General features: G+C 68.2%; 39 protein-coding genes and 1 tRNA gene (1 of these 40 cut by a window edge). 24 read left to right on the forward strand and 16 right to left on the reverse strand.

The annotated features are described in order from the left end of the window. The 6 genes from K5880_RS18725 to K5880_RS18750 form a co-directional block, all read left to right on the forward strand. On the forward strand, positions 1 to 562 hold the end of the coding sequence (locus K5880_RS18725; RefSeq protein WP_297655875.1) for a formate dehydrogenase subunit gamma. It extends 668 nt beyond the left edge of the window; the window shows 562 of its 1230 coding nt (coding positions 669-1230); the start codon falls outside the window, past its left edge; it ends in the stop codon at positions 560 to 562. A 43-nt stretch (positions 563 to 605) separates the two neighbouring features. Next, complete coding sequence (locus K5880_RS18730; protein ID WP_297655877.1) at positions 606 to 992, forward strand: hypothetical protein; 387 nt, start codon at positions 606 to 608, stop codon at positions 990 to 992. Between the two features lie 92 nt (positions 993 to 1084). After that, positions 1085 to 1936 carry a formate dehydrogenase accessory sulfurtransferase FdhD gene (locus K5880_RS18735; protein ID WP_297655879.1) on the forward strand — a complete coding sequence of 284 codons (852 nt, stop codon included), beginning with the start codon at positions 1085 to 1087 and terminating at the stop codon, positions 1934 to 1936. An 86-nt stretch (positions 1937 to 2022) separates the two neighbouring features. Continuing rightward, on the forward strand, positions 2023 to 2655 hold the full coding sequence (gene upp, locus K5880_RS18740) for a uracil phosphoribosyltransferase (RefSeq protein WP_297655881.1): 633 nt from the start codon (positions 2023 to 2025) through the stop codon (positions 2653 to 2655). Between the two features lie 59 nt (positions 2656 to 2714). After that, a complete protein-coding gene (locus K5880_RS18745; RefSeq protein WP_297655883.1) occupies positions 2715 to 5264 on the forward strand; it encodes an FtsX-like permease family protein in 2550 nt (849 codons plus the stop codon). Continuing rightward, entirely contained in the window at positions 5261 to 5680 is a 420-nt protein-coding gene (locus K5880_RS18750) for a group II truncated hemoglobin (RefSeq protein WP_297655885.1), read from the forward strand. The genes K5880_RS18745 and K5880_RS18750 overlap by 4 nt, the downstream gene beginning before the upstream one ends. A gap of 25 nt (positions 5681 to 5705) precedes the next feature. On the opposite strand, the gene K5880_RS18755 is transcribed toward K5880_RS18750, so the two are convergent. Both K5880_RS18755 and radC read right to left on the reverse strand, forming a co-directional pair. Further along, positions 5706 to 6347 carry a Smr/MutS family protein gene (locus K5880_RS18755; RefSeq protein ID WP_297655888.1) on the reverse strand — a complete coding sequence of 214 codons (642 nt, stop codon included), beginning with the start codon at positions 6345 to 6347 and terminating at the stop codon, positions 5706 to 5708. Positions 6348 to 6397: 50 nt separating this feature from the next. Beyond that, complete coding sequence (gene radC / locus K5880_RS18760; RefSeq protein WP_297655891.1) at positions 6398 to 7090, reverse strand: DNA repair protein RadC; 693 nt, start codon at positions 7088 to 7090, stop codon at positions 6398 to 6400. 90 nt (positions 7091 to 7180) lie between these two features. On the opposite strand from radC, the gene K5880_RS18765 reads away from it, so the two are divergent. Genes K5880_RS18765 through K5880_RS18780 form a run of 4 tightly spaced genes read left to right on the forward strand, consistent with a single transcriptional unit; the run spans position 7181 to position 10782 of the window. Further along, positions 7181 to 7627, forward strand: coding sequence for an FKBP-type peptidyl-prolyl cis-trans isomerase (locus tag K5880_RS18765; RefSeq protein ID WP_297655894.1), 447 nt, complete (start codon positions 7181 to 7183; stop codon positions 7625 to 7627). After that, positions 7627 to 8598, forward strand: coding sequence for a 4-hydroxy-3-methylbut-2-enyl diphosphate reductase (gene ispH / locus K5880_RS18770; RefSeq protein ID WP_297655897.1), 972 nt, complete (start codon positions 7627 to 7629; stop codon positions 8596 to 8598). The genes K5880_RS18765 and ispH overlap by 1 nt, the downstream gene beginning before the upstream one ends. Positions 8599 to 8650: 52 nt before the next feature. Next, positions 8651 to 9970, forward strand: coding sequence for a serine--tRNA ligase (gene serS / locus K5880_RS18775; protein WP_297655900.1), 1320 nt, complete (start codon positions 8651 to 8653; stop codon positions 9968 to 9970). Beyond that, positions 9967 to 10782 (forward strand): FkbM family methyltransferase, encoded by an 816-nt coding sequence (locus K5880_RS18780; protein WP_297655903.1) that lies wholly within the window; start codon positions 9967 to 9969, stop codon positions 10780 to 10782. Before serS ends, K5880_RS18780 begins: the two co-directional genes overlap by 4 nt. A 32-nt stretch (positions 10783 to 10814) precedes the next feature. Here K5880_RS18780 and K5880_RS18785 read toward each other — a convergent pair. Then, positions 10815 to 10905: transfer RNA gene (locus K5880_RS18785), tRNA-Ser, on the reverse strand. A gap of 105 nt (positions 10906 to 11010) precedes the next feature. Between K5880_RS18785 and K5880_RS18790 the strand changes: the two genes are divergently transcribed. After that, positions 11011 to 12444 (forward strand): HAMP domain-containing sensor histidine kinase, encoded by a 1434-nt coding sequence (locus K5880_RS18790; protein WP_297655905.1) that lies wholly within the window; start codon positions 11011 to 11013, stop codon positions 12442 to 12444. Positions 12445 to 12475: 31 nt separating this feature from the next. Here K5880_RS18790 and K5880_RS18795 read toward each other — a convergent pair whose 3' ends face one another. The 7 genes from K5880_RS18795 to ppc form a co-directional block, all read right to left on the reverse strand. Continuing rightward, complete coding sequence (locus K5880_RS18795) at positions 12476 to 13069, reverse strand: response regulator transcription factor (protein WP_297655908.1); 594 nt, start codon at positions 13067 to 13069, stop codon at positions 12476 to 12478. A gap of 242 nt (positions 13070 to 13311) precedes the next feature. Next, positions 13312 to 14607, reverse strand: a complete 1296-nt coding sequence (locus tag K5880_RS18800; RefSeq protein ID WP_297655911.1) for a tryptophan--tRNA ligase — start codon at positions 14605 to 14607, stop codon at positions 13312 to 13314. A 10-nt stretch (positions 14608 to 14617) separates the two neighbouring features. Further along, on the reverse strand, positions 14618 to 15286 hold the full coding sequence (locus K5880_RS18805) for a site-2 protease family protein (protein WP_297655914.1): 669 nt from the start codon (positions 15284 to 15286) through the stop codon (positions 14618 to 14620). A 61-nt stretch (positions 15287 to 15347) separates the two neighbouring features. Continuing rightward, positions 15348 to 15983: an L-threonylcarbamoyladenylate synthase gene (locus K5880_RS18810; RefSeq protein WP_297655917.1), complete on the reverse strand. Its 636-nt coding sequence runs from the start codon at positions 15981 to 15983 to the stop codon at positions 15348 to 15350. Between the two features lie 9 nt (positions 15984 to 15992). Continuing rightward, positions 15993 to 16901: a DMT family transporter gene (locus tag K5880_RS18815; protein WP_297655920.1), complete on the reverse strand. Its 909-nt coding sequence runs from the start codon at positions 16899 to 16901 to the stop codon at positions 15993 to 15995. Continuing rightward, the gene (locus K5880_RS18820; RefSeq protein WP_297655922.1) at positions 16901 to 17758 is read right to left on the reverse strand and encodes a 3',5'-nucleoside bisphosphate phosphatase; all 858 of its coding nucleotides are present in this window, start codon (positions 17756 to 17758) and stop codon (positions 16901 to 16903) included. The genes K5880_RS18815 and K5880_RS18820 overlap by 1 nt, the downstream gene beginning before the upstream one ends. A gap of 43 nt (positions 17759 to 17801) precedes the next feature. Continuing rightward, entirely contained in the window at positions 17802 to 20651 is a 2850-nt protein-coding gene (gene ppc / locus K5880_RS18825; protein ID WP_297655925.1) for a phosphoenolpyruvate carboxylase, read from the reverse strand. 138 nt (positions 20652 to 20789) lie between these two features. Between ppc and hemC the strand changes: the two genes are divergently transcribed. From hemC to K5880_RS18845, 4 genes are read left to right on the forward strand one after another with little or no spacing between them, the layout of a single operon-like run. Then, entirely contained in the window at positions 20790 to 21752 is a 963-nt protein-coding gene (gene hemC / locus K5880_RS18830) for a hydroxymethylbilane synthase (RefSeq protein ID WP_297655929.1), read from the forward strand. Between the two features lie 3 nt (positions 21753 to 21755). Continuing rightward, positions 21756 to 22622 carry a uroporphyrinogen-III synthase gene (locus tag K5880_RS18835; RefSeq protein WP_297655932.1) on the forward strand — a complete coding sequence of 289 codons (867 nt, stop codon included), beginning with the start codon at positions 21756 to 21758 and terminating at the stop codon, positions 22620 to 22622. After that, complete coding sequence (locus tag K5880_RS18840; RefSeq protein WP_297655934.1) at positions 22619 to 23815, forward strand: uroporphyrinogen-III C-methyltransferase; 1197 nt, start codon at positions 22619 to 22621, stop codon at positions 23813 to 23815. Before K5880_RS18835 ends, K5880_RS18840 begins: the two co-directional genes overlap by 4 nt. Next, entirely contained in the window at positions 23815 to 25110 is a 1296-nt protein-coding gene (locus tag K5880_RS18845) for a heme biosynthesis HemY N-terminal domain-containing protein (protein WP_366883241.1), read from the forward strand. Before K5880_RS18840 ends, K5880_RS18845 begins: the two co-directional genes overlap by 1 nt. 77 nt (positions 25111 to 25187) lie before the next feature. On the opposite strand, the gene K5880_RS18850 is transcribed toward K5880_RS18845, so the two are convergent. Then, positions 25188 to 28208 (reverse strand): Rne/Rng family ribonuclease, encoded by a 3021-nt coding sequence (locus tag K5880_RS18850; protein WP_297655937.1) that lies wholly within the window; start codon positions 28206 to 28208, stop codon positions 25188 to 25190. A 579-nt stretch (positions 28209 to 28787) separates the two neighbouring features. Here K5880_RS18850 and K5880_RS18855 point away from each other — a divergent pair. Together K5880_RS18855 and K5880_RS18860 are read left to right on the forward strand one after the other, a co-directional pair. Continuing rightward, a complete protein-coding gene (locus tag K5880_RS18855; RefSeq protein ID WP_297655941.1) occupies positions 28788 to 29777 on the forward strand; it encodes an RluA family pseudouridine synthase in 990 nt (329 codons plus the stop codon). A 63-nt stretch (positions 29778 to 29840) separates the two neighbouring features. After that, entirely contained in the window at positions 29841 to 30146 is a 306-nt protein-coding gene (locus K5880_RS18860; protein ID WP_297655944.1) for an H-NS histone family protein, read from the forward strand. A 91-nt stretch (positions 30147 to 30237) separates the two neighbouring features. Here the strand turns inward: K5880_RS18860 and K5880_RS18865 are convergent, their stop codons facing one another. From K5880_RS18865 to K5880_RS18880, 4 genes are all read right to left on the reverse strand, one after another. Next, a complete protein-coding gene (locus tag K5880_RS18865; RefSeq protein ID WP_297655946.1) occupies positions 30238 to 31215 on the reverse strand; it encodes an NAD-dependent epimerase in 978 nt (325 codons plus the stop codon). 140 nt (positions 31216 to 31355) lie between these two features. Further along, positions 31356 to 33050 carry an AMP-binding protein gene (locus tag K5880_RS18870; RefSeq protein ID WP_297655949.1) on the reverse strand — a complete coding sequence of 565 codons (1695 nt, stop codon included), beginning with the start codon at positions 33048 to 33050 and terminating at the stop codon, positions 31356 to 31358. A gap of 99 nt (positions 33051 to 33149) precedes the next feature. Further along, on the reverse strand, positions 33150 to 33971 hold the full coding sequence (locus tag K5880_RS18875) for a hydratase (protein WP_297655951.1): 822 nt from the start codon (positions 33969 to 33971) through the stop codon (positions 33150 to 33152). A gap of 16 nt (positions 33972 to 33987) precedes the next feature. Next, complete coding sequence (locus K5880_RS18880) at positions 33988 to 34920, reverse strand: LysR family transcriptional regulator (protein ID WP_297655954.1); 933 nt, start codon at positions 34918 to 34920, stop codon at positions 33988 to 33990. A 110-nt stretch (positions 34921 to 35030) separates the two neighbouring features. Here K5880_RS18880 and K5880_RS18885 point away from each other — a divergent pair, with 110 nt between their 5' ends. From K5880_RS18885 to K5880_RS18910, 6 genes are read left to right on the forward strand one after another with little or no spacing between them, the layout of a single operon-like run. Next, entirely contained in the window at positions 35031 to 37178 is a 2148-nt protein-coding gene (locus tag K5880_RS18885) for an indolepyruvate ferredoxin oxidoreductase subunit alpha (protein ID WP_297655957.1), read from the forward strand. A 6-nt stretch (positions 37179 to 37184) separates the two neighbouring features. After that, positions 37185 to 38762 carry an indolepyruvate oxidoreductase subunit beta family protein gene (locus K5880_RS18890; protein WP_297655960.1) on the forward strand — a complete coding sequence of 526 codons (1578 nt, stop codon included), beginning with the start codon at positions 37185 to 37187 and terminating at the stop codon, positions 38760 to 38762. Between the two features lie 54 nt (positions 38763 to 38816). After that, complete coding sequence (locus K5880_RS18895) at positions 38817 to 39845, forward strand: TRAP transporter substrate-binding protein (protein ID WP_297655963.1); 1029 nt, start codon at positions 38817 to 38819, stop codon at positions 39843 to 39845. Further along, the gene (locus K5880_RS18900; protein WP_297655966.1) at positions 39845 to 40348 is read left to right on the forward strand and encodes a TRAP transporter small permease; all 504 of its coding nucleotides are present in this window, start codon (positions 39845 to 39847) and stop codon (positions 40346 to 40348) included. The genes K5880_RS18895 and K5880_RS18900 overlap by 1 nt, the downstream gene beginning before the upstream one ends. Further along, positions 40338 to 41639: a TRAP transporter large permease gene (locus K5880_RS18905; protein WP_297655969.1), complete on the forward strand. Its 1302-nt coding sequence runs from the start codon at positions 40338 to 40340 to the stop codon at positions 41637 to 41639. The genes K5880_RS18900 and K5880_RS18905 overlap by 11 nt, the downstream gene beginning before the upstream one ends. Positions 41640 to 41685: 46 nt before the next feature. Beyond that, positions 41686 to 42390, forward strand: coding sequence for an alpha/beta fold hydrolase (locus K5880_RS18910; RefSeq protein ID WP_297655972.1), 705 nt, complete (start codon positions 41686 to 41688; stop codon positions 42388 to 42390). Positions 42391 to 42395: 5 nt separating this feature from the next. Here K5880_RS18910 and K5880_RS18915 read toward each other — a convergent pair whose 3' ends face one another. After that, positions 42396 to 43799, reverse strand: a complete 1404-nt coding sequence (locus K5880_RS18915; protein WP_297655975.1) for a PLP-dependent aminotransferase family protein — start codon at positions 43797 to 43799, stop codon at positions 42396 to 42398. Positions 43800 to 43987: 188 nt separating this feature from the next. Between K5880_RS18915 and dctP the strand changes: the two genes are divergently transcribed. After that, a partial coding sequence (gene dctP / locus K5880_RS18920; protein WP_297655978.1) for a TRAP transporter substrate-binding protein DctP occupies positions 43988 to 44957 on the forward strand: 970 nt, incomplete at its 3' end.

A 44957-nucleotide genomic window follows, 5' to 3' on the forward strand; every position in this document is an offset into this window, starting at 1 on the left:
GCTGTTCGGCTGGTTGAGCTTCGCGCTGAAGAACCTGCACAACTTCGCAGGCCCGCTGTTTGCCGTCTCGCTGCTGGTGGTGATCCTCACCTTCGTCAAGGACAACCTGCCGGCCAAGGAAGACATCACGTGGCTGCTCAAGGGTGGAGGCCTGTTCAGCGGCAAGGAGGTGCCCTCGCACCGCTTCAACGCCGGTGAAAAGGTGGTGTTCTGGGCCGGTGTCTTCTTCTTCGGCCTGATCGTGGTGGGCTCCGGCCTGTTCCTCGACAAGCTGGTGCCGTCGGTGGACTACACCCGCGCCAACATGCAGGTGGCGCACATGATCCATGCCAGCGCCGCGGTGCTGATGATGGCCTTGTTCATGGGTCACATCTACCTTGGCACCATCGGCATGAAGGGCGCCTACAAGGCCATGAAGACCGGCTACGTTGACGAAACCTGGGCGAAGGAACACCACCAGCTCTGGCACGACGACATCAAGGCCGGCAAGATCCCCGCACAGCGCACAGCCACACCAGGTGGCGGGGCGGGCGAGACCACCGCGCGCACGGCCAAGGCCTGAGCCCCGTTCAAGAGTTCAGACAAACCCAACGAGACCGCACATCATGCTCAAGCGTTTCCTCCTGTGCATGGCCCTGCTGATGGCCGCCACCGCCCACGCCAAGCTGCCGGCGCCGCCCCCTCCGACGGAAGAGGCCAAGGCCAAGGCGGCCGAGGCGGCAGCCCGGACCGCCTGGTCCGGCAAGGTCGCGGCTTACAAGCTGTGCAAGGCGCAAGACAAGGCTGCCGCCAGCTACTTCAAGTCGGCTTCGATGACGGGCAAGTCGGTCAAGCCGGCGGATGCTGCGCCTGCCTGCACCGATCCGGGACCATTCGCTTATGTGACACCCAAGCCGGCCGAAGCCGCTGGTGCGCATTCGCCTGCCGCCACCGCGGTGAGCCCGCCCAGCAGCCAGGCGCCCGCAGGCGCCGCCACGCCGGCCAAGAAGTGACCGCACCGGGCAAGGGTGCTTGACCCTTGCCAGCGTGCTCTCATGGGCCGCACCCCCGGGTGGCGGCCCTTTTCATGCGGTAGTCTTCGTTCATGCCACTTCCCCAGCTGACCCAGGCGCGCGCGCCACTGACCCGCGAGATCGAGGTCGTGAACGAGTTCGGCGCACGCGAGACCATCGCCATCCCGGCCGAGCGCGACCTCACCGTGTACGTGGACAAGCGCGAGCTCGTCACGCTCATGACATTGGGCGCGCACCCCGAGTGGCTGGTGCTGGGTTATCTGCTCAACCAGCGGCTGATTGCCTCGGTGGACGAGATCGAATCGATCACGGTGGACTGGGACGTCAACGCTGCTTCGGTGAAGACCCGCCAGGGCATCGACCGCATCGAGGAGCGCACGTCGAAACGGGTGGTGACCACCGGCTGCGGCCAGGGCAGCGTGTTCGGCAACCTGATGGACGAGATCGACAGCATCCGCCTGCCAGAGAGCGCGGTGCTGCGGCAGTCGCAGCTGTACGCCATCGTCAATGCGATCCGGCTCAAGGAAAGCACCTACAAGTCGGCGGGCTCGGTGCATGCCTGCGCGCTGTTCCACGGCGAAGCGTTGCAGCTGTTCGTGGAAGACGTGGGCCGACACAACGCGGTGGACACGATCGCCGGCTGGATGTGTCTGCAGGAAGGTCTGCCGGATGGCGAGAAGATCTTCTACACCACCGGCCGCCTCACCAGCGAGATGGTGATCAAGTCCGCCCAGATGGGTGTGGCGGTGGTGATCTCGCGCAGCGGCATCACCCAGATGGGGCTGGACGTGGCGCAGCGTGTGGGCCTGTGCGCCATCGGGCGCGCGACCAACAAGCACTTTCTCTGCTACGCCAGCCCGCAGCGGCTGGTGATGGACGCGGTGCCAGCGCTTGCACCGCAGCCCCTGCGCGTTCGGGCATAAACTCGGTTCCCTTTTTTCCGCATGTCACCGCCGCACGGCCCCTGGTCCTGCGCAGTGCCTCTGTGCGCCCGCCTGCGAAAGACCCCATGAACCGAGAAGTCCACGTCATAGACCACCCCCTGGTGCAGCACAAGCTCACACTGATGCGCCGCCAGGACACCAGCACCAAGAGCTTTCGCGAACTGGTGCACGAGCTCAGCGCGCTGCTGGCCTACGAGCTCACGCGCGACATGCCGATGCAGACCATCGAGATCGAGACCCCGCTGGAGAAGATGCAGTCGCGCGTGATCGACGGCAAGAAGATCGTGCTGGCCTCCATCCTGCGCGCGGGCAACGGCTTTCTGGACGGCATGCTGCAGGTCATTCCCGGCGCGCGCGTGGGCCACATCGGCCTGTACCGCGACCCGGCCACCCTGCAGGCGGTGGAGTACTACTTCAAGATGCCGCAGGGCATGGAAGAGCGCGACGTGATCGTGCTCGACCCCATGCTGGCGACCGGCAACAGCGCCGTGGCCGCGGTGGACCGGCTCAAGAAGACTGGCCCGCGCTCGATCCGCTTCGTCTGCCTGGTCACCTGCCCCGAAGGCCTGAAGACCTTCCACGACGCCCACCCGGACGTGCCGGTCTACACCCCGGCGGTGGACCGGGGCCTGAACGACCATGGCTACATCGTGCCGGGCCTGGGCGATGCGGGCGACCGCATCTTCGGCACGAAGTGAACTCCCTCGCGCCGCCCCTGTCGCATGGGGTTTAGCGGTTTGAGATAAGGTTGTTCCCCATGAACCCGACGCACCAGCCCCCTTCTTTCTGGCAGATTGGCTGGCGCTCGCTGCGGCGTGACTGGCGCGCAGGTGAGTTGCGGCTGCTGGTGCTGGCGGTCACGCTGGCGGTGGCGGCGCTCACGGCGGTGGGTTTTTTTGCCGACCGGCTGCAGAACGGCCTGGCGCGCGACGCGCGCGCGCTCATTGGTGGCGACGCCGTGCTGCGCAGCGACAACCTGCCACCGCCCGCGTTCGAGGCCCGGGCGCGCGAACTCGGACTGACCACCACGCTGTCGCTGGACTTTCCCACCATGGGCCGCGCGCGCGACGAAGAGGGCGGCGCTGCCCGCCTGGTCGCGCTCAAGGCGGTGGACGAGGGCTATCCGCTGCGGGGCGCGCTGCGCCTGGCCGAAGCCCCCGGCGCGCCCGATGCCGCCATGCGCGGGATTCCGGCGCCCGGCACCGCCTGGGTGGACGCGGCCTTGCTGGTCGCGCTGGAACTGAAGATGGGCGACCCGCTGCTGCTGGGCGACAGCGCCTTCACCATCGCGCGCGTCATTGTGGTCGAGCCCGACCGCGGCGGCGGCTTCATGAGCTTCGCGCCGCGCGTCATGGTCAACAGCGCCGACCTGCCTGCCACCGGCCTGGTGCAGCCGGCCAGCCGCCTGCGCTACCGCCTGGCCGTGGCCGGGCCCGATGCCCGCGTGGCCGAGTTCAACCGCTGGGCGGAACAAGCCATGGAGCAACCCGACGCGCGCGGCATGCGGCTGGAGTCGCTCGAAGGCGGACGGCCCGAGATGCAGCGCACGCTGGGCCGCGCCGAACAGTTCCTCAACCTCGTGGCCCTGCTCGCCGCGTTGCTGTGCGCCGTGGCGGTGGCCATTGCCGCGCGCGGTTTCGCCCAGCGCCACCTGGATGACTGCGCCATGCTGCGCGTGCTCGGCCTGTCGCAGGGCACCATGGCGCGCGCCTACACCTTCGAGTTCGCGCTTGTCGGCGTCTTCGCCAGCGCGGTGGGTGTGGCCATCGGCTTTGCGGTGCACTATGTGTTCGTGCTGCTGCTCGCGGGCCTGGTCGAATCGAGTCTGCCCGCGCCCGGCATCACGCCGGTGCTGCTGGGGCTGGGCATGGGGCTCACGCTCATGATGGCCTTTGGCCTGCCACCGGTGCTGCAGCTCGCCCAGGTGCCACCGCTGCGCGTGATCCGCCGCGACGTGGGCCAGCTCAAGCCCGCCACGCTGGCCGTGCTGGGCGTGGGCCTGCTCGGCTTTGCCGCGCTGCTGCTCGCCGCCAGCCGCGACCTGCTGCTCGGTGGCATCGCGGTGGGCGGTTTCGCCGGCGCGGTGCTGCTGTTCGCCGCCGCCAGCTACGCCGCCGTGCGCGTGCTGCGCGCCAGCGTGAACGAGGCCACCGCGCCGCGCGCGCTCGTCATGGCCACGCGCCAGCTCTCGGCCCGCCCGGCGTACGCGGTGGTGCAGATCAGCGCGCTCGCCGTCGGCCTGCTCGCGCTCGTGCTGCTGGTGTTGCTGCGCACCGACCTGATCTCCAGCTGGCGCAACGCCACCCCGCCCGATGCGCCCAACCGCTTCGTGATCAACGTGCAGCCCGAGCAGAGCGAAGCCTTCCAGCAGGCGCTGCGCAGCGCCGGCGTTGAGCGCTACGACTGGTACCCCATGATCCGCGGCCGGCTGGTGGGCATCAACGGCAAGCGCATCAACCCGGACGACTTCGAGGGCGACCGCGCCCAGCGCCTGGTGGACCGCGAGTTCAACCTCTCCAACATGGCCGCGCTGCCCGAGCACAATCCGGTGGTTGCCGGCCGCTGGACGGAGAACGAAACCGACGCGCTCAGTGTGGAAGAGGGCCTGGCCGAAGAACTGGGCCTCGAGCTCGGCGACCGGCTCGCCTTCGACATCGCCGGCCAGGTGACCGAAGGGCGCATCACCAGCCTGCGCAAGGTGGACTGGGGTTCCATGCGCGTCAACTTCTTCGTCGTGTTCCCGGTGGCGCAGGTGCCCGACGTGCCCGTGAGCTACATCAGCGCCTTCCGCGCGCCCGAGACGGCCAACGGCGCGCCCAACGGTTTCGACAACGCGCTGGTGCGCGAATTTCCCAACATCACCAACGTCGACATGAGCCAGACCATCGCGCAGGTGCAGCGCGTGCTGGGCCAGGTCATCAGCGCGGTGGAATTCCTGTTCGTCTTCACGCTGGCGGCCGGGCTGGTGGTGCTGCTCTCGGCCATCACCGCCACGCGCGGCGAACGCGAGCGCGAATTCGCCATCCTGCGCGCCGTCGGTGCGGGCTCGGCCCTGCTGCGCCAGGTGCAGCGCATCGAGTTGCTGGGCGTGGGCCTGCTCGCCGGTTTCCTCGCCTCGGTGGTTGCGGTGGCGGTGGGCTGGGCGCTGGCGCGCTTCGTGTTCGAGTTCTCCTGGACGGCATCGCCCTGGGTGCCGCTGGGCGGCGCCATCGCCGGCGCGCTGTTGGCCCTCATGGCCGGCTGGTGGGGCCTGCGCAGCGTGCTGCGTACCCCCGTGGTGGAGACGCTGCGAAAGGCACCCGTATGAACACGCCGCTGGCACAACCCGAGGAACCCACGCGCCACGCCACCCCCTTCGACTGGATCGGTGGCGAGGACAAGGTGCGTGCACTGGTCGACCGCTTCTACGACCTCATGGACATCGAGCCCGCCTACACCGCGCTGCGCGCCGCCCACGGCAGCACGCTGGACAACGCAAGGCAGCGCCTGTTCTGGTTCCTCTGCGGCTGGCTCGGCGGCCCGCAGCACTATACCGAACGCTTCGGCCACCCGCGCTTGCGCGCCCGCCACATGCCGTTTGCCATTGGCATCCTGGAGCGCGACCAGTGGCTGGCCTGCATGGACCAGGCGATGGGCGAGACGGGTGTGGATGCCGAACTGCGCGAGCGGCTCAAGACCAGCTTCTTCCAGACGGCGGACTGGATGCGGAATTCGCCGGGGTAGGGCAGCAACGGCTCGCGGCGGTCGCTCACCCCGACCGCAACAACACCACCAGCGCCCCAGCCCCGCCCTCCGCCGGTCGTGCCTGCACGAAGGCCATCACCTCGTGCTTCTGCACCAGCCAGCGCAGCACGCGGTTCTTCAGCACCGGGGTGCGCCCGGGTGAGCCCAGGCCTTTGCCGTGCACCACGCGCACGCAGCGCAGGCCGGCCTGGTGGGCGTCGCGGATGAAGCGGCCCAGGGCTTCGCGGGCTTCGTCGGTTCGCAGGCCGTGCAGGTCGATCTGGCGCTGGATGCTCCAGCTGCCTTCGCGCAGCTTGCGCACCACCTCGGGCCCCAGGCCGGGGCGGCGAAAGCTGAGCTGTTCGTCGGTGTGCAGCAGGGTCTCGATGTCGAACTCGTCGGACAGGGCCTCGCGCATCACGGCCGCTTCGTCGCGCTGGCGCTGCACCGGCACGGGCTCCACCGGCGCGCGGTGCGGCGTGGCGCGGCCACCCGGGCGCGCGGGCACCGGCTGCACCGGGCCCACGGCGAGTTCAAAGAGCTTCTGCTCGCGCTCGCGTTTCAGTGCCGCCAGGCGCTCGGCCTCGCGTTGCGCGGCTTCGCGCCCGGCTTGTTCGGCCAGGGTGCGCTTGAGCGCCTTGAGCCCGGCCAGCGTGTTCACTTTCATGGTGGGTCATTGTGACCCAGCAGGCACCGCTCAGTGCCCGGACGCGGCCTTCACACCAGGCCTTGCTCGGCCATGGACGTGGCGCTGTGGCGCGTGACGATGAAGTGGTCGAGCACGCGCACGTCCACCAGTGTGAGCGCGCTGCGCAGGGTGCTGGTGAGGTCGATGTCGGCGCGTGAGGGCTGGGCCACGCCGCTGGGGTGGTTGTGCGCCAGCACCACGGCCGAGGCGTGGTGGTGCAGGGCGCGCAGCACGATCTCGCGCGGGTAGACGCTGGCTTGCGACAGGGTGCCGCGAAACAGCTCCTCCAGCGCGATCAGGCGGTTCTGGCTGTCGAGGAACAGCACGGCGAACACCTCGTGCGGCTTGCCGCCCAGCTGCAGCTGCAGGTAGTCGCGCACGGCCTGCGGGCTGTCGAACACCTGGCGTTGCCGCAGCTCCTGCGCGAGTGCGCGGCGGGCGAGTTCCAGCACCGCCACGACCTCGGCGCGCTTGGCGGGTCCCAGGCCCTTGATCTGTTTGAGCGCGTCGGCACCGGTGTGCAGCAGGCCGGCGATGCCGCCGAAGCGCTCCAGCAGCTCCTGCGCGAGCTGCAGCACGTGTTTGCCGGCGATGCCGGTGCGCAGCAGCAGGGCGAGCAGTTCGCCGTCGCTGAGGGCGCCGGGGCCGCGCGCGAGCAGCTTCTCGCGCGGGCGCGAATCGGCGGGCAGGCCCTTGAGCCCGGGCGTGGCAAGGCCATCCATGTGTTTTCCTCCCTGATGCTCTGCGCTTTTTACAATACGGGTTGTTGCGGTACCCCCGGCCGTTTCCCATTCACGCATTTCCCGCCTGCCATGCCCCACGTCCAAGAAGGTTCCTTCCTCACCCTGCACTACCGCATGTCCGGTCCCGGGGGGCAGGTGATCATCGATACCTTCGCCGGCCAGCCGGCCACGCTCAGTCTGGGCGCGGGGGAGTTGTCGCCCGCGATCGAGCAGCGCCTGCTGGGACTGGAGGAGGGCACGCGCACGGTGATCGAACTGACCGAGGGCGAGGCCTTTGGCGAGCGCCAGCCCGAGATGGTGCAGTGGGTGGCGCGCAAGCTGCTCAACGAACTGGGCGACCCGCACGAGCAGTACGCCGCGGGCGACGTGGTGCAGTTCCCCACGCCCGATGGCCTGGGCAGCTACGCGGGCGCGGCGGTGGAGGTGCGGGAAGACGGCGCAGTGCTGTTCGACTTCAACCACCCGCTGGCGGGCCAGCCGGTGCGCTTCGAAGTCCAGTTGATCGGGGTGCTCTGATGACCCAGTCCCAGGAAATCATTCTCGCCGAGCCGCGCGGCTTCTGCGCCGGCGTGGACCGCGCGATCGAGATCGTCGAGCGCGCGCTGGTCAAGTTCGGTCGCCCGATCTACGTGCGCCACGAGATCGTGCACAACACCTACGTGGTGAACGACCTCAAGGCCAAGGGCGCGATCTTCATCGAGGAGCTGGCCGACGTGCCGGCCGGCGCCACGCTGGTGTTCTCCGCGCACGGGGTGAGCAAGGCCATCCAGGACGAGGCGAAGCAGCGCGGTTTTCACATCTTCGACGCCACCTGCCCGCTGGTGACCAAGGTGCATGTGGAAGTGGCCAAGCTGCACCGCGAGGGCTACGAATTCATCATGATCGGCCACAAGGGCCACCCCGAGGTGGAAGGCACGATGGGCCAGCTGGAGAGCGGCATCCACCTGGTGGAGGACGTGGAAGACGTGGGTCGCGTGGCACCTGCGCAAACCGAGAAACTTGCTGTGGTGACGCAGACCACCTTGTCGGTGGACGACGCGGCCGAGATCCTGGCCGCGGTGAAGGCGCGCTTTCCGAGCGTGCGCGAACCCAAGCAGCAGGACATCTGCTACGCCACGCAGAACCGGCAGGATGCGGTCAAGCTGCTGAGCCCGCAGGTGGACATCGTGATCGTGGTCGGCAGCCCGACCAGCTCCAACAGCAACCGCCTGCGCGAACTCGCGGTGAAGCTGGGCACGCCCAGCCACATGGTGGACAGCGCCGACGAGCTGCAGGCCGAGTGGTTCGAGGGCAAGCACCGCGTGGGCCTGACGGCCGGTGCCTCGGCGCCCGAGATCCTGGTGCGCCAGGTGATCGAACGCATCAAGGCCCTGGGCGCGATCTCCGTGCGCACCATGGACGGCCTGACCGAAACCATCAAGTTCCCGCTGCCCAAGGGCCTGAAGATCGAGGGCGAGGACGCCCAGCCCCTGCAGCACCTGCGCTGACCCTCGCTGCGGCCCCGCGCGCCCGGGCAGGGCGCAAAACTACAATCGCCGCATGCTAGACATCGTTCAACTGAGAAAAGACCTCGACGGGGTCGTGGCGCGCCTGCAGACCCGCAAGCAGCCGCAGCCTTACCTGGATGTGCCCGCCTACCAGGCGCTGGAATCCGAGCGCAAGGCGCTGCAGACCCGGACCGAGGAACTGCAGAGCCAGCGCAACACGCTGAGCAAGCAGATCGGCATGCTCAAAGGCAAGGGCCAGCACGCCGAAGCCGATGCGGCCATGGCGCAGGTGGCGGCCTTCAAGGCCGAGCTGGAAGCCTCGGCCGCGCGGCTGGACGTGATCCAGACCGAGCTGCAGACCCTGCTGCTGGCCGTGCCCAACCTGCCGCACGAGAGCGTGCCGGTGGGAAGTGACGAAAACGCCAACATCGAGCTGCGCCGCTGGGGCACACCCCGCGCCTTCGACTTCGAATTGCGCGACCACGTCGACATCGGCGAACGCCTGGGGCTGGACTTCGAGACCGGCACCCAGCTCGCTGGTTCGCGCTTCACCTTCATGCGTGGCCCCATCGCCCGCCTGCACCGCGCGCTCGCCCAGTTCATGCTGGACGTGCAGACACAGGAGCATGGCTATACCGAGTGCTACACGCCCTACATCGTCAATGCCGAGACCCTGCACGGCACCGGCCAGTTGCCCAAGTTCGAGGGTGACCTGTTCGCGGTGAAAAAAGGCGGGCAGGAAGGCGAGGCGGTGCCCGATACCCAGGCGCTGTACCTCATTCCCACCAGCGAAGTGACGCTGACCAACACCGTGCGCGACACCGTGCTGGCCGAGGCCGAGCTGCCCATCAAGCTCACCGCACACACACCCTGCTTCCGCTCCGAAGCCGGCAGCGCCGGACGCGACACGCGCGGCATGATCCGTCAGCACCAGTTCGACAAGGTCGAGATGGTGCAGATCGTGCACCCCGAGAAGAGCTACGAGGCGCTGGAAGACATGACCCGCCACGCCGAGGCCGTGCTGCAGAAGCTCGGCCTGCCCTACCGCGTGATGGCGCTGTGCACCGGCGATATGGGCTTTGGTGCAAGCCGCACGCACGACATCGAGGTATGGGTGCCGGCGCAGGGCACCTACCGCGAGATCAGCTCGGTCTCCAACTGCGAGGCTTTCCAGGCGCGCCGCCTGCAGGCCCGCTTCAAGAACGCACAGGGCAAGAACGAACTCGTGCACACGCTCAACGGTTCGGGCCTGGCGGTCGGCCGGGCGCTGGTGGCGGTGCTGGAGAACTGCCAGAACGCCGACGGCAGCGTGACCGTGCCCGAGGTGCTGCGGCCCTACATGGGCGGGCTGGAGCGGCTGGCGCCCGCATGAGCGCGCCTGCCCGACGCTCGAATGCAGACCGCCTGCGCAAGGCGGTCCGGGACCCGCGTTCCATCCTCATCAAGATCCTGCAACAGGGTATCGACAGCCTGCGTGGGTATTCGTACGACTTCCACAAGAACGGCGAGAAGGAGTTGTTGTCCAGGCTCTCCGTGTTGAATCCCAAGGTGGTTTTCGACGTCGGATGCAACGTGGGCGAGTGGTCGCAGACGGCCATCCGCTATTTCCCGAACGCCCGCATCCACTGCTTCGAACTCTCCGAAAGCACCTTCAAGACCCTGTCGGAGAACCTCAAGGGCCCGAACTTCGTGCTCAACAACATGGGCATGGGCGACAAGGACGCGGTAGTCGAATACAAGGACTACGGTGACAACTCCAAGGTCAACACCCTGCTGGTGGACGCGACCTATCACGACCGCAAGATCGATTTCCAGATGAAGCGCTCGACCATCCGCTCGGGCGACAGCTACTGCGCCGAACAGGGCATCGAGGCCATCGACTTCCTCAAGATCGACGTGGAAGGTGCGGACCACCTGGTGCTGGAGGGCTTTGCCGGCCTGTTGCAGAAGAAGGCCATTCGCGTGGTGCAGTTCGAATACGGCTACACGCACGGCGACGCGAAGTTCCTGATGCGCGATTTCCACCGCCTGTTCGAGCGGCATGGCTACACCGTCGGGCGCGTGCAGAAGGGCGGGATCGTGTTCGAAGGCTGGAACTACAAGCAGAACGATTTCCGCTCGGGCCCGAACTATGTGGCCATCCGCAGCGACGATGCGGAGATGGCGTTGATGCTGGCAAGCTGATGTTGCCGGGCAAGGCCAGTTGGTGATTCAACTGGCGGAGAGGGTGGGATTCGAACCCACGGTACGTTGAAAACGTACACGGGATTTCGAGTCCCGCGCATTCGACCACTCTGCCACCTCTCCGTGTTCGAAGCCTGCGATTCTAGCAGGCCGCTGGCTGCGGATGCCGGACTGCGGGGTGCGCGAAGCGGGTGCGACAATGCGCCACCGTTTGCCCGTTGGTTCCTCATGCTCGTCGACACCCAGCCCGCCACCTACCAGCATGTACCGGCCTCCCCGGAGGTGCGCGATCAATGGGTCAATTCGCAGCTCATCGGCGTTCTGATGGACAACATGGGTCCGTCCCTGGTGGCCGCGATGGCGACGCTACCGCTGCTGGTGTACTTCATGGCGGGGCAGACCCACACCATCGCGCTGGCGGTCTGGGCGGTGCTGATGTTGGTGGTTCTGGTGCTGCGTTACCGGCTCATCGGCATCTACCGCCTGCGCCACGACAGCCTGGAGGGGCCGCAGCGCATGGCGTTCATGCAGCGGTACCAGTGGTCGTGGACGCTCATTGCACTGCTCTGGGGCGGTCCGGTGATCCTGAGCTACCAGCAGTCTTCGCAGGCCACGCAGTTCGTGTGCGGGCTGGTGGTGCTGGGGCAGGGGCTGCTCACGCTCACCTCGTTCAGCGCGTACCTGCCGGTGTTTCGCCGCTACGCCAATGCCCTGATCCTGTCGGTGTTCGTCGGCCTGGCCTGGGGCATGCTGCGAAAGCTGAACCAGCCGGAGGCGATTCAGATCAGCCTGGTCCTGATGGCACTGCTGCTGGTGTTCTGGGGGCTGCTCACCATGGCAGGCAGGCGCCTGCACGAGGTGTACCGCGCCAGCTTCGAGCTGCAGTTCTCCAACCAGGAATTGATCGATTCGCTGACCTTGCAGACAAGGGCGTCTCTGCGCGCGGTGGCCACGAAGAACCGCTTTCTGGCCTCGGCCGCGCACGACCTGCGCCAGCCGGTGCATGCGCTGAGCCTTTATGCGGACTGGCTGGCCACCGAGCCAGAGATGGCGCGCGACATTTCCCCGCGCATCCTGCAGTCGACCCGGGCGATCAACGAGTTGTTCGATTCGCTGTTCGACCTGACACGCATCGACGCGGGCAACTACAAGGTGCGGCTGCAGCACGTGGACGTGCAGAAGCTCTTTGCCGATCTGTCCATGCAGTTTGAACCGGTGGCCATCGGCAAGTCTTTGCGGCTGCGCACGCACGCCCGCCCGACCACGATCTGGTCCGACCCGGTTGTGTTGCGCCGTATCCTGGGCAACCTGGTGTCGAATGCCTTGCGGCACACGCACCAGGGCGGTGTTCTGCTGGCGCTGCGGCACCGCGAGGACATGCTGGTGTTCGAGGTGTGGGATACGGGGGTTGGTATCGCACGCGAGCACCAGCAGGCGATCTTCCAGGAGTTCTTCCGTGTGTCGCAGCACCAGGGCACGGAAGACAGCCTGGGCCTGGGGCTCACCATCGTCTCCAAGCTCACGTCGCTGATGGGTTACCAGCTGGCGCTGAACTCGGTGGCCAGTCAGGGCAGTGTGTTCCGCGTGATGTTGCCGGAGTTCACGCAGCGCGAACCCCTGCAGGCGCACCCCACCGCGCTGGAGAACAATTCCGGTTTCTGAAGGATCGGCCCGCAGGACCGGTGCCCGCGTGTCAGAGGTCGAGCAGGCCGGCGGTGCGCGCCAGGTGGCTGGCCTGGGAGCGGCTCTTCACGTTGAGGCGGCGGAACAGGCGCCACAGATGCACCTTGACGGTGTGCTCGCTGATCTGCAATTGCTCGGCGATGTCGCGGTTGCTCAGGCCACGGTCGAGCATCACCAGCAGCTGCTTCTGGCGCTTGGAGAGCTTGTCCGGGATGGTGGGCGCGTTTTCATCCTCGGCTTCCTCCGCGAGGAATTCACGCAGCACCTTGGCGATCTGGGCGGCGCCGGCCGACTTCTCGACGTAGGCATCGGCTCCGGCTTCACGCGCCAGGTCCTCGTAGTCGGAGGACGGGGATGCGGACAGCACGATAAGTGATGTGTCTGGCAGCATCTGCCGCACTTCACGCACGCCCGAGACGCCGTTGGTATCGGGCAGCTTCAGATCCAGGCACACCAGTTCGGGCTCGCCATGCTCGGCAATCGCCTTGCTCACCGCCGCCAGACGTTCGAGTTCAACCACTTGTGTGGACGCGCGCAGGCGCCGAAGCAGCATGACGACGGCTTCGCGCATCAGCGGGTGGTCGTCGATAACAAAAATACTCATGTCTGGCGTGCTGGTAATAATTGGTTTCAATGCGACAGCATATCGAGATTGTCCGCGTTTGGCGATAGCCAGCGGGGTGCGAATGCAATCGTTCTTTTTACTTTTCAGCCCGAACACCCCGGGGTATTCGAACGGAGGGGTTCAGTATCGGCGTCCGGTGCAGTCGAGGGGTATGTTGTCCACGCGCTGCGGCGGGCTTCCCGATTGTCCCTCAAAGGCCTGCGGTGCGGCGCGTGGGGTCATCAGACCTTGCCGGTGGCCATGAAGTGCTGCAGCGCCTGGTCCAGTGCACCGGCGTCACCCTGATGCGCCAGATGGGCCTGCAGGCCGGCCAGCGCCTCGCGGCCCTGCTGTTGCAGTTGCGCAATCGCCTGGGCGGCTGCCTTGCCCGACGCAAAGCCGGTGCTCTGCAGCAGCAGCTCGCCGCCGGCATCGACCAGCTTGAAGTAGAACAGGCCATCCTTTTCGCGGTACTGCTTGAACGCGGGCGCTGCCGTCTTGGTGGCCCTGGTGGTGGCTGACGTCACAGTGCTGTCGAGCCGGCGCAGTCCCACAGCCTCGCGCAGCCGCGCCGTGAAGGGCGTGGCGATCGCGCGGGCCTTGTCCGCGCCGGCCTTGAGGGTCTTTTCGATGCGTGCCGGGTCCTGGATGAGCTGGTCGTATACCTCGCGCAGCGGCGCGATCTCGTGGTCCAGGCGCTCGAACAGCATCTGTTTGGCGTCGCCCCAGGCGATGCCGTCGGCGTAGGCCTGGGCCAGCGCGGCGGTTTCGTCGGCGGAGGCGAAGGCCTGGTAGAGCTGGAACAGTGCCGAGCCCTCGGTGGTCTTGGGTTCGCCCGGCGCGCGCGAGTCGGTCAGGATGCCCATGATGAGCTTGCGCAGCTGTTCGCGCGGCACGAACAGCGGGATGGTGTTGTCGTAGCTCTTGCTCATCTTGCGGCCATCCAGGCCGGGCAGCGTGGCCACGTGGTCTTCGATCGCGGCCTCGGGCAGCGTGAAGTGCTCGCCGTACAGGTGGTTGAAGCTGGCGGCCATGTCGCGCGCCATCTCGATGTGCTGGATCTGGTCGCGCCCCACGGGCACCTGGTGCGCGTTGAACATCAGGATGTCGGCGGCCATCAGCACGGGGTACATGAAGAGGCCGGCGGTCACGCCAGCGTCCGGGTCTTCTCCTGCTGCGTTGTTCTTGTCCACCGATGCCTTGTAGGCATGCGCGCGGTTGAGCACGCCCTTGCCTGTGACGCAGGTGAGCAGCCAGGTGAGTTCGGGAATCTCGGGAATGTCGGACTGGCGGTAGAACGTGACGCGCTCGGGGTCGAGCCCGCAGGCCAGCCAGGTCGCCGCGATTTCCAGCGTGGAGCGCTGCACCCTTGCGGGTTCGCCTACCTTGATGAGCGCGTGGTAGTCGGCCAGAAAGTAAAAGCTTTCCACCTCGGCCAGGCGGCTGGCGCGCACGGTGGGGCGGATGGCGCCGACGTAGTTGCCCAGGTGGGGCGTGCCCGAAGTGGTGATGCCGGTGAGGACGCGTTGGGTTTTCATGGAGACGGGATCAGAGCAGCAGCAGGCGGATGGGAGTGAGCAGCACTTCAATGGCGCTGCCGGTGAGCATCATGAGCGGGCGCAGCCAGAGGTTGCCGACCACGCCGGAAATCACCAGGGCCATGACGATGAAGAAGCCCCAGGGCTCCACGCGCGAGACCAGTTCGGCCTGCTTCCAGGGCAGCAGGCCGACCAGGATGCGGCCGCCGTCCAGCGGAGGCAGCGGGAACAGGTTGAAGGCGAACATGACGAGATTGACCAGCAGGCCTGCCTGGCACATCTTGAGGAAGAATTCCTCCTCGACGCCACCGGCGAGCAGTACGTAAAACAGCACCGTCCAGCCGATGGCCTGCACGAGGTTGGCGCCCGGGCCGGCCAGGGCGACCCAGATCATGTCGCGCTTGGGGTTGCGCAGGCGACCGAAGTTCACCGGCACCGGTTTGGCGTAGCCGAACAGGAAGGCACCCGAGGTCGCGAAATACAGCAGCAGCGGCATCGCGATCGTGCCCAGCGGGTCGATGTGCTTGACCGGGTTGAGCGTGATGCGCCCCATCATCTCGGCGGTGTTGTCGCCGTAGTGCTTCGCGGCGTAGCCATGCGCCGCCTCGTGCAGCGTGATGGCGAACAGCACCGGGATGGCGTAGAGGGCGACGGTTTGAACGATCAGGGCGAGGTCCATGGGGGGCGCTGCAAACAAACGCGTATTGTCCCAGACGGCACCCGGGCGCCGCCTGCGCGGTTCAGAGCCCCAGGCGGGCGAGCGCGCCCTGGCCGGTGCGCAGCACCTCGGGCTCGCCGCCCGTGCCCATGGGGGTGAGGTCGATCACGGTGGTGGGCTCCAGCGCGCAGGCGCCGGCGTCGATCACGCCCGCCAGGTCGTGCTCCAGGCGATCGCGAATGTCGTGCGCGTCGTTCAGCGGATCGGTCTCGTCCGGCAGGATCAGCGTGGTGGCCAGCAGCGGCGCGTTGTGCTGCTCCAGCAGGGCCTGCAGCGTGCGGTGTTCGGGCACGCGCAGGCCGATGGTCTTGCGCGACGGGTGGCTCACGCGGCGCGGCACTTCCTTGCTGGCCTCCAGGATGAAGGTGTAGGGGCCGGGCGTGGCCAGCTTGAGCAAGCGGTATTGCCGGTTGTCCACTTTGGCGTAGCTCGCCAGTTCGCTCAGGTCGCGGCAGAGCAGGGTGAGGTGGTGCTTGTCGTCCACCTGGCGGATGCGCCGCAGCCGGTCGGCCGCGGCCTTGTCGTCCAGGTGGCAGACCAGGGCGTAGCTGGAGTCGGTGGGCACGGCCAGCACGCCGCCGCGTTCCAGCAGTTGCACGGCCTGTTTCAGCAGCCGCGGTTGCGGGTTCTCGGGGTGGACTTCAAAGTACTGGGACATGGCGCATTGTCAGGCTTCAGGCTGCTCCACCGGCAGGCGCCGGTCGCGTGCGGTGAGCCAGCTGGCGGTGGCGCCGCACAGCACGATCAGCACGATGCCGATGAGTTCGAGCTGCCCCGCGACGTGGCCGAACACCAGCCAGCCGCAGAACATCGCAAAACCGATCTGGCCATACAGATAAGGGGTGAGCGTGGAGGCCTGCGTGCGCGCGAACGCCAGGATCAGCAGGAAATGGCCGACCGTGCCCATGAGGCCGATGAGGCACAGCAGCGCGAAGGTGGTGGCGTCGGGGATGGCCTGCCACACCAGCGGCAGTGCCAGGCTGGCCAGCAAGGCCCCGACCCAGCCGGTGTAGAAGTGCATGGTCATCGGGTCTTCGGTGCGGGCCATCTTGCTGGTGAGGATCTGGAACCAGGCGTAGGTGAACACCATCACCAGCGGCAGCAGGCTGGCCCAGCCGATCACGTCGCTACCGGGCTGCACCACGAGCAGGGCGCCGGTGAAGCCGCCAGCCACCAGCAGCCAGCGCGGCCAGGTGACGCGCTCGCGCAGGAACAGCGCGGCCAGCAGCGTGACCACCAGTGGCGTGATCATGACGATGGCGGTGAACTCGCCCACCGGCATGTACTGCAGGGCCACGAACGACAGCGCGCTGACCGTCAGCAGCAGGCTGCCGCGCAGCAACTGGAAGCGCGGGTGCGCCGTCTGTACCAGGCTGCGCCCGCGCAGAGGCAGCATGACCGCAGTGACCACCACGGCATGGAACACATAGCGGAACCACACCGCCATGAGCACCGGCACGAAGGCCCCGACGTACTTGACCGTGGTGTCGAGCACGGCAAAGCAGGCTGTGGCAAGTACCAGGAACCCAATGCCCAGCGCCGCCTGAGCGGGCTTGTAGTGCGCCGGGGTCGCCATTACTGAAGGATGCGCGGCTGCAGCAGTTCCCACACCGGCGTGACGCTGCCGGGCAGGTAGGGCAGGCTCCCCAGGTCGGTGTGGCTTTCCTCGGGGCTGTGAAAGTCGCTGCCGCGCGAGGCGAGCAGGTCGAACTCCTGGCAGAAGCCCGCGTACTTGGCGTAATCGGCCTGGCCGTGTGCCCCGGTCATCACCTCCACGCCCTGGCCGCCGTGGGCCTTGAACTCGGTGAACAGCGCGTATTCCTCGGTGGCAGTGAACTTGTAGCGCCCCGGGTGAGCGATCACCGCCACGCCGCCGGCACCGGTGATCCAGCCCACCGCATCGCCCAGCGATGCCCAGCGGTGGGGCACGAAGCCGGGCTTGCCTTCGGTGATGTACTTGCGGAACACCTCGCTGATGTCCTTGCACACGCCCATCTCGACCAGGTAGCGCGCGAAATGCGAGCGCGAGATCAGATCCGGGTTGCCGACGAACTTCAGCGCGCCTTCATAGACGCCGGGAATGCCCACGCGCGCGAGACCGTCGCTCATCTCACGCGCGCGCTGCTCGCGTCCGCCGCGCGTGGCCTGCAGGCCCGCGAGCAATGCGGGGTTGGTGTGGTCCATGCCCAGCCCGACGATGTGCACCGTGACGCCCGCGAACGTGACCGACACTTCGACACCGGTGAGGTAGGGCAGGCCGGCGGCGCGCGCCGCGGTGATCGCGCGGTCCTGGCCGCCGAGCTCGTCGTGGTCGGTCAGGGCCCAGAGCTCCACGCCGTTGGTCCGGGCACGCTGCGCGAGCGCCTCGGGCGTGAGCGTGCCATCCGAGAGGACGGAGTGGCAATGCAGGTCGACGTTGATCAGTTGGGTCACCGGCACATTGTAGGTTTGGGCGCCTGGCCTTGCCGGCGTGCGGCTATCCGGTGTTTCTCAGGCCGGCTGCGATGCCGTTGATCGAGATGTGGATGCCGCGCTTGACGCGATCGTCGACGTTGGCGCCCTGGTCGCCCGCGCGGTGCCGTCGCACCAGCTCCACCTGCAGATGGTGCAGCGGGTCGATGTACGGGAAACGGTGGCGGATCGAGCGCTGCAGCGCGGCGTTGTTCACCAGGCGCTGCTTCACACCGGTGATCAGTGTCAGCGCGTCGGCGGTTCGCTGCCATTCGGCCTCGATCGCCTTGAACACCTGGTTGCGCAGGCGCTTGTCGGGCACCAGTTCGGCATAGCGCGAGGCGAGTGCCAGGTCGCTTTTGGCCAGCACCATGTCCATGTTGGAAAGCAGGGTGCTGAAGAACGGCCATTGCTTCACCATTTTCTGCAGCAAGGCCTTTTGCGTGGCCACGCCTTTGGGGCCATCGCGGTGCAGGAAGGCGTGCACCGCCGAGCCGAAGCCGTACCAGCCCGGCAGCGTGAGGCGGCACTGGCCCCAGCTGAAGCCCCAGGGGATGGCGCGCAGGTCCTCGATCTTCTGTGTGGCCTTGCGCGAGGCCGGGCGCGAGCCGATGTTGAGCTCGGCGATTTCGCGGATCGGCGTGGCGGCGAAGAAGTACTCGGCAAAGCGCGGTGTGTCGTAGACCAGCGCGCGGTAGGCCGCCATGCTTGCGCGCGAGAGTTCGTCGGCCGCGGCCAGGAAGGCCTTGGGCGCGGCGCGGGTGGCCTGCAGCAGCGTGGCCTCCAGCGTGGCCGCCACCAGCGTTTCCAGGTTGCGCCGGCCGATCTCGGGGTTGGCGTACTTGGAGCCGATCACCTCACCCTGTTCGGTCAGCCGGATCTGCCCGCGCACCGTGCCCGGGGGCTGCGCCAGGATGGCCTGGAAACTCGGGCCACCACCGCGCCCGACGGTGCCGCCACGGCCATGGAACATGCGCAACTGGATCGGCTGCGGGCTGCCCTGGTTCAGCGCATCGAACAGCCCGACCAGCGCGGTCTCGGCGCGGTACAGCTCCCAGTTGCTGGTGAAGATGCCGCCGTCCTTGTTGCTGTCGGAGTACCCGAGCATGATGTCCTGCTCGCAGTAGCCGTCGGCGGCGCCGCGCTGGACCATGGCGCGCACACCCGGCAGGGCGTAGTAGTCGCGCATGATGGGTGCGGCGTTGCGCAAGTCCTCGATGGTCTCGAACAGCGGCACCACGATCAGGTCGCACACCGCGTCGTCGTGCAGCGTGCCGCGCATCAGGCCGGTTTCCTTCTGCAGCAGAAGCACTTCCAGCAGGTCGCTCACCGTCTCGGTGTGGCTGATGATGGCGTGGCGGATCGCCTGCGCACCGAAGCGCGCGCGCCCGCTGCGCGCGGTTTCGAAGATGGCCAGCTCACCCTGCGTGTGCGCCGAGTAGCTCGCGCCCGGCACGCGCAGGGGGCGTGCATCGTCGAGCTGGCGCAGCAGCACGGCGCGCTTGCCGGCTTCGTCGAGCTGCGAATAGTGCGGTTCGATGCGCGCGATGGCGAGCAGCTCGGCCACCACCTCTTCGTGTTTGTCGGAGCTTTGCCGCAGATCGACGGTGGCGAGGTGAAAGCCGAACACCTGCACCGCGCGCATCAGCGGTTGCAGGCGCGCGCGCGCCAGTGCCGCGCCGTGGTGCGTCTTGAGCGAATCCTCGATGGTGCGCAAGTCGTCGAGCAGCTCGCCGGCATGGGTGTAGGGGTCCTGCGGTGCGACCGCGTGGCGGGCCGCGTCGCCTCCGGTCAGGGTCTTGAGCGTGGCGGCCAGTCGCGCGTACATGCCGGTGAGGGCGCGACGGTAGGGCTCGTCCTGGCGGTGGGCGTTGGTGTCGGGCGAGCGCTCGGCCAGCGCCTGCATGGCCGGGCTCACGCGGGCCAGCATGGCCGAGACCGAGAGCTCGGCGCCCAGGTGGTGCAACTGCGTGAGGTGGTGGCGCAGCACCATGTCGGCCTGGCTGTGCAGTGCGAGTTCGAGCGTGGGCGCGGTCACGTTGGGGTTGCCGTCGCGGTCGCCGCCGATCCACTGGCCCATGCGCAGGAAGGGTGCAATGGTGGCGTCGCCATCGCCTTCACCCAGGCCTTCCTCCAGTTCGCGGTACAGGCGCGGGATCTGCGTGAGGAAGGTGGCTTCGTAGTAGCTCAGGGCATTCTCGATCTCGTCGGCGACGGTGAGCTTGGTGAAACGCAGCAGGCGGGTCTGCCAGAGCTGGGTGACGCGCGCGCGGATCCGGGCCTCGTTGTCGGCGCGCTCGCGCGGCAGGTGTTGCGGGTCGTCGCGTTCGGTGAGCAGGCGCGCGATCGCGCGCTCGGCGTCCAGGATGCTCTTGCGCTGCACTTCGGTGGGGTGCGCGGTGAGCACCGGCGAGATGTGGCTGCGCGCCAGCGTGCGCACCACCTCGGCCGGCGCGATGCCGGCCGCGCGCAGGCGCTCGAGCGTGCGCGCCAGGCTGCCTTCCTGCAGTTCGCCGGCCCGTTCGTGCACGGCGCGGCGGCGGATGTGGTGCCGGTCCTCGGCCAGGTTGGCCAGGTGGCTGAAGTAGGTGAAGGCGCGGATCACGCTCACGGTCTGGTCGCCGCTCAGGCCCTTGAGGAGCTTTTTCAGCGCCTTGTCGGCCTGCTCGTCCGCATGGCGGCGGAACGCCACCGAAAGCCGGCGGATCTGTTCGATCAGCTCGAAGGCGGCGCGGCCTTCCTGCTCGCGGATCACGTCACCCAGGATGCGGCCGAGCAGCCGGATGTCGTCGATCAGGGGCTGGTCCTTGTCGGCCCGTCCGGCGCTCTTCGATGGGGTGGATGCGGCAGCGGATCGGGCAGGCGTTCGGCTCATGTCGGGGCGGTGTAGGGAGGGGGACAGGCGTGCGGACAAACGGGGCATGCTAGCATCCCGGACGCTCTGCCAGGTTACCAGTCGGGTACCGGAATTCCCGCGCCGTCCGGCCCTTCGCGCCCCTTTTCCCGACCCCGAATGCGCCCATCTCCCTCCCTCCTGACCATCACCATCGCCACCCGCGAAAGCCGGCTGGCCCTGTGGCAGGCCGAACATGTCAAGGCGCTGCTCGAAGGTCTGGGTCACCGCGTCACCCTGCTGGGCATGACCACCCTGGGCGACCAGATTCTGGACCGCAGCCTCTCCAAGGTGGGCGGCAAGGGTCTGTTCGTGAAAGAGCTGGAACTCGCGCTGCAGGACGGTCGCGCGGACATCGCCGTGCACTCGCTCAAGGACGTGCCGATGGACCTGCCACCCGGCTTTGCGCTGGCCTGCGTGATGGAGCGCGAGGACCCGCGCGATGCCTGGGTGTCGCCCCACTGCGCCGGCCTGGCGGACCTGCCAGCGGATGCGGTGGTGGGCACGTCCAGCCTGCGCCGCCAGGTGCTGTTGCGCGAAGCACTGAACCGGCTGGGGCGCGACGACGTACGCATCCAACCCCTGCGCGGCAATCTCGACACGCGACTGCGCAAGCTCGACGAGGGGGGCTACCACGCCATCGTGCTGGCCGCCGCAGGCCTCAAGCGCCTCGGCCTGGGCGCGCGCATCCGCCATGTGTTCGACGCCGCCGAGTCGTTGCCGGCCGCAGGGCAGGGCGCACTCGGCATCGAGGTGCGGGCCGACCGGGCGGACCTGATCACCGCCCTGGCCCCCCTGGTGCACCTGCCGACATGGCTGCGCGTGGCGGCCGAGCGCACGGTCTCGCGCGCCATGGGGGGCAGCTGCTCCATGCCTCTGGCTGCGTACGCCGACTGGCTGCCCGCGGGAGGCCTCTCGCTCGAAGCGGCCTGGGGCGATCCCGACGGCGTGCAGCCGGTGGTGCGGGCCAGTGGCAATGCCCATGTTCAGAGCCTGGACGAGGCCGAGGCGCTCGGCCAACGCGTGGCCCTCGCGCTGCGCGCGGCGGGTGCGGTGCCACCACCACCCGACGCAGGGGCCTGAACCGTGGCCGGCGGGGGCGACCGGAGCGCTGGAGCGATCCGCCTGGAGCGGCTCGTGGTCACGCGGCCGGCGCCCGAGGCGGCCACCTGGGTCAGCGCCCTGCGCGAGCAGGGCTGGCCCGCGCACGCACTGCCACTGATCCAGATCACCGAACCACCGTCGCCCGACGACCTCGCCACGCTGCACCACTGGCGCACGCACTGGGCGCAGGCCGACGCCATCCTGTTCGTCAGCACGGCGGCGGTGCAGCATTTCTTCGCCCGCGGCGTGAGCGCTCCGCCAGCGTCCAGCCGCACGCGCTTCTGGGCGCCCGGTCCGGGCACCGCGCGCCAGCTCGCGCAGGCCCTCGCGGCAATGGGTCTGCCGGTCGGGCGCATCGATGCGCCCGACGACGACGCCGGGCAGTTTGATTCCGAACATCTCTGGCCCCGGGTGCGATCGCAGGTCGGCCCCGGTCGTACCGTGCTGATCGTGCGCGGCGCGTCGACCCTGGGGCTGCCTCCCGCCGATCCACCGGGGGTGCCCGGCAGCGGCCGCGGCTGGCTGATCGAACAATGTGTTGCCGCGGGCGCCCAGGTGCAGGGCTGCGTGGCCTACGCGAGGCAGGTGCCGGTGCTTTCGGCGGACGAGCAGGCCTGGGTCGACAGCGCTACCGGCGAAGACAGCGCCTGGCTGTTCAGCAGTTCTGAAGCATTGCTGCCGCTGCACGCGCTGCAACCGACCCGAGATTGGTCACACGCGGGCGCGCTGGCGACGCACCCGCGCATTGCCACCGCCGCGCGGCAGGCCGGCTTCGGGCGCGTGGTGCAGACCCGACCCACGCTGCCCGACGTGGTGCGCGCTCTAGAATCGGGCTGGACCCGACCATGAGCGCCGAAACCCCCGACCCCTTGCCCGCCACGGCACCCGCGCCGGCACCTGCCGTTGCGCCTGCCACGCTGGCCGAACCCGTGAGCGTGCGCCGCGCCGGTGTGGGCATCGTCGCCTGGCTGGCCTTGCTGATGGCTGCCCTGGCGCTCGTGCTGACCGGCCTGCTCTGGCAGAAGCTGGGTTTCACCCAGCAGGAACTGGCGCGCCGCAGCCAGGACACCGCCGCCCAGGCGGTGGAGGCGCGCACGCTGGCCGCGCAGGCCGAGGCCCTGACGCAGGAATTGCAGGCGCGGCTGGCGGTGGCGGAGTTGCGCCTGTCCGAGGTCAGCCTGCAACGCAGCCAGCTGGAAGAACTCATGCTCTCGCTGTCGCGCTCGCGCGACGACAACCTCGTGCAGGACCTCGAGTCCGCGCTGCGCCTGGCGCAGCAACAGGCGCAGCTCACGGGCAGCGCGCAGCCGCTGGTGTCGGCGTTGCAGGCGGCCGACCAGCGCATCGCGCGCGCCGCGCAGCCGCGCCTGAACCCGGTGCAGCGAGCGATCGCGCGCGACATCCGGCGCATTCAGGGGGCGTCGCTGGCCGACATTCCCGCGCTCGTCCTGCAGCTCGACGAACTGGCCCGGCAGGTGGACGAATGGCCACTGCTCAACCAGGTGGGGCAGCGTGCTGCCGCCACGCCCGCAGGCAAGGCGAAGGCCACCCGCGCGGCGCCGGCATCCGACCCGGCTGCCACCCCGCCCGTGGAGCCTGCGCTGGACGCTGGTGACAGCGCCCAGGAGACCGGCGATGGCTTCGGCCTGAACTGGAAGAGCGTCTCGGACAACTGGAATGCCTTCTGGGCGCGCCTGTGGGCCGATGTGTCGCGCAGCGGTCGCGAACTCGTGCGAGTGAGCCGCATCGACCGACCCGAGGCGGTGTTGCTGGCGCCCGACCAGGCGCTGTTCATGCGCGAGAACCTCAAACTGCGGTTGCTCAATGCCCGCCTGGGCCTGCTGGCCCGGCACATGCAGGCCAGCCAGGCCGATCTGGCCGCCGTCGAGAGCGCGCTGACACGCTACTTCGACAGCGCCGCGCCCCGCGTGAGCAGCGCGCAGGCGACCCTGTCGCGCCTGCGCAAGGACCTCGTGGACAGCGATCTTCCCCGCCCCGATGAAACCCTCACGGCGCTGGCCGCCGCCGCGGGAGGGCGCTGATGGCGGGCGGTTCCGGTGGTGCCATGCGCAGCGTCTTCTGGCTGCTCGGCCTGGCCGCGCTGGCGGTTGCGCTGGCCCTGCTTGTGGGGCACAACGAAGCCACGCTCACGCTGTTCTGGCCTCCGTACCGGTTCGATGCCTCCTTCAATTTCGTCGCCTTCTGCCTGATCGCGGGTTTCGTGCTGGTGCACGCGGCACTGCGCGCCTTCGCGGTGCTGCGGGAACTGCCGGCGCAGGCGAAGCGCTGGCGCAGCCAGCAAGTCGAGCGTTCGGTGGTCGCCGCCGTCATGGATGCCCTTTCTCACCAGCTCGCAGGCCGTTTCGTGCGCGCGCAGTCGGCCGCGCAGCAAGCGCTGGATCAGTTGCGCGGCGTGCCGCAAGGCCACTGGCCCCGGCGCGACCAGCTCCAGTTGCTGGCCCACCTGCTGCTGGCAGAGGCCGCGCAGTCCCTGCAGAATCGCGAGCGGCGTGACGAAAATCTGCAAGCCGCGCTGAGCCCCGAACTTTCGAAAAGCGTGCCTGAAGCGCACGAAGGCGCGTTGTTGCGCGCGGTGCACTGGGCTGTGGAAGACCGCGACCCCGACGGCGCGCGCGCGCGGCTGGCCGAGTTGCCCCAGGGTGCCAGCCGCCGCATCCAGGCACTGCGGCTGCGGTTGCGCATTGCCCGACTGGGTGGTGCGACCGCAGAGGCCCTCGAAACCGCGCGCCTTCTGGCCAAACACCGCGCTTTTTCACCGGACGCTTCGCGCAGCATCGTGCGCGGACTGGCGCTGGACGCCCTGCGCGAAGCCCACGACCTTGCACAACTTGACGCGTTCTGGGGCAGTCTGGACGCGACCGAACGCGCCATGCCCGAGCTGGCGCTGGCCGCCGCGCGGCGCGCCAACCAGCTCGTGGCCAACGAGCCCGATCGCGAAGGTGGCCACGTGCGTGTGCGGTCCTGGCTGGAGCCGCTGTGGACGGGGTTCGAGGCACTGGAGCCGGCGCAGCAGCGTCTGCTGGTGCTGGCGCTGGAGCCGGGCCTGGCCGGAATGGACGCCGCCGGCCTGGCGCGGCTGGAGCATGTGCAGCGCCAGTCGCCGCAGAACGGCTACCTGCAGTACCTGGCGGGGCAGGCCTGCATGCAGCGCCAGCTCTGGGGCAAGGCCGCCCAGTTGCTGGGCATGGCCAGTCACAGCCTGTCTGATCCAGCGCTGTTGCGCCGTACCTGGCGTGCGCTGGCCCTGCTGGCCGAGGAGCGCGAGGACGACGTGGCAGCACGGGCGGCGTGGAAGCAGGCCGCGCAGCTGGACTGACCCCGGTCGCGAGGCATGCAAAAAAAAGCCGGTCGAAATCGACCGGCTTTTTTACGCCCGTACGGCGCGAGCCGCGATCAGGTGTTCTCGAACGGCAGTTTCATGTTGCTCAGGTCCTTGCGCGTTTCCACCAGCACCAGTGGGCCATCGTCCAGCACCACGGGCGGCCTGGGTTCGCGCGGCACGTGAATGGGTTTGGGCTCGGCGGCGATGGCGGCCTGTACCTGGGCGACCTTCTCGGCGTTCGAATTGACCCACTCAAGACCGCTGGCCTGGGCGACCTGGTTCATTTCATCGATCGGCAGCGAGAACGGCTGCACCCTGGGCAGACCGCGGGCGGGCTGCTCGGTGGCCATGGGAGCGGCGGCACGCTCTGGCGCGCGCGGGGCGGGCGCCACGGCAGGTGCGGACACGGTTTCCGGCGCGGCGACCGGGGCCTCGGCGGGCGCTGCGGCGGGAGCGGGTGCCTCGGGCACGACTTCGCCCGGGGTCATCGCCGGTTCCGTCGGCATGCTGAAGTAACTGCGCACCGGCGTCTCGTAGGTCGAGGTGTCGGCCGGTTCTGGCATGACCACGGTGTTGTCGGCGGGTGCCACGTCGGTGGCGACCGGTGCCTCGCTCCCGGTCTCGTCTTCTCGCGCGCCGCGCTCACGGCGGTCACGACCGTACCGGTCACGGCTGCGGCGCTCGCGGTTGCCATTGCGGGGTGCGCCGTTCTCGGCCTCGCCTTCGCGTGGTGCATCGGGTGCATTCTCACCATCGCCGACGGTGGCCTGCGCGGCATCGGCCATATCGGTGCGCGGCGCATCCGCCGCGTCGGCGCCTGGCTGGCGGCGGCGGTTTTCACCACGGGGGCGGCGATCACGTTCGCGCTCGCGGCGCTGCTGGCCTTCCTTGGACTCGGGCGTATCGCCCGGGGCCGCGTCCAGCGGCAAGCCCTGCACGGCGGTGTCGGTCGTGGCGGCGGCATCGCGGCGGCCGCCTTCGCGGCGGTTGCCCTGACGGCCTTCGCTGCGCTGCTCGTTGCGACCCTCGCCACGGCCTTCGCCTCGGCCCTCGCCACGGCGGCCTTCACCGCGCTGTTCATTGCGGCCTTCGCCACGGCCCTCCACCCGGCTGCCTTCGGATCGGGTCTCGGAGGAGCGACCCTCAGCGCTCCGGCCGCCACTGCGGCCACCGCCTTCGCGGCCTTCGCGCGAACCACGGCCGTCAGCGCCACGGCCACCGCGGCCGCGGCCACCATCGCGACGGCCGCCCTCGGCGCGGTCTTCACGTGTGCCGGTTTTCGCGGTGGGTGTGACAGCGGCCTCGCTGGTCGGCTTGGCCGGCGCCGGATCGGCTGCAAACAGGCTCTTGAGCCAGCCGAAGAAGCCCTTTTCGGCTGGTGCGGGAACCGGGGCCGCAGGCGCGCGCCGGGCCGCTGCGGGCGCGCTGGTGGCAGCGGGTGCGAGCGCGGGGGCTTGCGTTTCGGGGCGCGGCGCGGCCACGGGGGCCGGGCCGTCGGGCAGCACGCCCTTGATCACCGGCTCCTGCCTGTTGGTGCGCTCCTGGCTGCGGCGCGTGAAGCTGGCCACGTCGTCCACTTCCTCCGCCATCTTGTAGCTCGCGTCCAGATTGTCCAGGCGCGGGTCGTCGTGCTTGAGGCGTTCGAGCTTGTAGTTCGGCGTGTCGAGCGACTTGTTCGGCACCAGCAGCACGTTGATGCGCTGCTTGAGTTCGATCTTGGTGATCTCGGTGCGCTTCTCGTTCAGCAGGAAGCTGGCCACTTCGACCGGCACCTGCACCAGCACGGCGGCCGTGCTGTCCTTGAGCGACTCTTCCTGGATGACACGCAGGATCTGCAGCGCCGAACTCTCGGTATCGCGGATGTGGCCTGAGCCGCCGCAGCGCGGGCAGGGGATGGAGGCGCCCTCGCTGAGCATGGGCTTGAGGCGCTGGCGGCTCATTTCGAGCAGGCCGAACTTGCTGATGGCGCCAAACTGCACGCGCGCGCGGTCCTGGCGCAGCGCGTCGCGCAGGCGGTTCTCGACCTCGCGCCGGTTCTTCGACTCTTCCATGTCGATGAAGTCGATCACGACCAGGCCACCCAGGTCGCGCAGGCGCGCCTGGCGCGCCACTTCGTCGGCAGCTTCAAGGTTTGTGCGGGTCGCGGTTTCCTCGATGTCGCCGCCCTTGATGGCGCGCGCGGAGTTCACGTCCACCGCCACCAGCGCCTCGGTCTGGTCGATCACGATCGCGCCACCCGAAGGCAGGTTCACCGTGCGGCTGTAGGCGGTTTCGATCTGGTGTTCAATCTGGAAGCGCGAGAACAGCGGCGCGTCGTCGCGGTAGCGCTTCACGCGGTGCCCGTGCTCGGGCATCACGTGGCTCATGAACTGGTGCGCCTGCTCGAAGATGTCGTCGGTGTCGATCAGGATCTCGCCGATGTCGCTGTTGAAGTAGTCGCGGATGGCGCGGATCACCAGGCTGGATTCCTGGTAGATCAGGTAGGCGCCCTTGCCGCCCTGCGCGGCGCCATCGATGGCGTTCCACAGCTTGAGCAGGTAGTTCAGGTCCCACTGCAGTTCGGCGGCATCGCGGCCGATGCCGGCGGTGCGCGCGATGATGCTCATGCCGTTGGGGTACTCGAGCTGGTCCAGTGCCTGCTTGAGTTCCTGGCGGTCCTCGCCCTCGATGCGACGGCTCACGCCACCACCGCGCGGGTTGTTGGGCATCAGCACCACGTAGCGGCCGGCCAGGCTCACGAAGGTGGTGAGCGCCGCGCCCTTGTTGCCGCGTTCTTCCTTCTCGACCTGGACCAGCAGCTCCTGGCCTTCCTTGATCACGTCGTTGATGCGGGCCTGGTTGACCGGCACACCGGCGGTGAAGTACTGGCGGGAGATTTCCTTGAATGGCAGGAAGCCGTGGCGCTCCTCGCCGTAGTCGACGAAACAGGCCTCCAGTGAGGGCTCCACCCGGGTGACGACCGCCTTGTAGATGTTGCCCTTGCGCTGTTCGCGCCCTTCGATTTCGATTTCGTAGTCGAGCAGCTTCTGCCCGTCGACGATGGCCAGGCGGCGTTCTTCAGCCTGCGTGGCATTGATCAGCATGCGCTTCATGATGCGTTTCCTTCGTTCAAACACAAGGACGCCCAGGCCAGTGGCCCAGGTGCCAACCTGCCGTGAATCAGCGGAAAGCGCGAACGGGGGGAGGAATTGCCGGAGAGCCGTTGACCCGCGGTTCGGGGAGGCGTATGGCACAAGCGGGCACCGGGGTGCCGCGTCGAGCCGCCAGGTCAGGGCGTAGGCGCGTGGAGGTGGGTGAACAGGAAGGGCCAGATGGCTGTCATCGACATGGATCCGGGGCGTCTCACTCTGGTTTCACTTTGTCCTCGTCCAGCCACGTTGTGCGGGCTGGACGATTGGGGTATTCCGTATTCGGGTTCGTTATGCTTCAGCGGATTCGCCCGAAGCGTCAACCGGCCTGTCGCCTTGCCTGGATATGCATCAGGCTTTCGGCGCCAGACCCGGGTGCTGCGGGTGGCAACCAACCCCCGTGGAGCGCCTTGCCTTGCAAGCTGCGCCGTCTGCCTTGGGTGATCGCCCTAAATTCAAGGCAAATCAATCACTTACGGCACACGATGGGTGTCGCGCATTATAGTCAGCTCCCCGCCCTCCGTGGTGGTCTTATTCGCAGCCATGCCCAGCAACCCGTCTTCGGGGGAAGTCCGACACATTGCGGTTGACGAAGAGTCAGCGGGGCAACGGTTGGACAACTTCCTCATCCGCGCGCTCAAGGGCGTGCCCAAATCCCATATCTACCGCATCATCCGGTCGGGTGAGGTGCGCCGCAACAAGGGTCGCGTGAGCGCCGACGACCGCGTCGAAACCGGTGACCTGTTGCGCATTCCACCAATCCGGCTTTCCGAACGCATTGAAGAGAAGGCCGCCCACCCCGCCCCGGCGCGCGAATTTCCGGTCGTGTTCGAGGACGATGCCTTTCTCGCCATTGACAAACCTGCCGGTGTTGCGGTGCATGGCGGCAGTGGTGTGAGTTTCGGTGTCATCGAGCAAATGCGCCAGGCCCGTCCGCAGGCCCGCTTTCTCGAATTGGTGCACCGGCTCGACCGCGAAACCAGTGGCCTGCTGCTGCTGGCCAAGAAAAAAAGCGCGCTGAAAGCCCTGCAGGATCAATTCCGCGAACGGGAAACCGGGAAAACCTATCTGGCACTGGTCAAAGGCGCCTGGCCGGCGCGCCTGAAGGTGCTCGATCAGCCCTTGCACAAGTACCTGTTGCCAGATGGCGAACGCCGGGTGAAGGTGACCGGCAAGGACGACCCCGACGGCATGCGCTCCGTGACGCTGGTGAAGGTGGCGCAACGCCTGGCTGCGCCCTCGGCGCAGATCGCCTCGGTGCCTGAGGGGTTCTCCCTGCTGGAGGTCACCATCAAGACCGGCCGCACCCACCAGATCCGCGTGCATCTGGCCAGCGCTGGCCATCCCATTGCGGGGGACGACAAATACGGCGATTTCGAACTCAATCGCCAATTGAGCCGCGCGGGATTGAAACGGATGTTCCTGCACGCATGGCGTTTGCAATTGACACATCCTGTCACCAAAACCACGCTGCAACTGCAGGCCGAATTGCCCGACGAACTGCGCCGCTGGAGCCTTCCCGGATTAGAATAGGCCCTGCATCGTTGGCAGCTCTCCGATCTCCCGGAGGGATCACATATTCAAAGGATTACATTCATGGCAAGTTATTCCGAACTCATGGCCCAAGCGCAGAATCTGATGGCCCAGGCCGAGCAGGCGCGCAAGGACGAACTCGCTTCCGTGATTGCCGACATCAAGGCCAAGATGAAGCAATTCGGCATTACCACGGCGGATCTCGGTGGCGCATCGGGCGGCAAGAAGGCGGGCAAATCCAAGTCGGGCGCACCGGCCAAATACCGCGGCCCCAATGGCGAATTGTGGGCCGGTGGCCCGGGCCGCAAACCCGAATGGGTGCGTGCGGTGCTGGCCTCGGGCAAGAGCCTGGACAGCTACCTGATCTGAGCGGCGCCCTGCGCGCCCCTTCTTTCAAGGCCCGCCTCTGGCGGGCCTTGTCTTTGGTCGCGTGAGAACCCAGGGCTTCAGACCGGGTGGATCAGACCTGGTGGTATTGGCGGTACCAGCGCACGAAGCGCTCGATGCCGTCCCTGAGTGGCGTGGACGGCGCGAAACCCACCCAGCGTTGCAGCGCCTCGGTGCTGGCGTAGGTGGCGGGCACGTCGCCGTCCTGCATCGGCAAAAATTCCTTGATCGCCTCGCGGCCCAGCGCCTGCTCGATGCAGCCGATGAAGTCCATCAGCGGCACCGGGTCGTGGTTGCCGATGTTGAAGATGCGGTAGGGCGCGGCGCCCGTTGATTCGGGTGTGGCCGGCTTGTCGAGCACGCGCAGCACGCCTTCGACGATGTCGTCGATGTACGTGAAGTCGCGCTTCATCTGCCCGTGGTTGAAGACCTGGATCGGCTTGCCTTCGAGCACCGCGCGCGTGAAGCTGAAATAGGCCATGTCGGGCCGGCCCCAGGGGCCGTAGACGGTGAAGAAGCGCAGGCCGGTGGTGGGCAGGCCGTAGAGGTGGCTGTAGGTGTGGGCCATCAGCTCGTTGGCCTTCTTGGTGGCCGCGTACAGGCTCACCGGGTGGTCCACGGCGTCGGTCTCCTCGAACGGCATCCTGGTGTTGCCTCCGTACACGCTGGAGCTGGAGGCGTACACCAGGTGGGCGGGCTTGCACGCGCGGCAGCCTTCGAGGATGTGACCGAAGCCGGCGAGGTTGCTGTCGAGGTAGGCGTTGGGGTGCGTGATCGAGTAGCGCACGCCGGCTTGCGCGGCCAGGTGCACCACGGCGTCGAAACGGTGAGCACTGAACAGCCGCGCCATGGCGTCGCGGTCGGCCACGTCCAGCTGCTCGAAGCTGAAGCCGGGCAGGGGTCGCAGGCGCGCGAGCCGCGCCTGTTTGAGGGCGACCTCGTAGTAGTCGTTGAGGTTGTCGATGCCGTACACCGTGTCGCCCCGCGCCAGCAGGCGCTGGGCGGTGTGGGCGCCGATGAAGCCGGCCGCACCGGTCAGGAGGATGTGCATCGCGGTATGTTACCCAGCGGATGCGAAAGGGTGTTTCGCATCCCGCGACGGGCTCAATCCAGAGGGATCTCGGAACCGGCTCTGCCGGGCCGCGGATGCTGCCCCCTTGAGGGGGGACGCGCGCAGCGCGGCGGGGGTGTTCACCCCTCCATCCAGATCACCTTCCTGCCCGACGCTTCCCACGCCTCGTAGTGCCGCGCGTACAGGTCCTCGATGCGGTTGCGCTTGACCTTGAAGGTGGGCGTGATGATGTCGTTGTCCACCGTCCAGGCGGTGGTGACGACCACGATGCACTGCAGTTGCTCGTGCGGATCGAGCGTGGCGTTGATGCCCTTGAGGTGCGCGGCCAGAGAAGCCTCGAGCTCGGTGCGGGCGGCCGCATCGGCTGCGACGCGCGCGACCGCATCGGCGTTGAGCATCACGATGCCCAGCGGCTGGCCGAGGTTGGCGCCGGTCACCACGCAGGCTTCCACGGCCTCGTGCATCACCAGCTTGTCCTCGATCGGCGCGGGAGACACGTACTTGCCCTTGCCGGTCTTGAACAGGTCCTTCACCCGGCCGGTGATGCGCAGCAGGCCCTGCGTATCGATCGATCCCTTGTCGCCGGTCTTGAGCCAGCCGTCATCGGTGAAGCATTCGCGGCTCTTTTCCGGCTCCTTGTAGTAGCCCTGCATCAGCGCCTGGCTGTGCATCTGCACTTCGCCGGTCGCGGGGTCGATGCGGTGCTGAACCCCGGCGTAGGTCGGCCCCACTGTGCCCTGCTGGTTTTTGCCCGGCTCGGTGATGTGCGAGAGCGCGAGGTTCTCGGTCATGCCGTAGCCCTCGTTGATGTGCAGGCCGAGCCGGCTGTACCACTGCAGCAGGGCGACTGGCATGGGCGCGGCGCCCCCGGCGGCGAAATGGCACTGGTCCAGGCCGAGCGCCTTCATCACCTTCTTGCGCACGATGCCACCCAGGATCGGGATGCGCAGCAGGCGGTCGAGCTTGGCCGGCGGCATCTTGTGGTGCACGCCCTGCTGGAATTTCACCCACAGGCGTGGCACCGAGAAGAAGATGGTCGGGCGCGCGCGCTGAAGGTCGGCGGCGAAGGTGTCGAGCGATTCGGCAAAGAACACGTGCATGCCGGTGCGCAGCCAGCCGTGCTCGACCAGCATGCGCTCGACCACGTGGGCCAGCGGAAGGTAGGACAGCATGCGGTCCTCGCCCGACATCGGGATGCGCTTGAGTCCCGAGTCCAGCGCCCAGGCGAAGTTGCCGAAGCTGTGCATCACGCCCTTGGGCATGCCGGTGGTGCCCGATGTGTAGATCAGCGTGGCCAGGTCGTCGGCCTGGCGCAGGGGCTCACCCTGCAGCGGCTGGTTGCGCCCGCAGATCGCGTCCCAGCCGTCGTACGCCTGGATCGCGTCCGGCGGCGACAGGGGGTAGCTGATGCAGGGCATGCCGGCGGGCACGCCGGGTTTCATGCCTTCCCAGCCATCGAGCTTGCCGATGAAGCAGGCCTTGGCCTCGCTGTGCGTGAGGATCTGGCGCACCGTCTCGGCCGCCAGCGTGGGGTACAGCGGTACCGAAACATGGCCGGCCATCCAGATGGCCAGGTCGCTCATCATCCACCAGGCACAGTTCTTGGAGAGGATCGCGACCCGCGAACCCGGCTCCCAGCCTTGCGACTGCAGGTGTGCGGCCATGTGCCGCACCTGGTCGCCGATCTGGCCCCAGGTGAAATCCTGCACGGCGCCACCGCCCATGGGCTGGGTCAGTGCCACGCGCTCGGGCGCCGTTTTCTCCCAGTGGTACAGGCGTTGCAGGGCCAGCAGTTCGGGCGCGACTTGGGTCATCGGGTTGTCTCCTTCATGTACACGACGGACGAATCTACCAAGGCCCGTGCGGCGTGTTTAGAGGGTTTCACCTGTTCGCGGCGATGCCGCTTCCGCTGGTCAACCGGTGAAGTTCACAACCAGCCCGGGCAGCGGCGAACTGAAGCGCGCCGCCCAGCGTTCACCTGGCGCCACCGGCCAGGCGTCGGTCCAGGTGCCGGTGGTGACCACGTCGCCGGCCAGCAGATCGGGCGCGCCGGGGCAGGCGCGCAAGGTCTCGACGAAATGCCTCAGCGCGCGCAGCGGGCTGTCGAGCACATTGCTGCCCGGGCCCTGGTCCATCGGTTCATCGTTCTTGAGCAGCATGGCCTGGGCGTTGGCCAGCAACTGGTCGAGCGCCTGCGCGCTGTCTGCGAGCTCGCGCAGCGGCACGCGCCGGCCCACCAGCAGACGGGCGTGCAGCGCGCCATCGGCCACGGTATCGGCAGGCAGGAACTTCCAGTCGGGCAGGTGCGACTGCACGATCTCGAAACCGGGCGCGACCCAGTCGATGGCGTCGAAGAGCTGGTCCAGGGTGGCGGCGGGTGCTGGCGTGGCCTTCATGCCGAAGACCACCTCGGGCTCCAGCCGGGGCTGGCAGGTGCGGGCCAGCGAGACACTGCCTTCGCCGTCGCACAAGCCGAGGGTGGTGTCCCATACCGTGCCCCAGATCGGCGCGAACACGTTGTAGCGCGGCCAGATGGTGCGGTTGGTGAAGCCGACCTTGTAGCCGCGCGGGACTTCCCCGCGCGCGATGCGCAACTGCCGCACCGCGAGCGCACGCTCGTACGCGGCGGCCATGTCGAACGTGGGGTCGGTGGTGAGCGGGGCGCTCCAGAGCCGACCCTGGTCCAGGTGGTCGAGCAGGCCCTGCGGCGCGAGGGTGTATTGGTCGGCGGTCATGCGGGCCATCATAGGTTCATGACGCGGCCTGCATGCGGCCGAACAGGCGGTGCACCTGGCTGCGGATCCACTGGTGGGCCGGATCCTGCGCCGTGCTGGCGTGCCACACCAGCCGCACGTCGTAGTTGGGCGATACCGTGCGCGGCAGCTCCCATACCCGCATGTCCAGCCGCTCGCACACGTTGGCCGCGTACATCTGCGGCACGATGGTCAGCAGGTCGGTGTTGAGCGCGAGCTCGGGCAGTGCGCCGAAGTGCCGCGCGCGCAGCACGATGCGGTCGGAGAGTTTCATGCGCACCAGCATCTGCTCCACGCTGCCGTGGAAGGTGGCTGTCGGCGAGGCCACCACCAGCGCGGCTTCGGCGAGCTGGCGCGCGCTCAGCGTACGCCCGGCCTTGCCGTTTGCCGGGCGCCAGCGGGCCGACGTCATGGCCACGTAGTGCTCACGAAACAGCAGGTCGGCGCGCACGCCGCGGTGGCGCGGCTGCAGGATGCCGATGGCGAAATCGATCTCGCGCGACTCCAGCGCGGCGGGCACGTCGTCGGCGGCGACCGAGACGTTGGTCAGGTGCGCCTGTGGCGCCTGCTGGCGCAGTGCCAGCGCCAGCGGCGGCAGGAACATCATCTCGCCCAGGTCGGACAACGAGGTGCGCCAGCGCATCTCGCTGTGTGCGGGGTCGAAGTCGTCGCGCTCCGTCAGCGTGGCCTCGAGCAGCTGCAGCTGCGCCTGCACCTCGGGGGCAATGCGCTCGCACAGGCGGGTGGGCTTGAGCCCGCTGGGCGAGCGCACGAACAGGTCGTCCCGGAAGTGATCGCGCAGGCGCGACAGCGCATTGCTGGTGGCAGGCTGCGAGAGCGCGAGTGCCCTTCCGGCGGCGGTCACCGAGCCGCTGCGGTGGATCGCGGCGAGCACGCGCAACAGGTTGAGGTCGAGCTGTCGGAAGTTCATAAGGGTTCACCCGGATTATCCATCCTGTGAATGCCCCACATCTGATCAATCCATTGGTCATATGGCCTGCCAAGGCCTACATTGCGCAGACAACGACAGGAGATCCACGATTGGAACGTTCATTCCACAGCGAAATTGAAGCGCTGAAGCTCGGCGCGGGCGAGACCTTCCATGGCGAGGGCATCCTCGCGGTGACCAAGGCGCTGCTGCAGTCCGGAGTGACCTACGTGGGTGGCTATCAGGGTTCGCCGATCTCGCACCTGCTCGACGTGATGGTGCAGGCCAAGCCCTACATGGACGAGCTCGGCGTGCACGTCGAGGCCTGCACCAACGAGAGCTCGGCCGCCGCGATGCTGGCCGCGTCCATCATGTACCCGGTGCGCGGGGCGGTCACCTGGAAGTCGGTGGTGGGCACCAACGTGGCGTCCGACGCGCTCTCCAACCTGGCCTCGCCGGGCGTGATGGGCGGCGCCCTGATCGTCGTGGGCGAGGACTATGGCGAGGGCGCCAGCGTGATCCAGGAGCGCACGCACGCCTTCGCGATGAAATCGGCCCTGTGGCTGCTGGATCCGCGGCCCGACCTGCCGACCATCGTGCGCATGACGCAGAAGGCTTTCGAGCTGTCCGAGGCCTCGAACACGCCGGTGATGATGGAACTGCGCATCCGCGCCTGCCACGTGCAGGGCAGTTTCGTTGCCAGCGACAACATCGCGCCGGCCATCTCCAGCCGCCTGTTGCAGCAGGAGGCTGCGACCTTCAGCTACGACCGCCTTGCGCACCCACCCTCCACCTTCCGGCACGAGAAGCACAAGTACGAGGTGCGCATGCCCGCGGCGCGCCGCTTCATCGAAGAGGCCGGCCTGAACGAGCGCATCGACGGCCGCCACGCCGAGGTCGGCCTGATCGTGCAGGGTGGCCTGTACAACACCACCATCCGCGCACTGCAGCAGGCCGGCCTGGCCGACGACATGGGTCGCAGCGACATTCCCATGCTGGTGCTCAACGTGGTCTATCCGCTGGTGCCGGAACAGATCACCGGCTTCTGCGCCGGCAGGCGCGCCGTGCTGGTGATCGAGGAAGGTCAGCCCGAGTTCATCGAGCAGGACATCGCCACGCAGTTGCGCCGCGCCGACCTGCAGACGCGCCTGCACGGCAAGGACCTGCTGCCCATGGGCGGCGAGTACACCGCGGAGATTCTGCTCAAGGGCCTCGCGGCCTTCGTCGGCGAGCACCTGCCGGCGCTCGACACCTCGGCCGCGCAGGCCTTCGACACCGAGCTCGCCGAGGTGCGCCAGCGCGCGCTGACCGAACTGGGCGGCGGCGTGCCCGCGCGTCCGCCCAATTTCTGCACCGGTTGCCCCGAGCGCCCGGTGTTTGCCGCACTCAAGCTGGTCGAGCGGGAGGTGGGCAAGCTGCACATCTCCACCGACATCGGCTGCCATTCGTTCGCCACCTTCGAGCCGTTCTCGTTCGGCAATTCCATCCTCGGCTACGGCATGAGCATGGCGTCGAGTGCGGCGGTGAAGAACTTCTCGGCCAAGCGCCCGATCGCCATCATGGGCGACGGCGGCTTCTGGCACAACGGCCTGCTCTCGGGGGTGAGTTCCACGCTGCTCAACCAGGGCGATGGCGTTCTGGTGATCATGAAGAACGGCTACACCTCGGCCACCGGCACGCAGGAGACCATGTCCACGCCGGCGTCCGAGGCCAAGCGCGTGGCCGAGGGATCGAGTGCCACGGCCGACGAGATGACGATCGAGAACACGCTCAAGGGCATGGGCGTGAAGTGGATCCGGACCGTGCACAACTACCGCGTGTCGAAGGTGCGTGAAGTGCTCAAGGACGCGGTGAACTCGCCGTTCGCCGGGCTCAAGGTGGTGATCGCCGAGGGCGAATGCCAGCTCGAGCGGCAGCGGCGCCTCAAGCCCATCCGCGCGCGCCGCCTCAAGGAAGGTCTGCGCAGCGTGCGCACGCGCTACGGCGTGGACGAGGACACCTGCACCGGCGACCACTCCTGTATCCGCCTCTCGGGTTGCCCCACGCTCACGGTCAAGCCCGCGGCCGACCCGCTGCGCCGTGAGCCGGTGGCGCATGTCACCAACGGCTGCGTGGGCTGCGGTCTGTGCGGCGAGGTGGCCGACGCGGCCGTGCTCTGCCCCTCGTTCCACAAGATCGAAATCGTCACCCACCCGAACTGGTGGGATCGCCTGACCGACCGTTTCAACCGCTTCTTCATCGGCATGCTGCAACCTGCCTGAACCACCATGACCCCGAACAATTCCTCCTGTGGCATCCTGATCGCGGCACTCGGTGGCGAGGGTGGCGGCGTGCTGGCCGACTGGCTGGTGCAGTGCGCGCGCCAACATGGCTTGCCGGTGCAGGCGACCTCGGTGCCTGGTGTGGCGCAGCGCACAGGTGCCACCAGCTACTACATCGAGCTGCTGCGCGAGCCACTGCCCGCGGCGTCCGCCGCGCCCGTGTTCGGCCTCACACCGGTGGCGGGGCGCGTGGATGTGGTGGTGGCCAGTGAGCTGCTGGAGGCAGCGCGCATGATCGAGCGCGGCTTCGTCACGGGCCGAACGACCCTGCTGGCGTCAACCCACCGCGTCTACACCACGCTGGAGAAGATGCACATGGCCGACGGCCGGCAGGACCCGCAGCGCCTGATGGATGCGGCGCGCGCGCTGGCGCGCCAGACCGTGTTGTTCGACATGGAAGCCGTCACGCAGCAGACCGGCACCGTGATCTCGGCCGTGATGTTCGGCGCGCTCGCCGGCGCCGGTGTGCTGCCCTGGCCGCGCGCCGTGTGCGAGGACGTGATCCGTGCATCCGGCAAGGGTGTGCAGGCCAGTCTGGCGGGGTTTGCCGCCGCGTTCGACCAGGCGCGGCAGCCGCTGGCCGCCGTGCCGGCCGTTTCGCGCGACGCGCTGCAGGTGCTGGCCGATGCCGATGTACCGGCCGCGCTGCGAAGTGCATGGACCGGGCGCCTGCAGGCCTGGCCGGCGCCCGTGCAACTGCTGGCCGTGCACGGCGCGCTGCGCTGCCGCGACTACCAGCACGACGCGTATGCCGATCACTTTCTGGGCCATGTGCAGGGCCTGGTGGACGCTGCCACGCCCGCTGCCACCGAAGCGCTGGAGGAGTCGGTGCGCCATCTGGCGCTGTGGATGTGTTTCGAGGATGTGATCCGGGTGGCGGACCTCAAGACGCGGCGCAGCCGCTACGCGCGCGTGGCCAGCGAGGCACAGGTGCGTCCGGGCGACATCGTGCGTGTGACCGAACACTTCAAGCCCGGCATCGACGAGGTGGCCGCGGTGCTGCCGCGCGCGCTGGGCCAGTGGCTGGTGGCGCTGGCCACGAGGCGCGGCTGGATGGGCAAGGCCCATGTGGGCCTGCACATCCGTTCCACCAGCCTCTGGGGTTTCCTGATGCTGCGTGGCCTGGCCTGGCTGCGCCCGCTGCGCCCCCGATCGCTGCGCTACGCACAGGAGCACGAAACCCTGGCCGCGTGGCTGGACGCGATGCGCCAGGTGCTGCCGCGCTCGCCCGCGCTGGCGCTCGCGCTCGCGGGCCTGCCGCAGGTGCTCAAGGGCTATGGAGACACCCAGGTGCGTGGCCGGCTGAACTACGCGCGGCTGTGGAGTGTGCACGTCGCACCCGCCCTCGAAGGCGGGCTGGACGCGCAGCAGGCCGCGACCGGTCTGCGCGACGCGTTGCGTGCCACGCTGGCCGACCCCGAGGGCAAACTCAACCAGGCGCACCGCCCCGTCGCCAGCAGTGCGCAACCCGTGTTCTGGGCCCCCAGGCCCGCGCGCGACAAGCCGATCACCCCCGCCGCATGACCCTCCCGTCGTGCGACCTCGCTTGAGAAACGTCAACAACCAGGAGACAGACACATGAAGCATCGAATCACCCCCACCCTTCGCGCCGCCGCGATCGCCACCCTGCTGCTGGGCACGCTCGGCGCACAGGCTCAGGACAAGGCGGTCGAACTCAAGTTCGCCCACTGGCTGCCGGCCTCGCACCCGCTGGCCAAACTGGGCTTCGAGCCCTGGGCCAAGTCGGTGGAAGCCGCGTCCAATGGGTCGATCAAGGTGATGCTCTTCCCTGCGCAGCAACTGGGCAAGGCGGCCGACCACTACGACATGGCGCGCGATGGCATCGCGCAGATGACCTGGGTGAATCCGGGCTACCAGGCGGGCCGCTTCCCGCTCATCGCTGCCGGCGAGCTGCCCTTCCTGCTGGGCAAGCCCGGCCCGAGCTCGGCAGCGCTCGACCAGTGGTACCGCCAGTACGCCGCCACCGAGATGAAGGACGTGAAGCTCTGCTTCACCCACGTGCACGTGGGGACCTTCCATTCGAAGACGCCGATCACCGAGCCGGGCCAGCTCAAGGGCATGAAGATCCGTTCGTCCAACGGCACCGTGGCGCAGACCATGAGCCTGCTGGGCGCGACCAACGTGCAGGTCTCCGCGCCCGAGTCGCGCGACGCGCTGCAGAAGGGACTGGCCGATGCCATCACCTTCCCCTGGAAGTCGATCATCACCTTCGGCATCGACAAGGCGGTGAAGTACCACTCCGACATGCGCTTCTATGCGTCTGACTTCGTGTGGGTGATGAACAAGCCCTGGTACGACGGCCTGGCCGCGGGCCAGAAGAAGGTCATCGACGACCATTGCAACAACGCCTGGGCCGCGCGCGTGGGCGCCGACTGGGGCGACAACGAGGACAGCGGTCGCGAGGCGCTGGAGAAGACCGCCGGTCATACGCTGGTGAAGATCTCGCCCGCGCAGATGGACGCGTGGAAGAAGGCCGTCGAGCCGGTCTACGCCGAGTGGGTCAAGGCAGCCAGCGCCACCGGCGTGAACGGCCAGGCCGCACTCGACGGCCTGCGCAAGGAACTGGCCGCGCGGCAGGCCAATTGATGAACCGCCTGCTGTCGGCGGTCGAGACGCTTGCCGCGCTCTCGCTGCTGTTGATCGCCCTGCTGACGGCGGGCAACGTGGGGGTGCGCTATGCGTTCAGCTGGCAGATCCCCGACTGGTTCGACGGCACCCAGATGCTGCTGGGCATCGCGATGTTCTGGGGCATTGCGCTGGCCACCTGGTATGGCACGCACATCGCGGTGGACCTGTTGTGGGAGTCGGCCGGTGCGCGCGGCAAGCGCGTGATCGACATCTTCGCCACGCTGGTCACCGTGGTGTTCCTGGTGCCCATGGCCTGGATGGTCTGGGTCAAGGTGGGGGGCACCGGCAGCCAGGGCACGATGGACCTGCGCCTGCCGCTGAAGTGGTTCTACAGCGCGGCCGCGCTGGGAGCCACCGTGGCCGCCGTGCTGGCCGTGGCGCGACTGGTGCTGCTGCCGATGGGGCGCGCGGCCAGTGCGCATGGCGAGGCCGATGGCGAAGGGGCCGTGCATGGACCGTGATCTGGTGGCCCTGCTGGGCTTTGTCGGCATGTTCGGCCTTATGGCCTTGCGCGTGCCCATTGGCGCGGCCATGGGCATCGCGGGCGTGGCGGGCTTTGCGGCGCTGGCCGGTCTCACGCCGGGCCTGAACCTGCTGGCCAACGTGCCGCTTTCGGTGCTCACCGACTACAACCTCATCGTCATCCCGATGTTCATCCTGATGGGGGCCTTCGCCTCGCACTCGGGCATGAGCGCCGAGCTGTTTGCCGCCGGGCGTGCCTGGCTGCACCACCGGCGGGGCGGGCTGGCGTTGGCCTCCGTGGTTGCCTGCGGCGGTTTCTCGGCCATCAATGGTTCGTCGGTGGCCACCGCGGCCACCATGACGCAGGTGGCGCTGCCCGAGATGCGGCGATCGGGCTACGAGCCCGGCATCTCGGCAGGGCTGATCGCCGCGGGCGGCACGCTGGGCATCATGATCCCGCCCTCGGTGATCCTGGTGCTCTACGGCATCATGACCGAGACCGACATCACCAAACTGTTCGCCGCCGGCGTGGTGCCGGGGCTGCTGGCGGTGGTGTTGTATTCCTCGGTGGTGGCGCTGATCGCGCACCTGAGGCCCGAATGGATGCCGCGCGGTGAATGGCACGGCTGGGGCGAACGCTTTGCCGCGCTGCGGCCGCTGTGGGCGGTGGTGGTGCTGTTCCTGTTCGTGCTGGGGGGCATCTATGGTGGCCTGTTCACTGTGCAGGAGGCTGCGGGCGTAGGCGCCACCGGCACGCTGCTCATCGGCATCGCGCGCGGTCGCCTGCGCTGGCGCGAGATCAGGGCCGCGCTCATCAGCGCGCTGCGCGTGTCCTCGGCCATCATGATGATCGTGGTCGGGGCCTACCTGTTTGGCTACTTCCTCACCATCACGCAGTTCACGCAGAACGCAGTCGACACGCTCGTGGGTCTGCCGATCGGGCCGTACGGCGTGCTCGCGCTGGTGATGCTGGGCTACCTCGTGCTGGGGGCCGTGATGGACGAACTGGCCATGCTGCTGCTGACCGTGCCCATCGTGTTTCCCGCCATGGTGCAGCTCGGCTTCGACCCCGTGTGGTTCGGCGTGATCGTGGTGATGGCGGTGACCTTCGGCATGATCTGTCCGCCCGTGGGCATGAACGTTTTCGTGATCAATTCGATTGCGCGCGACCTGCCCCTGGGTTCCATCTACCGCGGCACCGCCCCGTTCATCGCGGCCGACGTGGTGCGCCTGCTGATCCTGTGCGCGTTCCCGGCGCTGTCGCTGTGGTTGCCGGGCTTCATCGAATAGCCTTCGAAGGCTGCGGCATGGCGCCATGGGCGCTATGCTGCCGCCCATGAACACTCCCTTGCTCGAGATCCAGGAATTCGTGACCGGCGGCGACACCGCCGCCACACCCTCCGCGTCCCTCATCGTGCTGCACGGCCTGGGCGCCGACGGCAGCGACTTCGTGCCCATCGCGCAGGAGCTCGACCTGGGCGCCGTCGGCCCGGTGCGCTTCGTCTTTCCCAGCGCACCCGTGCGCCCGGTCACGATCAATGGCGGCTACCGCATGCGCGCCTGGTACGACATCCATCCACCCAGCGCCGACCCGGCACTGCCCCGGCCCGAGGACGCTGCCGGCCTGCGTGCCTCGCAGGACCTGGTGCAGGGCCTGATCGAGCGCGAGATCGCGCGCGGCGTTCCCGCCGGGCGCATCGTGCTCATGGGGTTCTCGCAGGGCTGCGCGATGGCGCTGATGACCGGCCTGCGCGCGCCGCAGCGCCTGGCCGGCCTGGTGGGCCTCTCGGGCTACCTGCCGCTGGCCGCCACCACGGCGGCCGAGCGCGGCGACGCCAACCGCGACGTGCCGATCTTCCTGGCGCATGGCGAGCACGACCCCATGGTCACCATCGACCGCGCCACGGCGTCGCGCGATGCGCTCATGGCGCTGGGCTACCGCATCGAATGGCACAGCTACCCGATGGAACACTCGGTGTGCGCCGAGGAGGTGGACGACCTCAACGCGTGGTTGCTGCGGGTGCTGAGCGCCGCGCCCTGAGCCCTTCAGCCATCCGCCTGCAGGAAGCGCAGGAAGCGCTCGTCGTTCGCGTACGCGACGTTGACGCGCATCGAGGCTTGTGTGGACTGGCGGTCCGGATAGAACACCGCCCCCGGTGAAATGAAGATGCCTTGCGCGGCTGCGCGGCGCGCCAGTTCGATTTCACCCTGGCCATCGGGAAGTGCGATCCACGCGTAGTAGCCGCCGCTGTAGGGGCAGAGCAGCCGCAGGCCGGCCTGCTGAAGTGCGCGGATCGACTGGCGCTGCGCCGCTTCCAGCCGCGTCTTGAGTCGCGTGAGGTGCCTGCGGTACTGGCCACCGACGATCAGCTCGCAGACCACGCGCTCGACGAAGTCGGAGGTGGAGACGATGGTCACCATCTTCAGGTCACACAGCGCATTGATGATGGCCTGCGGCCCCGCAATGAAGCCCACGCGCAGCCCGGCTGAAAGTGTCTTGGAGAAGCTGCTGACGTAGATCACGCGTTCGAGCTGGTCCAGCGCCGACAGGCGCGGCGCGCTCGCGGGCATGAGGTCGGCGAAGGGGTCGTCCTCGACGATCTGGAAACCGTGCTGCGCGGCCAGCTGCAGCAGCCGGTGCGCCTTGGCCAGCGAGATCGAGCCTCCGGTGGGGTTGTGCGCCAGCGATTGCGTGAAGAACACCTTGGGGCGGTGCGCCGCGGCCAGTTGCTGCAGCGCGTCCAGGTCGGGGCCGTCGTGCAGGCGCGGCACGCCGACCATCTCCACCTTGGCGAGCTTGAGCTTGCCGAACAGCGGGTAGTAGCCCGGCGAGTCCACCAGCACCACGTCGCCCGGCTCCAGCAGGTGCCGCACGATCAGGTCGAGCGCGTGGTTAGCGCCCTGCGTGAGCAGGACCTGGCCCACCTCGGCCTGGATCGCGCGCTCGTGCAGCAGGCGCGCCACGGTCTGGCGCAGCGGCAGGTAGCCCCAGGGGGTGCCGTAGCCGTGTTCGAGCTGGCCCCAGGTCGTGGCGCGCACGCCGCGCAGGTGGCGGCCGAGTTCGGAGCCTTCCATCCACGACGGTGGCGGGCGGCCGTCGCCCACGCGCACCTCGTAGTGCTGTTCCAGCTGCTCGCGCAGCAGCGAGACCACGTCCACCGCCTCGCTCTGGTGCGCGGCCGGGGCCAGCGCCCGGTGGCCCGGTGCCTTGCGCGTGAAGTAGCCGGAGCCCGGGCGCGCTTCGGCATAACCCCGCGCGATCAGGCGGTTGTAGGCCTCGACCACGGTGTTGCGCGACAGCGCTTCCTTCTCCGCGCAGTCGCGGATCGAACGCAGGCGGCTGCCCGCGGGCAGCAGGCCGTTGTCGACGGCGGCGGCCAGGCGCTTGAACAGGGCTTCGACCTTGGTGTCGGGCGATGGCTGGTCCGGCGGCGTGGGCGGTGCAGGCATGGCTGTCTCCTTGTTTTTATGGGTACAGTTTGTTCATCTGTCACCAAACTGTATCCTTTGTGTGTGGGGTGTGTCGATAGACTTTGTGCAGTCTTGCGAGGACGGCGGGAGTTCAACACCCGCGCCCCGCGAGACACGCGACCCGCCCGGGCGGGATGAACCAACCAGAATCCAGATGGAGACAAGCCATGACCGATAAGACCGTGCCACGCCGCGCGATGCTCAAGTCCGCCCTCGCCGGGGCCGCCGCCGCGGGCCTTGCCGCGCCGCAGCTGGCCCACGCCCAGTCCACTGTGACCTGGCGCATGCAGGCGCTGTGGGACGGTGGCACCACGCCCCAGAAGTTCGAGGAACAGTTCGTGGCCCGCGTCGCCGAGCTGACCGGCGGGCGCTTCAAGATCAACCTGTTCGCCGCCGGCCAGATCGTGCCCGCCGCGCAGGCTTTCGACGCCGTGCGCGGTGGCGCCTTCGAGATGATGAAGACCTTCGACGGCTACGAGGCCGGCAAGATCCCGTCTTTCGCCTTCACCAGCACCATCCCGTTCGGTTTTGCCGAAAGCGACGAGTACGAGGCCTGGTTCTATGAAAAGGGTGGCCTGGAGCTGGCGCGCCAGGCCTATGCGCCGGCCGGCCTGCACTACATCGCGCCCACGGTGTATGGCCAGGAGCCGCTGCACTCCAAGGTGCCGGTGCGCAAGATTGCCGACCTCGCCGGCAAGAAGGGCCGTTTCGTGGGCCTGGCTTCGTCGGTGATGGGCGCCTTCGGCGTGGCCGTGACGCCGCTGCCCACGGGCGAGGTCTACTCCGCGCTGGACAAGGGCGTGATCGACATGGCCGACCGGGGCGACCTCACCGCCAACTTCGAGGCCGGCCTGGCCGAGGTGGCGAAGTACGTCATCGTGCCGGGCTTCCACCAGCCCACCACCGCCACCGCCTACGTGGCCAACCGCACCGCGTTCGACAAGCTGCCGGCCGAGTTCAAGGCCGCGCTGGTCGTCGCGGCGCGCGAGGTCTCGGGCGCGCTGCGCCAGCGCATCCTGGTCAACGACGCCTCGGTGCTCGCGAAGTACAAGGCCAAGGGCTGCGAGATCATCCGCTTCAGCGCGGCCGACATCGCCGCTGCCCGCCCCAAGGCCATCGAGGCCTGGCGCGCCGCCA

The organism is Hydrogenophaga sp. (genome assembly GCF_025699295.1).
Classification (GTDB): Bacteria; Pseudomonadota; Gammaproteobacteria; order Burkholderiales; family Burkholderiaceae_C; genus Hydrogenophaga.

What these genes read in the sequence shown, in the direction of transcription:
- K5880_RS18800 (WP_297655911.1), bottom strand. Translation starts at nt 14,607, where the DNA reads ATGAAAACCCAACGCGTCCTCACCGGCATCACCACTTCGGGCACGCCC.
- K5880_RS18900 (WP_297655966.1), top strand. Translation starts at nt 39,845, where the DNA reads ATGAACCGCCTGCTGTCGGCGGTCGAGACGCTTGCCGCGCTCTCGCTG.
- K5880_RS18865 (WP_297655946.1), bottom strand. Translation starts at nt 31,215, where the DNA reads ATGCACATCCTCCTGACCGGTGCGGCCGGCTTCATCGGCGCCCACACC.
- K5880_RS18765 (WP_297655894.1), top strand. Translation starts at nt 7,181, where the DNA reads ATGCCCCACGTCCAAGAAGGTTCCTTCCTCACCCTGCACTACCGCATG.
- K5880_RS18880 (WP_297655954.1), bottom strand. Translation starts at nt 34,920, where the DNA reads ATGAACTTCCGACAGCTCGACCTCAACCTGTTGCGCGTGCTCGCCGCG.
- K5880_RS18805 (WP_297655914.1), bottom strand. Translation starts at nt 15,286, where the DNA reads ATGGACCTCGCCCTGATCGTTCAAACCGTCGCCCTCTACGCCATCCCG.
- K5880_RS18735 (WP_297655879.1), top strand. Translation starts at nt 1,085, where the DNA reads ATGCCACTTCCCCAGCTGACCCAGGCGCGCGCGCCACTGACCCGCGAG.
- ppc (WP_297655925.1), bottom strand. Translation starts at nt 20,651, where the DNA reads ATGAGCCGAACGCCTGCCCGATCCGCTGCCGCATCCACCCCATCGAAG.
- K5880_RS18845 (WP_366883241.1), top strand. Translation starts at nt 23,815, where the DNA reads ATGGCGGGCGGTTCCGGTGGTGCCATGCGCAGCGTCTTCTGGCTGCTC.
- K5880_RS18840 (WP_297655934.1), top strand. Translation starts at nt 22,619, where the DNA reads ATGAGCGCCGAAACCCCCGACCCCTTGCCCGCCACGGCACCCGCGCCG.
- K5880_RS18790 (WP_297655905.1), top strand. Translation starts at nt 11,011, where the DNA reads ATGCTCGTCGACACCCAGCCCGCCACCTACCAGCATGTACCGGCCTCC.
- K5880_RS18855 (WP_297655941.1), top strand. Translation starts at nt 28,788, where the DNA reads ATGCCCAGCAACCCGTCTTCGGGGGAAGTCCGACACATTGCGGTTGAC.
- K5880_RS18810 (WP_297655917.1), bottom strand. Translation starts at nt 15,983, where the DNA reads ATGTCCCAGTACTTTGAAGTCCACCCCGAGAACCCGCAACCGCGGCTG.
- K5880_RS18860 (WP_297655944.1), top strand. Translation starts at nt 29,841, where the DNA reads ATGGCAAGTTATTCCGAACTCATGGCCCAAGCGCAGAATCTGATGGCC.
- K5880_RS18915 (WP_297655975.1), bottom strand. Translation starts at nt 43,799, where the DNA reads ATGCCTGCACCGCCCACGCCGCCGGACCAGCCATCGCCCGACACCAAG.
- K5880_RS18795 (WP_297655908.1), bottom strand. Translation starts at nt 13,069, where the DNA reads ATGAGTATTTTTGTTATCGACGACCACCCGCTGATGCGCGAAGCCGTC.
- K5880_RS18730 (WP_297655877.1), top strand. Translation starts at nt 606, where the DNA reads ATGCTCAAGCGTTTCCTCCTGTGCATGGCCCTGCTGATGGCCGCCACC.
- K5880_RS18870 (WP_297655949.1), bottom strand. Translation starts at nt 33,050, where the DNA reads ATGACCCAAGTCGCGCCCGAACTGCTGGCCCTGCAACGCCTGTACCAC.
- upp (WP_297655881.1), top strand. Translation starts at nt 2,023, where the DNA reads ATGAACCGAGAAGTCCACGTCATAGACCACCCCCTGGTGCAGCACAAG.
- K5880_RS18750 (WP_297655885.1), top strand. Translation starts at nt 5,261, where the DNA reads ATGAACACGCCGCTGGCACAACCCGAGGAACCCACGCGCCACGCCACC.
- serS (WP_297655900.1), top strand. Translation starts at nt 8,651, where the DNA reads ATGCTAGACATCGTTCAACTGAGAAAAGACCTCGACGGGGTCGTGGCG.
- K5880_RS18905 (WP_297655969.1), top strand. Translation starts at nt 40,338, where the DNA reads ATGGACCGTGATCTGGTGGCCCTGCTGGGCTTTGTCGGCATGTTCGGC.
- K5880_RS18745 (WP_297655883.1), top strand. Translation starts at nt 2,715, where the DNA reads ATGAACCCGACGCACCAGCCCCCTTCTTTCTGGCAGATTGGCTGGCGC.
- K5880_RS18780 (WP_297655903.1), top strand. Translation starts at nt 9,967, where the DNA reads ATGAGCGCGCCTGCCCGACGCTCGAATGCAGACCGCCTGCGCAAGGCG.
- K5880_RS18755 (WP_297655888.1), bottom strand. Translation starts at nt 6,347, where the DNA reads ATGAAAGTGAACACGCTGGCCGGGCTCAAGGCGCTCAAGCGCACCCTG.
- K5880_RS18910 (WP_297655972.1), top strand. Translation starts at nt 41,686, where the DNA reads ATGAACACTCCCTTGCTCGAGATCCAGGAATTCGTGACCGGCGGCGAC.
- K5880_RS18875 (WP_297655951.1), bottom strand. Translation starts at nt 33,971, where the DNA reads ATGACCGCCGACCAATACACCCTCGCGCCGCAGGGCCTGCTCGACCAC.
- K5880_RS18850 (WP_297655937.1), bottom strand. Translation starts at nt 28,208, where the DNA reads ATGAAGCGCATGCTGATCAATGCCACGCAGGCTGAAGAACGCCGCCTG.
- ispH (WP_297655897.1), top strand. Translation starts at nt 7,627, where the DNA reads ATGACCCAGTCCCAGGAAATCATTCTCGCCGAGCCGCGCGGCTTCTGC.
- K5880_RS18815 (WP_297655920.1), bottom strand. Translation starts at nt 16,901, where the DNA reads ATGGCGACCCCGGCGCACTACAAGCCCGCTCAGGCGGCGCTGGGCATT.
- K5880_RS18895 (WP_297655963.1), top strand. Translation starts at nt 38,817, where the DNA reads ATGAAGCATCGAATCACCCCCACCCTTCGCGCCGCCGCGATCGCCACC.
- radC (WP_297655891.1), bottom strand. Translation starts at nt 7,090, where the DNA reads ATGGATGGCCTTGCCACGCCCGGGCTCAAGGGCCTGCCCGCCGATTCG.
- hemC (WP_297655929.1), top strand. Translation starts at nt 20,790, where the DNA reads ATGCGCCCATCTCCCTCCCTCCTGACCATCACCATCGCCACCCGCGAA.
- K5880_RS18890 (WP_297655960.1), top strand. Translation starts at nt 37,185, where the DNA reads ATGACCCCGAACAATTCCTCCTGTGGCATCCTGATCGCGGCACTCGGT.